Genomic DNA, 56584 nt, shown 5'->3' on the forward strand with positions numbered 1-56584 from the left:
GGCACGAAGCGAAACGACAGCACACTGAGCACGAACAGGCCCAGGGTCGCCACGATCACCGTCTTGCGGTGCGCCACGCACCAGCCCACCAGCCGCCGTACACGCTGGTAGAACGGCGTGCCATAGGGGTCGGTGGCGCCATCGGTGGTGCCGTGCTTGGCCGCGTGCAGCTTGGCCAGGTCTGGCAGCAGCCGCTCGCCCAGGTACGGCACGAACACCACGGCGGCGATCCACGAGGCAATCAGGGCAATGGTCACCACCTGGAAGATCGAGCGGGTGTACTCGCCCGTGCCCGACTGCGCCGTGGCAATCGGCAGAAAGCCCGCCGCGGTGATCAGGGTGCCGGTGAGCATCGGGAAGGCGGTGCTGGTCCAGGCGTAGCTGGCGGCCTTGAAGCGATCGAAGCCCTGCTCCATCTTGATCGCCATCATCTCCACCGCAATGATCGCGTCATCCACCAACAGCCCCAGCGCCAGCACCAGCGCCCCCAGGGAAATCTTGTGCAGGCCGATCCCGAGGTAATACATCGCGGCAAACGTCATCGCCAGCACCAGCGGAATCGCCAGCGCCACCACCAGGCCGGTGCGCATGCCCAGCGAGAAGAAGCTCACCAGCAGCACGATGGCCAGTGCTTCCACCAGCACCTGCACGAACTCGCCTACCCCGGTTTTCACGGCGGCCGGCTGGTCGGACACCTTGCGCAGCTGCATGCCGGCCGGCAGATTGGCCGAGATACGGGCAAACTCGACCTCAAGGGCCTTGCCCAGCACCAGGATGTCACCACCGGCCTTCATCGATACCGCCAGGCCGATGGCGTCTTCGCCCATGAAGCGCATGCGTGGCGCGGGCGGATCGTTGAAACCGCGGCGCACATCGGCCACATCGCTGATACGGAAGGTGCGCTCGCCCACCCGAATGGGGAACTGCTCGATCTGCTCCACCGTCTCGAAACGCCCGCTCACGCGCAGTTGCAGGCGCTCGCTGGGAGTTTCGAAAAAGCCTGCGGTGGTCACCGCATTCTGTTCCTCCAGCGCCTGCTGCACAGCTTCAAGCGGCAGGCCCAGGGTCGCCAGCTTGAGGTTCGACAGCTCGATCCAGATCTTCTCGTCCTGCAGGCCGAGCAGCTCGACCTTGCCCACATCCTTTACACGTTGCAGCTGGATCTGCACGCGGTCGGCGTAGTCCTTGAGCACCGCGTAGTCGAAGCCTTCACCGGTCAGTGCATAGATATTGCCGAAGGTGGTGCCGAACTCGTCGTTGAAGAACGGCCCCTGGATACCCGGCGGCAAGGTGTGGCGAATGTCCGCGACCTTCTTGCGGATCTGGTACCACAGCTCGGGAACATCCTTGGAATGCATCGAGTCGCGGGCCATGAAAGTGACCTGGGACTCACCAGGGCGCGAGAACGAGACGATCTTCTCGTACTCGCCCGTCTCCATCAGCTTCTTCTCGATGCGTTCGGTGATCTGGCGCGAGACTTCCTCGGCGCTCGCCCCCGGCCAGTTGGTCTTGATCACCATGGCCTTGAAGGTGAACGGCGGGTCTTCGCTCTGGCCCAGCTTGGTATACGAAAGCGTGCCGACCAGGGCCAGCAGCACCATCAGGAACAGCACGATCTGGCGATTGCGCAGCGCCCAGGCGGAAAGGTTGAAACCCATCGGGACTTACTCCTTGGCCGCCAGATTCACCACGCGATTGGACCGGTCCACCGGTCGTATCTGCTGCCCCTCGTGCAGCACATGGCCGCCAGCCGCCACCACCCAATCGGTGGGCTTGAGGCCTTCGAGCACCGGCACGCTGGCCTGGCCGTAGGCGCCAACCCGCACCACGGTGCGCGTGAGCGTATTGTCAGACTCCACCCGCCACACGTAGGTCTGGCCGTTCTCGGCGCTCAGGGCCGACAGCGGCACCGCCAGCGGCACCTGCTCGGCGTGCTGGATGAACACCCGTGCGCTCTGCCCCAGTTCTGCGGGCACCTTGCCGGCCGCGAACGCGATGCGCGCAGCGAAGGTACGTGAACGCGGGTCGGCGGCCGGCGACAGCTCGCGGATGCGACCCTCGAAGCGCGTATCCGGTTGCGACCACAGCTCCACCGACACCGGCTGGCCGACCTTGAAGCGCCCGAAGTTCTGCTCCGGCAGGCTGATCAGCACCTCGCGCTCGCCATCGGCGGCCAGGGTGAACACGGTCTGCCCGGCAGCCACCACCTGGCCCACCTCGACCTGACGCTTGGCCACCACCCCGTCCTGTGGCGCGCGCAGCACCGAATAGCCGGCCTGGTTGCCGGCCACATCGAATTCGGCGCGCACCTGGTTGGCTCGCGCCAGGCCTGCGCGGTACAGGTTTTCGGCGTTGTCGAACTGCGAGCGGCTGACCATCTGGCGTTCCAGCAGGGTCTGGTAGCGGTCGCGCTCGGCCTTGACCAGGCTCAGGTTGGCCTGGGCCGCTGCCATCTGCGCGCGGCTGGCCTCCAGCTGCAGGCGCACGTCCTGCGGGTCGAGCTCGGCCAATGGCTGGTCGGCCTTGACCCGCTGGCCCTCCTCCACCAGGCGCTTGCTGACCTTGCCGGGAATACGAAACGCCAACTCCGGCTCGAGCCGGGCGCGCACTTCGCCGGGGTAGCTGTCGACCGCCGCCGTGGACAGCTGCGGCTGCACCACCATGGCCGGGCGCAGGGTGCTTGGCGGGGGACTCTCCTGCCCGCAGCCGCTCAGCAGCAAGGCAAGGGTAAGCGGGAATGCAAGGGGCAAGGCATGGCGCAACATGATCGAGAACCTTCCGTGAGTAGCGCATCTAATATTTATACCGGCGGGTATAGTAAATCAGCGCAACGGCGCCGGGAAGCGATTGTCGGACAGAAATTTCAGGGTCGTCGCACGCACCGAACTGACACCTGGACCTGCCGCTTGGGCCCTCCGTGGAGCCGAAAAAGCCACTTCCACCCGCCATCACTGGCGCTGATAGGCGTTCAAAGCGCAGATTGCAGCCCCCAGGCGGAGACCACGGTGTACCCTGTACCCCTTAACGAACCTGTACGTGTCATTCATGCCAAACGAAACCAGCGCCACCAACGGCCCCGGCCGGCCCAAGGACCTCGCCAAGCGCCAGGCCATCCTCGAGGCGGCCAAAGCCCTGTTTCTCACCCACGGTTACGCCAACACCAGCATGGATGCGGTCGCGAATGCGGCAGGGGTTTCGAAACTGACGGTCTACAGCCACTTCAACGACAAGGAGACACTGTTCTCCTCGGCGATCGTGGCCACCTGCACGGCCCAGTTGCCCGAACTGTTCTTCGAACTGACCGAAGGCACGTCGGTGGAGCAGGTCCTGCTGAACATCGGGCGCGGCTTCCAGGCGCTGATCAACAGCGATCAATCGGTCAAGCTCAGCCGCCTGATCATGGCCCTGGGCACCCAGGACCCCAAGCTCAGCCAGATCTTCTTCGAAGCCGGCCCGTTGCGCGTGCTGCGCGAGATGGAAGCACTGCTGCAGCGCGTCGACCAGCATGGCCTGCTGCGTATCGAGCAGCCGGCCAGGGCGGCCGAGCACTTCTTCTGCCTGCTCAAGGGGGCGCCGAACTATCGCCTGCTGCTCGGCTACTCCCCGGCGCTGGACGCCGAGGCTGCCGAGGCACATGTGCAGGATGTGGTGGCGGTGTTTTTGCGGGCCTACCGCCCCTAGTCAGGGCTTGAGGGCTTTCTTGGGGTAGATGTCGTAGCGGCTCGACTTGCCTTCCAGGCTATGGCTGGGCTTGGGCCCGTCGATGATCGGCGCCTTGCGCGGGCGCTTGACCACCACCCGGTGGCTAGCCAGGGCCAGGGCGGCCTCCAGCAGTGCCGGGGCATCCAGGTCATCGCCCACCAGCGGGCGGAATACGCGCATCTCCTTTTTCACCAGGGCGCTCTTGTCGCGGTGCGGAAACATCGGATCGAGGTAGATCACCTGCGGCGGTTCGCCCTGCCAGTCGCGCATGCGCTCGATGGAGTTGCCCGCCAGCAGCTGCATGCGGGCCACGATGGGCCCCACCTCGGCATCCGATGCCGCACGCGCCAGGCCATCCTCGAGCAGCGCCGCCACCAGCGGCTGGCGCTCGATCAGTTGCATCTGGCAGCCCAGGCTGGCCAGCACGAAGGCGTCCTTGCCCAGCCCTGCCGTGGCATCCAGCACCCGTGGGCGCACGCCCTGGGCGATGCCGACCGCCTTGGCGATCATCTGCCCGCTGCCCCCGCCGAACACCCGACGATGGGCCGCCGCGCCCTCGACGAAATCCACCCGCACCGGGCCCGGTGCCTGCGGGCCCAACTGCTGGATCTGCAGGCCGGTCTCGCCCACCTGCACGGCAAAGGCCGCCGACGCATCCTGCAGCGGCAAGCCCAGGCGCACCGCCCAGTGCTCGGCCTGTGCCTGATACTCGGCAGCCAACGCCTCGACCCGGATACCGCCGTCCGCCAGTTGCTCCACCGCTCACCTTCCCCACACAAAAAAATTAAATGATTGCCGGCCTGTGCCGATAACCGCAGTAATCGCTATTTTGCCAGACCCGGACAGCCTTCGACTGCCATGTCAGACATTCTTCAGCTCCCTTCCGGTTATTTGTCGCCCGTCGGCGACTTTGCCCGGCACAACACCCAGACCCTCGGCGGCGTCAGCCACCTGTGGCAGGACTTCTTTGCCCAGGCGTTGGCAGAGCAGCAGGGTGAAGGTGCGCAGGAAGGTCAGCTGGCGGTCCCCGAGGTCGACACCGTCACCGGCGAACCGATTGCCGGCAGCCAGACCCTGGCGCAGATCCACAGCCAGCGCCTGTGCGACGTGCACGACACCATCGTCGCCCCGCCCGAGCCGCTGTTCCTGCCGATTGCCGAATTCGAACTGGACCTGCTGGACAAGCCTGCGCCGCCATTCAGCGCGCTGGAACTGGTGGAGCAGCAGCGCCAGCTGGACATCAGCAACAACTGGGTGCGCCCGGTGGTGATGAGCCAGGGTCATCCGCTGCCGCAGCCAGGCCCGGCGCCGCAACCCTACCCGCTGCACCTGCCGATCGCGGAGCTGGAAGCCAGCCTGCTCGACCCGGCGCCGGAGCCGTTCGACCAGGCCACGCTGCTCAAGCAGCAGTCGGAGCTGGAGTTCGACCTCAGCTGGGCCCGTCCGGTGGTACTGAACAACGTGCGCATCGCCGCCTAACGGCAGATCTGCCAGAAGCCCATATCCAGGTGGAAGTGGTTGCGGTGGGCAGCGTTGTAGTCAGGCCCCAGCACCGTGTTGAAACTGTCGCAGCCGCCAGCCTGCACCTCGCGTAGAAACTTCGCCTTCACCCCCTCACCCGGCCAGTCGCGCAGCACCTCGATGCGCTGCCCATCGGCCAGCCTGAACCCGGCGATGTCGAGCGCATTGGCGCTGGCATGCTGGCTGCGCCGCCCTTCCTTGCGCCCGTACATATTGCGACAGGCAAAACTGCCCAGGTGATCGACCTGCACCACCGCCTGGCCGAATGCACGCTGCGCGGCCGGTTGCAGGCCGTGGCGCTCGAACAGCGCGAAGGCCACCGCGACTGGGCAACTGGCCAGAAAACTGCTGCTCAGGCGAACGCCCGAGCCCTGCACCCGCACCACGTTGTGCAGCGGGCAGGCCACATCTGGCGCGCTGTCGGCCTGCTTGCTGTAGCGCAGCGTCGAGGTGGCCAGGGCCTGTTCGCAAAGCCTGGGGTCATCCTGCAGGCGGCTCAGCTTGTAGGGGGTCAGCAGGTTCGGGGGCGCCTTGACGTCCAGCACCGCCCACGGGTTCCAGGCAGCCGGCAGGCGCCAGCCCTGTTGCCAGGCCACCAACCCCGCCGCCATCGCTATCACCAGGAAAATGCCCACTCCCCGCATGGACGATCAGCGCCTGAACAACTGGTTGAGCTGGTCGAACGGCAGCGCCTGTTCGGCATAGTCGAAGCGGCCCTGCTGCTGGATCCGTTCGGCGGCGTGGAAGAACGCGCCGTAGGCCGCACGCGCCAGCGACGAGCCGACGCTGATGCGCTTGACCCCGAGCGCCTGCAGGTCGCTTACGCTCAGGTCCACCCCGCTCAGCCCCATCAGCACGTTGACCGGCCTGGGCGCCACGGCCTGCACCACCTGGCGAATCTCCTCGGCGCTGCGCAAGCCCGGCGCGTACAGCACATCGGCACCGGCCTCGGCAAAGGCCTGCAGGCGCTTGATGGTGTCGTCCAGGTCCAGGCGCCCGTGCAGCAGGTTTTCGGCGCGGGCACACAGGGTGAACGGGAACTCCAGGCTGCGCGCCGCCGCAACGGCTGCCTCGACGCGCTCCACTGCCTGATGAAAGCCATAGATCGGCTCTTGCGGGTTGCCGCTGGCATCCTCGATGGAGCCGCCTACAAGCCCCACAGCGGCGGCCTGCAGGATGGCCTCGGCGCAGCCCTTGGGCGTATCGCTGAAGCCGTTCTCGAGGTCTGCAGCCACCGGCAGAGCGGTGGCATCGACGATGCTGCGCGCGTTGCCCAGGGTTTCCTCCAGGCTCATGGCGCCTTCGGCATCGGGGCGCCCCAGCGAGAACGCCAGGCCGGCGCTGGTGGTGGCCAGCGCCTCGAAGCCGAGGCTGGCCAGCAGCTTGGCCGAGCCTGCATCCCAGGGGTTGGGGATGACAAAGGCGCCATCACGTTCATGCAGCGCCTTGAAGGCTTCGGCACGCAGGGTTTGCACATCCATGATCACAACTCCAGAGCAGGCGGTACGGGGCGGTCAGAGCAGGCCAAGCTGCTCGGCTGCGGGCGCCCTGTGCAGTTCAGGCAAGGCCGGTAAGCCGGGCAGGCGCTCCATCAGGCCCTGATGAAAACGCTGCGCCAGCGCGGCTGCCAGGCGGTTGTCGGCAGTATGCAGGAAAACGTACGGGGTGCGCCCCTCCTCGATCCAGGCCGCGACCTTGTCCAGCCACGGCAGCAGAAACGGCTCGTTGGCCGCCAGTTCCGGGTGGCCGATGAAGCGCACCTGCGGGCTCTGGCTGAAGGCGGCAGGGCGTGGCGGCACCCGCGGTTTCTTGGACTGGGCATGCAGCACGCCCGGATCGCGCGAGGTGCAACTGAACAGGGCACGCGGGTCCAGGCAGATGCGTTCGACGCCGCGATCGAGCAACAGCCGATTGAGCAGACGTTCCTCCTCACCCTTGGCGAAGAAGGCCTTGTTGCGCACCTCCACCGCCAGCGGCACGTCCACCTCGTCGATAAATGCCACCAGCTCGCCCAGGCGTGCCGGACCGAAGCTGGCAGGCAGCTGCAACCAGTAGGGCGCCACACGGGCGCCCAGCGGCTTGAGCAGGTTGATGAAGGTTTGCGCGGCCACGCATTGCTGACGCAGGTCGTCTGCATGACTGATGTCGCCGGGGAACTTGGCGGTGAAGCGAAAGTGCGCGGGCATGATCTGCGCCCAGCGTTCGAGGGTGGCGGGGGCGGGGCGCGCATAGAAGGTGGTGTTGCCCTCCACCGCATTGAACACCTGGCAGTAGAGGCCGAGAAAGTCGCTGGGTCTGGCGTCGGCGGGGTACAGGTACTCGCGCCAGGCGTTTTCACTCCAGGACGGGCAACCGAGAAAGTAAGGTAAAGGCGTCATGCCTCAAATGTACAGGTCCAACCCCAGCACTTCCATCTCCCAGTCCACGAAGCCGGCAGTGGTCAGGTAGCTGGCCAGGGCCTGGGCGGTGCGCTTGTTGCGCGCCCGCGGGAAGATCATGTCCTGCTGGCGCACCGGCAGGCCGCTGCGGCTGGCGCCGCCTGCAGCACCTGATGGCGACGGCTGCGCCTCGAACTCGCCCGGCAGGTCTTCGTCCACGTCCTCTTCGCGCACCGGCGGCTTGCGCAGCGGGCGCTTGATCGGATAGGACTGGGAAGAGAAGCCGTCGACACGCATGAACGATTACTCAGGAGCAATGATGGCAATTTAGCGGCACCTGAGAGACTTCGCAAATGCCCGACTGATAACTGGACCACATATCGAGCAAAAGGTTTATGCGCAACGGCGATAGACGACCAGCGGTTTACCGCGCCTTGGGCGTGGCCACCTTGTCGCGCAGGTACACCGGTTGGGCGAGATCGGGCGCAATACCTTCGCCCCGGTCCCAGGCGAACCGCGCCAGGGTCAGCAGATCGAGGGCGTGGGGCAGCATGCCGGCGTCCTGGCCACTGACGGCAACCGACAGGCGCTCGGCGTAGCCCCAGCCGGTACCGGCACCGAACCAGTCGCCGGCCGCGCCCGGCGGCAGGCTGACCTGTTCGGGGGCCAGCACCGCCTCGCTGCCCAGCAGGCGCATTTCGCCGGCCTGCTGCTGGTAGCAGCCCCAGTACACCTCGTCCATGCGCGCATCGATCGCCGCCGCCACCTGCTCGGCACCGTGCTCGCGCAACGCGCGCTGGGCCAGCAGCGCCAGGTTGGACACCGGCAGCACCGGACGCTCGAGGGCGAACGCCAGGCCCTGCACCACGCCGATGGCGATCCTCACCCCGGTAAAGGCGCCGGGGCCGCGGCCGAAGGCAATCGCATCGACGGCCGACAGGGCGATGCCCGCTTCGGCCAGCATCGTCTGGATCATCGGCAGCAGCTTCTGCGCATGCAGGCGCGGGATCACCTCATAGTGGCTGAGCACCTTGCCGTCATGCAGCAAGGCAACGGAGCAGGCTTCAGTGGCGGTATCCAGGGCCAGCAAGGTGGTCATCGGGGGTTCCAGGGGGCAAGAAAAAAGAACGGCATTATAAACAACAACGGCCCGCAAGCGGGCCGTTGTGTGCACATCCGAGCGGTGATCAGCTCAGAGCGGCCAGCACCTTGGCGGTGATGGCATCGACCGAGCCCACGCCTTCGATGTGGCTGTACTTGGGCTTGCCACCGTTGGCAGCCGACAGCTTCTGGTAGAAGTCCACCAGCGGCTTGGTCTGCTCGTGGTAGACCGACAGACGATGACGCACGGTTTCTTCGGTGTCGTCCTTGCGCTGGATCAGCGGCTCGCCGGTCTCGTCGTCCTTGCCTTCAACCTTCGGCGGGTTGTAGACCACGTGGTACACGCGACCCGAACCTTCGTGCACGCGGCGGCCGGCGATACGCTGGACGATCTCTTCGTCGGCAACGGCGATCTCGACCACGGCATCCAGCTCGACGCCGGCGCTCACCAGGGCTTCAGCCTGGGGAATGGTGCGCGGGAAACCGTCGAACAGGAAACCCTTGGCGCAGTCGGCCTGAGCGATGCGGTCCTTGACCAGGTTGATGATCAGCTCGTCGGACACCAGCTTGCCGGCGTCCATTATCGCCTTGGCTTCCAGACCCAGCGGGGTGCCGGCCTTGACCGCGGCACGCAGCATGTCGCCGGTGGAAATCTGGGGAATACCGAACTTCTCGGTGATGAACTTTGCCTGAGTACCTTTACCGGCCCCGGGAGCTCCCAGCAGAATTACGCGCATCTTGTGCTCCTCAATTTTTTATAAGCAAATCAATGGATTCGCCACTCAGGGCCAATCCCAAGAATCGGGTGATGACCGCAAATCGGTCAAAAGGCTGCTCAAGATACACAGCGCACCCGGACCACACAAGCGGTCGAAAGTCGGAAAAAAATACTGCGTGAGGCCCGTTCGTGCCCGGGTTGCGCCCGGCGCAACCGGGGGCGAAACCGCTTCGCCCGGGTGCTCGGGGCGCGCGCCGGGCACTGGCGCGCCACCCCTGCCCCGCCCTCAACCGGTGTTGCGCAGACCTGCCGCAATACCCGCCACAGTCACCAGCAGCGCCTGTTCCAAGGGGCTGTCCAGAGCGGCTTCGCGTGCACGCGAGCGTGCCAGCAGCTCGGCCTGCAATAGATGCAGCGGGTCCAGATAGGTGTTGCGCAGACGGATGAATTCCAGGGTGTCAGGGCTGTGCGCCAGTAGCACCGGCTGCCCCGTGAGACCCAGCACCACCTGGCACGCCTGCGACAATAGGTCGCGCAGATGGGCACCCAAAGGTCGCAGTTGCGGTTGCACCAGACGTTCGTCGTAGAAGCGCGCGATGTCGGCGTCGGCCTTGGCCAGCACCATCTCGAGCATGTCGATGCGGGTGCGGAAGAACGGCCACTGTTCGCGCATCTCGGCCAGCAGTTCGCCCTGGCCACGGGCCAGCGCATTGTTCAGCGCCGCCTCCCAGCCCAGCCAGGCGGGCAGCATCAGGCGCGTCTGGGTCCAGCCGAAGATCCACGGGATCGCCCGCAGGCTCTCGATGCCGCCCGCGCGCCGCTTGGCCGGGCGACTGCCCAGTGGCAGGCGGCCGAGTTCCTGTTCCGGGGTGGACTGACGGAAGTACTCGACGAACTCGGGGTTGTCGCGCACCACGCCACGGTAGGCCTTCACGCCATCGGCAGCCAGCTGGTCCATCAGTTCGCGCCAGGCCGGTTGCGGCGGCGGTGGCGGCAGCAGGGTCGCCTCCAGCACCGCAGCCAGGTACAGGTTGAGGTTCTGCTCGGCGATGTCCGGCAGGCCGAACTTGAAGCGGATCATCTCGCCCTGCTCGGTGGTACGGAAGCGCCCCGCCACCGAGCCCGGCGGCTGCGACAGGATCGCCGCATGCGCCGGGCCGCCACCACGCCCCACGGTGCCGCCGCGACCGTGGAACAGCAGCAGTTCGACCTGTTCTTCACGGCAGATGCGCACCAGGGTTTCCTGGGCACGATACTGCGCCCAGGCCGCCGCGGTGGTGCCGGCATCCTTGGCCGAATCGGAATAGCCGATCATCACCTCCTGCGGCCCGTGCAGGCTGGCGCGATAGCCCGGCAGGCCGAGCAGGCGTTCCATCACCGGGCCGGCGTTGTCCAGGTCGGCCAGGGTTTCGAACAGCGGCACCACGCGCATCGGCCGGCGCACGCCGGCTTCCTTGAGCAGCAGTTGCACGGCCAGCACGTCGGAAGCGGCGCCGGCCATCGAGATCACGTAGGAGCCCAGCGAAGCGGCAGGTGCGGCGGCCACCTCGCGGCAGGTGGCGAGCACCTCGGCGGTATCGGCCTGGGGCTTGAAGTCGCCAGGCAGCAGCGGCCGGCGGTTGCTCAGCTCCTGCTGCAGGAAACGGATACGCGCGTCTTCATCCCAGTCGGCGTAGCGCCCCAGGCCCAGGTACTCGGTGATCTCGCTGAGTGCGTCGGCGTGCCGGGCGGCGTCCTGGCGCACGTCCAGGCGCACCAGAAACAGCCCGAAGGTAACGGCCCTGCGCAGGCAGTCGAGCAGCGGGCCATCGGCGATCACGCCCATGCCGCACGCGTGCAGCGATTCGAAGCACAGCAGCAGCGGCTCGAACAGGTCGCGGTTGTCGTGCAGCACCTCGGCGGGGGCCGGCTGCGGGCTGGCCAGCGAGCTCTGGGCCCAGGCCCGCGTCACCCGCAGGCGATCACGCAGTTGCTTGAGCAGGGTGCGGTAAGGCTCGGCCGAATCACCGACCTTGGCACGCAACGCCTCGCTGGCCTGCTGCATCGAAAGTTCGGCGGCCAACGAATCGATGTCGCGCAAAAACAGGTCGGCGGCCATCCAGCGCGCCAGCAGCAATACTTCGCGGGTGACCTTGGCGGTGACATTGGGGTTGCCGTCACGGTCGCCGCCCATCCACGAGGCGAAGCGGATCGGCGCAGCCTCCAGCGGCAGGCGCAGGCCGGTGGCCTCGTGCAGCGCCTTGTCGGCCTTGCGCAGGTGATGCGGGATGGCGTGCCAGAGCGAGTGCTCGATCACCGCGAAGCCCCATTTGGCTTCGTCCACCGGGGTCGGCCGGGTACGGCGGATCTCTTCGGTGTGCCAGGCCTCGGCGATCAGCCGTTGCAGACGCTGGCGCACCTGGTCGCGTTCGGCGGGGGTCAGGTCGCGGTGGTCCTGGGCGGCCAGTTGCGCGGCGATGGCGTCGTACTTCTGGATCAGCGTACGGCGCGCGACTTCGGTCGGGTGGGCGGTCAGCACCAGCTCGATGCTGAGCTTGCCCAACTGGCGAGCCAGGGCGTCGTCGCTGTGCCCGGCGGCCTTGAGCCGGGCCAGCAGCTCGGGCAGCACGCGCGACTCGAACGGCGCGGGCTGGTCGGCATCACGACGGCGAATCAGCTGGTACTGCTCGGCGATGTTGGCCAGGTTGAGGAACTGGTTGAAGGCCCGCGCCACCGGCAGCAGTTCGTCTTCGGCAAGGTCGTTCAGGGTCGAACTCAGCTGCTCGGCACTGCCGCTGCGGTCGGCCTTGGCGCTGCGACGAATGTCTTCGATCTTCTGCAGAAAGGCTTCGCCGTACTGCTCGCGCACGGTGTCGCCCAACAACTCGCCCAACAGGTGAACATCTTCTCGCAAGCGCACATCGATATCGGTCATCAGCCTTGCCTCCGCATCCTGGGAAAACAGCTCTGGGTCCAGAGTGCCCCGTCGAGGTTGGGCTTTCAAGCCGGGTGGGCGATGCAACCAAACTATGTGCGGTGGCGATGCTCTAACGAACACATCCACCTGTGGGAGGCCACCATGAAGATCCGTGATTTAGCCGAGCATTGGGAACACAGCGCCAAGGGCCCGTTGAGCGCCACCGGCCACGTCCTGCACCTGGACGTCGAAGCGGCGGCGCGCCTGGCGGCGCTGAGCGAAATGTACCCCAAGCGCCGGCCCGAAGAGTTGCTGGGCGAATTGCTCGGCGCGGCGCTGGAGGAGCTTGAGGCGAGCTTTCCGTATGTGAAGGGCCAGCAGGTGATCGCCACCGACGAGGAAGACAATCCGCTCTACGAAGACGTCGGCCCCACCCCTCGGTTTCTGGCGTTGTCACGCCGTTACCTGCGCGACATGAGTGAGCGCAAGGACGGGCCGGCGCACTAGTGATCCGCTGGCCGACTGCGGGCTGCGCTGTGGAGCGCCACAGCCCGCAGGCCTCTGCAACGGGCCGTGCAGCCGCCTCGAGAACCCCGCATTCAAGGCCCTTTGATGGCCCGAACCACAAACCCCGTCTATACCCATACAGGCACGCGTACTACGCACGCGCTGCAAAGTTCCCCCGAAAACCTACTGACCGATCAGTCAGATAAAAACACGATAAGGCGAGACTTTTTTCTGAACTATTCAAAAAACGCTTCGGTCACAGCCAATAGCCATTACGGCAAAACCCCTAAGCTACGGGCATATCGTGTTCCCCAGGCTGACGGGCCATGCCGATGGATTGTTACGGAATTCGTTGTTCATCAGGAGTGATCCAATGGAGTTGACCACCATGAAGACCCGCACCGAAAAAACCTCCTTCACCCAACTGCGCGGGCTCAAGCTGGCTGCGCTGGCATTGGGCAGCAGCCTGGTTCTGGCCGGCTGCGCAGGCAATCCGCCAACCGAGCAGTACGCCGTAACGCAGTCAGCGGTGAACTCCGCCGTCAGCGCGGGCGGTACCGAGTTCGCGGCGGTGGAAATGAAGGCGGCTCAGGACAAGCTCAAACAAGCTGAAATCGCCATGCATGACAAGAAGTACGACGAGGCCAAGCGCCTGGCCGAACAGGCCGAATGGGACGCTCGCGTCGCCGAGCGCAAAGCCCAGGCGGCCAAGGCCGAAAAAGCGGTGCAGGACGCCAACCAGGGCGTGCAGGACCTGCGTGAGGAAGGCATGCGCAGCGTGCAGTAAGCCGCTTGCCTCACCGACCCATGCATTCGTAATCGATAAAGGATGACCCACTATGCGTAAACACGTGATGATCCCCGCCCTTCTGGCCTTGAGCGTTGGTCTGGCTGCCTGCTCCACGCCGCCTAACCCGAACCTGGAATCCGCCCGCACCAACTTCTCCGCCCTGCAGAGCAATCCGCAGGCGAGCAAGGTCGCGGCGCTGGAAACCAAGGACGCGCAAGACTGGCTGAACAAGGCCGACCAGGCCTACATGAACAAGGAAGACGAGAAGAAAGTCGACCAGCTCGCCTACCTGACCAACCAGCGCGTGGAAGTGGCCAAGCAGACCATCGCCCTGCGTGACGCCGAAAACAACCTGAAAAGCGCTGCCGCCAAACGCGCCCAGGCTCGCCTGGATGCCCGTGATGCGCAAATCAAGCAGTTGCAGAACAGCCTCAATGCCAAGCAGACCGAACGCGGCACCCTGGTGACCTTCGGCGACGTGCTGTTCGACTTCGACAAGGCCAACCTGAAAAGCAGCGCCCTGCCGAACATCACCACCCTGGCGCAGTTCCTTCAGGAAAACCCTGACCGCAAGGTGATCGTCGAGGGCTACACCGACAGCAAGGGCTCTGCCAGCTACAACCAGTCGCTGTCCGAGCGTCGCGCCAACGCTGTTCGCACCGCACTGGTACGTGCCGGCGTAGACCCATCGCGCATCGTGGCCCAGGGCTACGGCAAGGAGTTCCCGGTGGCTGACAACTCCAGCAACTCGGGCCGTGCGCAGAACCGTCGCGTGGAGGTCACCATCTCCAACGACAACCAGCCGGTAGCGCCACGCTCGGTAAGCAAAGCCTACTGACAGGCTGAGCAACCCGCAGAATCCCGCCTGTTACAGGGCGGGATTTTTTTTGCCTGTCCCTTGCGCAAATAACTACCACCGCCACCTGCCGGGCCTCTGGATCAATGCCACATTCCCCCTCCACAAGGACTGTGCACCATGCCCACTTCCAACACCGACGCGCGGGTGCGTCAATTCGATACCCTGTTCTCGCCGCTTGAAACCCAGGAGCAACCGGCCTGGCTGCAGCAGGCCAGCCCCGAGCAACGACGCCAGCTGCACCAGTACCAGGTACTGGGCCGGCTGGCCCGACGGCGGGCAACGCAGGCATTCGCGAAGGTTCAGAGCCTGTACACCTACAACCTTCTGGACCTGTCTGCGAAGGACTTCGCCACCGTCACCGCACAGGTGTTCCATCGCGTGCAGCAGCGCAGGAGCCTGGACGAGGTCTACCTGACCTACCTGCAAGCCATGCTCCAGCGCCGTACGCTGCTTGACGCCAAGCAGGATGCCTACCTGGCGACCCTGCGCGAGGAATACAGCATCGCGCACATCCGGGGCCACCTGGGCAGGCAAGGCAGGCAGCTGCTCGAGTGGATCATCGGCGCCTATCCGGACGGTTCGGTGGAGTTCCCGCAACAGGGCCCGTACTTCGGCCCGGATGTAACGGTGTGCGCATCGCTCAGGCTGTTCGACGACCTGCTGGTGCCCGGCATCCTTCTGCTCGGCCCGCCGGTGGACGATGCCCCGTGCGTCGCGTACATGCCGGGCCACCCGCAGCACCCGCTGAAGCAGTACCCCTCGCGCACGCACTTCTTTGCCAGCCTGCGCGGCGCGCTGGCGAGCACCGCCTTCCAGCAGTACTTTCTGCGCTTCATCCCCCTGCGTCACCAGCAGCGGGTGGTGAGCAGCTGGCAGGCCAGCGACGCGATGCTGGACCTGCCGATGGACACCAGCGCCCTGGACCAGGGGCTGCGCTGGTTCGTGCAGAAGCACATGATCGAGCGCCTGCTCGACGATGCGCGCCTGCTGATCCCGACCACACCACAGCAGGCCGACAGCCTGAACACCCTGTGCACCCCGTTCGCCAGCGCCCTCGAAGCGCATCTGCTGATCGGCGCCGGCGCGGGCCTGTGCTGCACCGAGGAAGACGAAGGCCAGGCACCTTCGCAGTGGGTCACACCGCTGCGTGTGATCAAGCCGGCACCCGCCGACTATCGGCGCTGGCTACCCGACCTGAGCAGTTACCGCCTTGACGCCGCCAGCTCCCCGACCGGGCAACCGGATGCCATGGGGCTCTACACCCAGGGCGTGCACAAGGCGATCATGATCAACCAGGCGTTCTACCGGGTGGAGCAGGCCCCCGAGGGCCACTGGCAGATACGCCACCCCACCGACAAGGATGCCTACTGCCCGCCTCTGTACCACAACGGTGCCGGAGCCTGGCACCATCGCCACGAGCAGCCCCAGCGCTGGGAACGCCTGTCGCTGCTGCGTCGCATGGGGCCGCTCGCGGCCGGCTTCGACGATGCGCGCCTGCTGGAGCTGGGGCGCGTCAGCGGGGCTGACAATTCAAGCCTGCGCCAGATGTACCTGCGCGACCGACCCGCGCCCGCGCTGCTGGTGCATGTGCTGCAGCGGGCACGCATTCAGGACCAGGTAGCGCGCAGCATGGCCCTGATCGCCCAGGGGCTGGCGGTACCCGAAATCGATGATGTGCCCCAGCTGCAGGCCTTCTACCAGGCCGTGGCCGTCTATCTGGGCAAGGAACCGGCATCGAGGCGAACCCGTCGCAGCGGCGATTCGACCCCTACCCCCGGCGACACCGCCACCCCCTGCACCACTGGCTGCAACCCGCCGCCGGCCGACCTGTACGATGCCTGGTCACCACGGCTCAATCGGGCGATCGCCTTGCACCGCTTCGAACTGGCACAACTGGGTACCGATCATGCGGTGCTGGAGCTCCAGCAACGCTATCCGAACCTGCCACTGAGTGTCGCGCAACGACTGCTGGACGAAAACCGCCAGCGCATCTATGCCCCGCTGCAGGCGACCCCGCCGCTGCCCCTGCCTCTGGACGTGGCCGAGCAGGCGCGTGCCCTCGACCATGACGCGCGCCTGAGCAATGCTCTGGAGGGCTTTACCCAGCCGGCCTCGATCAACCAGGACACCTTCATCCTGGCCGTGCGCCTGCTCGAACACCTGGACCACTGGCCGGCCGGTACCGCGCTGCTGCTGCGCAGCGGCGCACGGTTCGGCACCCCGCTTGCAGCGCTGGGCCAGACCGATGTCGATACCACCTCGGTGTACCTGGATGAAGACGAGGGCTGGCACGCGATCAGCGCGACCCAGGTGCTGCTGGCCCAGGACACCAGCGAGTTCGGGTTCTACCGCGCATTGCTGCATGCACTGGGCGAGTCGCGCAGCGCCCGCCTGGGCTTCGGACTCAACGAGCCGCAGCGCCTGCACCAGCGCCTGATGGAAATGGCGCTGGCGCGCCCCACCCGCGCCCGTCTGCTGCTGGGCCTGCCGGTGCAAAGAAGCTGGTTGACCACCACCGCCAATGCCCCGACCCAACGCAGTCCCAGCCGTGGCGAGCAGAACATGTTCAATCGCGAACCACTGCATACCCGCCTCGAACGCCTGATCAGCCACCATCGGCTGCCCATTGCGCGCCGCTACGTCAATGCCTACATCGCCCATCTGCTCAGCCAGAACCAGCCCATCGGCGCGCACGTGACACAGCTGGAACAGGAGCGCCTGCAACTCGATGGCAGCCTGGACCGGTGGGTCGAGCAAAGTGCCGATGCCACTGCCCGCGCCGAGCGCACAGAGGTGGCGCAGCAGCTGGTGCGGGCCTGGGAATGCCGCATTCTGCGTCGGCGGGACGAGGTTCGCATCGACAGCCAGCAGGCGTTGCCACCGTTGTCGGTGACGTTGCCGGCAGTGGTGGCACTGAGGGTCCTGGATACACCGCGCATCGACGGCCTGGCAGCTTTCGTGCAGCGCTTTCCGAACCTGCACAGGCTGGAACTGGTCAACCTGCCCCTGACCGAGCTGCCGCAAGGTCTGGAGAACCTGCACCGGCTCAGCCACCTGAACCTGTCGCGTACCCGGCTGACCCCGACCCGCCTGGCCGAACTGGGCACCTTGAGCGGCTTGCAGACCCTGATCCTGAACGACATCGACGTGCCCGACTTCAGCTGGACGGCCCAGCACATGACCCGTCTGCTGACCCGCGACTCGCTGCGCATTCTGACCCTGCAGGGCTCGAGCGCGCGCTTCGAACAGGGCGTTTTCGCCGCACTGCAGCAGGCAACACACCTGCACACCCTGAACCTGGCGCAGAACCTCATCAGCTTGAGCGAACAGGACATCCTCGATCTGGGTGGCCTGCAGCGCCTGGTCAGCCTCGACCTGTCCGCCAACCCGCTTTCACGCATGCCGGACGTGACCCGCCTGCAGGCCCTGGAAGAGCTCGACCTGTCGTACCTGGCCTCGCCCGTCGACCAGTGGCCCACGGGCCTTGAGCGACTGCCCCGGGTGCACAGCGCCGACCTGCGCGGCCTGGCCATTGCCAGCGTTCCCGAAGGGGCCGGCCTTGTACGCGGCCTGCGCATGGCATACGAGTACCTGCCCGAATCACAGCGCCAGCGGTTCGAGGACGACATGATCGCCACGGGCAACACGCTGCAGGACTCCGATGCATCCAGCGCCGGGAGCTCCGACTCGCAGGGCTCCACCGACGTCGAACCGGCCTCGGTGCGCCACGCCACGGCACTGCGCGACGCACCGCGCCTGTTCGAAGGCATGTCCGCTGACGATCAGGCACGGGCCCGGCAATTGCTCGAAGACAACGGCTCGGCGGTGATCGAGTTCTTCGCCTTGCTGCTGCGCCAAGACCGCCTGCACGCCTTGCCGCCAAGGCACACGGCAATGCGCACGCGAATCCAGGCATTGATCCGGGGGGCTTTCGGCCAGGACCTGCGCAGAACCCTGTATGAGGTGGCGCTCGAGGCGGTGAGTTGTATCGACCGCGATGCGGTAGTGTTCTCGCAACTGGAAAACCTGCTGCACGCCGACCTGGCGCTGGCGAGCGTGGGCGATGCGGCAGCCGAGGGCGAACTGATCGACATGGCGATCAGCCATTGGCGCGCACTGCGCCTGCGCGAGCATGTCAGCGCCAACCTGCCGGGCTGGCGCCGCCTGGGGCACCAGATCGACTACAGCGAAATCGAACTGCATTTCAGGATCGCGTTGACCACGCGCCTGGGGCTGCGCGACCAACCGGCCACCCAGGCCTTCACCGGCTACACCCGCTGGGTTACCCCGGCAATGCTCGATGAAGCCTGCGAGGCCGTGTTGCGCTCCCAGATGAGCCAGTTGCCCGACTACCTCTATGGGCAGGCCTACTGGCAGCGCTACCTGGATTTTGCCGCGTCACCGCAACTGGAGCAGGTCAACCGCTGGCGGGATCGAATCAGCGAATACCTGGACGCCGTCAGCAACGAAGAACTGCCGCCGCCCTTGAGCGAGGATGAACAGGCGCGCCTGCGCGACATCCTGCACCTGAGTGGTCGGCTGGGCCTGCACGAAGCGCTGCCGGACATGCTGTCGCTCAACAGCAGCGAATACCGCGCGGCCTACCAGGCCTTGATGAAACGGGTCGAACAGGCCCGCATGGAACTGACCAGGACCATTCTGCGCGAGCCGCGCCCGGGCCCTTCGTCACGTAGCTGACGCGTGCCCGGTACGCCGCAGGTATTCACGCGGCGTACCGGGAACCGCTTACTGCTGGACCTGCTGGGGCGTCTCCTGCCCCATGCAGCGCACCGCCTGCTTGCGGTTGTCCACCAGCACGCCGGTCAGGCCCTTCTGTTCGGTGTCGAACAGCACCAGCACGCCTTCGATGCACTGCGCCACCTGCGCCGCCGGCTTGAGCGAGATCTTGTAGTCCTCCCCCGGCACCGTCTTGAGCATGGTGTAGTCGGCCAGCAACAGTGCATCCTGGGGCTTGGCGAAATGCAGGTAGCCGTAGTACCAGAGCACGCCCACCGTACCGATGATGCTGCAGATACCGGTAATGATCAGCGGGATGGCGTTGCGTTCTTCACTCATTGCGACTTCTCGTCAGGGTAATTGGGGACTTCGGCCAAGCGCCGCAGCCCGTTGAAATGCTCGGGGTCATCCAGAAAGCGCAGCATCACCTGGCGCCAGGTCTTGTCGGCGAAGGTCTGCACATGCCCGCCACGGGTCAGTTGCAGAACCCGCGGTGGCGGCGCGGCGCGGTACAGCGCCAGGCCGTTGGCCAACGGCACGATCGGGTCGTCGATGCTGTGGAAGAACAGCTTGGGCGGCGAGCTCAACTGGTCGATCGACCCGATGGCGCTGTCGCCATCGGGTACCAGCCACGACAACGGCACCTGGAACGGCCAGGTCAGCCAGGAAGTGCTCAGGGCAAACTGGCCCACCTTGCGGTAGCTGGCCGGCACCCCGTCGAACACCAGGGCCTTGAAGCGCTGGCGCTGCTCGGGATGCTGCGCCAGGTAGTGAATGCCCATCGCCCCGCCCAGGCTCTGCCCCAGCAGCACCAGCGGCTTGCCCTGCACTTCGGGAGCCTGCTGCAGCCAGTCCAGCGCCGCGGCGATGTCCTGGTACACCGCCGGCAGGGTCGGTTCGCCCTGGGACACCCCGTACCCCCGGTAGTCCACCAGCAGCACCTGGTAGCCCTGCTCGGGCAGCCACCAGCTGGCGCCCAGATGCCAGGCCAGGTTGCCGCCATTGCCATGCAGGTGCAGTACCGTGCCCTTGACCGGCACCCCGGCCTTGGCCGGCAACCACCAGCCGTGCAGGCGCGTGCCGTCCTCGGTGGTCAGGCTCACGTCGCGGTAGGCCAGCCCGGCCTTCTCGGGCGTGAACGGCAGGCCACGCTCGGGGTAGAACAACAGCGAACTGCAGCCGGCCAGGCTCAGCAGCGCGGCCAGCAGGCCGACCCGCCAGTGCTCAGAGAATGTTCGAATAATCGGCTTCAATCCGGTCCAGGCTCAGGTGGTTGAGGAAGTTGGAAAAACACATCCAGGCCGACAGCGCGTTCAGGTCGCGAAACTGCTCGGGCAGGTACTTGGGTGGCTCCACCAGGCCTTCATCGACCAGTTGGCGCAGGGTGCGCATGTCTTCCAGGGTGGTCTTGCCGCAGAACAGCAACGGAATCTGCTCCAGCTTGCCCTTGCGCACGGCCAACTGAATGTAGTTGTAAACCATGATGAAGCCCTTGAGGTAGGACAAGTCCTTGGTGAATGGCAGGCCATTGGGCACCGAGCCGCGGAACACGCGGCTGGCATTGCCATAGCTTTCGGCCATTTCAAACCCCTGGGCACGGAAGAACTCGTACACCTGCATGAAGTCCGCCCCCTCCTCGACCATGTGGATGGCGCGGGTGCGGTTGGTGAGCTTGCGCAGGCGGCTGGGGTAGGAGGCAAAGGCGATCACTTCCATCAGGATCGCCAGGCCTTCCTGGGTCACCGTCGACGAGGGCGGGCCCTTGGCCAGGAAGGTGCAGATCGGCTGGTTGAGGCCGTTGAGCGTGGTGCCCACGTGCACCAGCCCTTCATGCACCTCCAGCGCGCGCACGTCGCGGCTGTTGAACATCGCGTCGCTGCGGATCTTGATGTAGTCGGCGCCCGCCGCCGCGTCGGCGACGATACCGTCGGACTCGAACACGCGGATGGTTTCCTCGGCCTCGCCGAACACCTTGTTCAGGCGGCCCTGGAGCAGCTCCACGGCCTGCTTGGCGGTGAGGTCCTTGGGTTCGTCCTTGAGGTCGCCGCGCCCGTCGATGTTGTTCAGGTAGTCCGAGAGCATCAGGCCCAGGTCGGCCAGGGTCGGGTCGCCGGCATGGAAGGCGTCGGAGGCGGCGCCGTAAAGCTCCTGGGAAATCAGGCCGAAGTCTTCGGTGCCGCGCGCCTCGAGCATGCGCACCACCATGCGGTATTCCTTGCACATGCGCCGCATGATCTGCCCGACCGGGTTGAACTGGCCGAGCTGGCGGGTGATGTCGCGCTCGATGTTCTGGAACTCGAGCTTCACCGCGCTGGAGTCGAACGACAAGGGCCTGCCCTGATAGTAGGCGCGGTCCACGGCCGGCATTTCCCGGCCCTTGGCCTTGAGGAAACCCTGGCGAATGCTGTCGTCCCATTTCACCGCATCGAGTACGCGAATGGGGGTTTGCGCCAGGACAATGCGATCAGACAGGGTGCGTATCGTCTGCTGGTACTCGTCCACCCGAAACTCCTTGTGTTGGCCAGCCTACTTGCCGGCCCGCTGAAAACGTGCGACTTCGATGAACAGGTCGGAGTTGGCCGGGTCGTCCAGGTAGGCCAGCACCCGCGCCGCCGGGCTGTCGATGAGCACGCCCTGGCCGTTTTCCTCCGGTATCTCGATGGCGCGACCGCTCAGTTCCTTGTTCTTCAGGGCCTGGTTGATCTGCTCGACATCCAGGTTGTAGATCACCAGTTGCTTGTTGTCGATCACCTCGAACCCGCCGATCAGGAAGTTGCCCCCCAGACGCTTGGGCACGCCGGCCGAGAGGTACCAGCGGTTGCCATGGCGGGCCACGGTGAAGGCGTAGGTTTCAGGCTTCTTGCCCTTGGCGGTGGCCACCGCCTTGTAGGCGTTGTCGCCCCTGCGGCTGATCTGCAACGTCAGCGGCTCGCCCCAGGCGTCCTTGCTGGTCCATTTGCCGAGCAGGGCCTTGGGCGCCGGCTGGTTGGTCGGGATCGGCTCGTTGAACGTCACCAGGCAACCACTCAACAGCACAAACGACAGGGCCAACAGCACACGCCAGGCTTTCATCCGATACTCCTTGAATTAGGTAGAGCCTCAGGCCGATGCCAGCACCAGATGCAGGTATCGGGTAAGGATAGCGAGCATCTGCGCTTCGGCCTGGGGTTGTGCAGCATCGAGCAGGCCCTGATATTCCATCTGCTCGATGATGGCCGTCAACACTATGGCATCTTGCTGTGGCTGGCGCGAACCCACCACCTGCAACAGCTGGCAGGTGCCGCGCAGCAGGATCTGCGCATGCAGGCGCACCAGTTCGGCCAGCCGCGGGCACAGCAGCGCTTCCTGGCGAAACGCCTGCTCGGCCATCAGGAAGTCGCGGCGGTTGTGCAACTGGCGCTGCACGTACTCGGCGCCCATCTTCGCCACTTCGTCGGCCAGCTGCGCGCGGGCGCCGGGGCTGCCGTCGCCCTTGGCAATCAGCTGGCGCAACAGCACCTCGGTGTTTTCCCACAGCTTGGCCATGTAGGCCGCGCTGCGTTCGACATACTGGGCGAAGGTGTCGGTGAGCAGGTCTTCGATGTCCTTGAAATAATAGGTGGTGGCCGACAGCGGCACACCGGCCTCGGCGGCCACCGCACGGTGGCGCACGCCGCGCACGCCATCGCGCACGATGATGCGCATGGCCGCGTCGAGGATCTGCTGACGGCGCTGCTCGCTGCCCTGGCGGCTGGCCTTGCGCCCCTGGTACTGAACACTTTCGGCTACCGCTGTGGCCACGCCAGCAGCACCTTGTTGAGCCATTGCAGTCGTCACTGGGGTCTACCTCGTTGAATGCTGACTGATCGATCAGCTTGTCGCAGACATGAAAAAGCCGCCCCTAGAGGCGGCTTGTTCAAGACACTCAGGCCTGCGGGCGCATGTGCGGGAACAGGATCACGTCGCGGATCGACGGCGAGTTGGTCAGCAGCATCACCAGGCGGTCGATACCGATGCCCTCACCGGCAGTGGGCGGCATGCCGTACTCCAGGGCGCGCACGAAGTCGGCATCGTAGTGCATGGCCTCATCGTCGCCGGCGTCCTTGTCGGCCACCTGGGCCATGAAGCGCTCGGCCTGGTCCTCGGCATCGTTGAGCTCGGAGTAGGCGTTGGCGATCTCGCGGCCGCCGATGAACAGTTCGAAGCGGTCGGTGACGTTCGGGTTCTGGTCATTGCGACGGGCCAGCGGCGACACTTCGAACGGGTACTGGGTGATGAAGTGCGGCTGCTCCAGCTTGTGCTCGACCAGCTCTTCGAAAATCATCACCTGCAGCTTGCCCAGGCCTTCGAAGCCCAGCACCTTGGCGCCGGCCTGCTTGGCGATGGCACGGGCCTTGTCGATGTCGTTGAGGTCGTCGGCGGTCAGCTCGGGGTTGTACTTGAGGATCGAGTCGAACACCGACAGGCGCACGAACGGCTCGCCGAAGTGGAACACCTTGTCGCCGTACGGCACGTCGGTGCTGCCCAGCACCAGCTGCGCCAGCTCGCGGAACAGCTCTTCGGTGAGGTCCATGTTGTCTTCGTAGTCGGCGTAGGCCTGGTAGAACTCGAGCATGGTGAACTCGGGGTTGTGCCGGGTCGAGACGCCTTCGTTACGGAAGTTGCGGTTGATCTCGAAGACCTTCTCGAAACCACCGACCACCAGACGCTTGAGGTACAGCTCCGGCGCGATGCGCAGGAACATCGGCATGTCCAGCGCGTTGTGGTGGGTTTCGAACGGCTTGGCCGCAGCGCCACCGGGGATGGTCTGCAGCATCGGCGTTTCCACTTCCAGGAAGTCGCGCTGGATGAGGAAGTTGCGAATATGGTTGATGACCTGCGAGCGCACACGGAAGGTGTGGCGGGTTTCCTCGTTGACCATCAGGTCGACGTAGCGCTGGCGATAGCGCTGCTCGGTGTCGGTCAGGCCGTGGTGCTTGTCCGGCAGCGGGCGCAGCGACTTGGTCAGCAGGCGCACGTTGGTCATCTCGACGTACAGGTCGCCCTTGCCCGAACGAGCCAGGGTGCCTTCGGCGCTGATGATGTCGCCCAGGTCCCAGGTCTTGACCGCTGCCAGGGTTTCCTCGGGCAGGGTCTTGCGGTTGACGTAGACCTGGATGCGCCCGGTCATGTCCTGGATCACCATGAACGAGCCACGGTTGAGCATGATGCGACCGGCAACCTTGACCGGGATCGCTGCAGCTTCCAGCTCTTCCTTGGTCTTGTCGACATACTGTTTCTGCAGGTCGTTGCAGTAGCTGTCACGGCGGAAGTCGTTGGGGAAGGCGTTGCCCTTGGCGCGCTCTGCGGCAAGCTTTTCCTTGCGCAGGGCAATCAGGGTGTTTTCTTCCTGTTGCAGGTCTTGCGGGTCGAGTTTGAGGTCGCTCATGTGGTCACATTTTCCATCAGGGGTTCATTGCCCCCGCCCGCAGGCGAGGGTCTTGTAGCGGGTCGCGAAACTTACAGCCCCTGCTTGAGGCTGGCTTCCAGGTACTCGTCGATATCGCCGTCGAGCACCTTGTCGCAGTCGCTGCGTTCGACGTTGGTGCGCAGATCCTTGATCCGCGAGGCGTCGAGCACGTACGAACGGATCTGGTGACCCCAGCCGATGTCCGACTTGCTGTCTTCCAGGGCCTGCGACGCGGCGTTGCGCTTCTGCATCTCCAGCTCGTACAACTTGGCCCGCAGCATCTTCATGGCGGTGTCCTTGTTGGCGTGCTGGGAACGTTCGTTCTGGCAGCTGACCACGGTGTTGGTCGGCACGTGGGTGATACGCACCGCCGAGTCGGTGGTGTTCACGTGCTGGCCGCCGGCACCCGAGGAGCGGTAGGTGTCGATACGCAGGTCGGACGGGTTGATCTCGATTTCGACCTTGTCGTCGATCTCGGGGGACACGAACACCGCCGAGAACGAAGTATGGCGGCGTGCGCCGGAGTCGAACGGGCTCTTGCGCACCAGACGGTGCACACCGATCTCGGTGCGCAGCCAGCCAAAGGCGTACTCGCCCTTGATGTGCACGGTGGCGCCCTTGATGCCGGCCACGTCGCCTTCGGACAGTTCCATGATGGTGGCGTCGAAACCACGCTTGGACGCCCAGCGCAGGTACATGCGCAGCAGGATGTTGGCCCAGTCCTGGGCCTCGGTGCCGCCGGAACCGGCCTGGATGTCCAGGTAGGCGTTGTTCATGTCCATCTCGCCGCTGAACATGCGACGGAATTCGAGCTGGGCCAGGGAGTCTTCCAGGCCCTGGAGCACTTCGACGACGTCATTGACGGCGCCTTCGTCGTTCTCCTCGACAGCCATGTCGAGCAGCTCGCGGGCGTCGACCAGGCCGCCGGACAGTTCGTCCAGGGTGTCGACGATCTGCGCCAGCATGGCGCGTTCGCGGCCCAGTTCCTGGGCGTACTCGGGCTTGTTCCAGACGTTCGGGTCTTCGAGCTCGCGGTTGACTTCGATCAGGCGGTCATGCTTGTGATCGTAGTCAAAGATACCCCCGAATGGATTCGGAGCGCTCGGTCAGGTCCTTGATGGTGTTCAGGATCGGTTGGATTTCCATGGGCGGGCAGCTCTCGTGCGTATTCTGTGAAAAGCCGGAGAGTATAAACGAGTCTGCAGGTGCGCGGCAGCCCGTCGGGCGGCCTTTGGAGAAGCCGGCGCCTGATCGCGGATCAGCCGCCCCCACAAGGGCAGCACGATGCCCATGGGAGCGGGCTTGACCCGCGATGGCGGTCTGTCAGGCCACCCCGACCTGGTTGCGCCCGCCATTCTTGGCCTGGTACAGGCCCTTGTCCGCCGCCGAGATCAACTGTCGGCAATGGCTGCCGACTGCCGGCGTGTGGGTGGCCAGGCCGATGCTGATGGTCAGCACGCTGCCCGCCTGCGGCATGTTGTGCTCGATGGCCAGGCCCACCACGGTCTGGCGCAGCTTCTCGGCCACCAGCCGCGCCCCGCCCGGCGAAGTGTTGGGCAGCACCAGGGCGAATTCCTCGCCACCGTAGCGTGCCGGCAGGTCGCTGGGGCGGCTGCACGAGGCACGAATCGCCTCGGCCACCTGGCGCAGCGCCTCGTCCCCGGCCAGGTGGCCGAACGAGTCGTTGAAGGCCTTGAAATAGTCGACGTCGATCATCAGCAACGACAGCTGCGACTGGTCACGCATGGCCCGGCGCCATTCCAGTTCCAGGTACTCGTCGAAATGCCGGCGGTTGGACAGCCCCGTCAGACCGTCGGAGTTCATCAGCCGTTGCAGCACCAGGTTGGTGTCCAGCAACTGCTGCTGGCTGACCCGCAGCGCCCGGTAGGCTTCGTCACGCTGCAGCAGGGTGAGGTAGGAGCGCGAGTGGTACAGGATGCGCGCGACCAGCTCGATGTTGTCGGGCAGCTTGACCAGGTAGTCGTTGGCCCCGGCGGCGAACGCGGCACTCTTGACCAGCGCGTCTTCCTTGGACGACAGCACGATGATCGGGATGTCCTGGGTGGCCGGGTTGCTGCGGTACTCGCGCACCAGGCTCAGGCCATCGAGGCCGGGCATGACCAGGTCCTGCAGGATCACCGTGGGCTTGATCCGGATCGCCTGCGCGACTGCCTGATGCGGGTCGGCGCAGAAGTGAAAGTCGATGTTGGCCTCGTTGGCCAGGCCGCGACGCACGGCTTCGCCGATCATCGCCTGGTCGTCGACCAGCAGCACCATCGCCGAGTTTTCATTGGTGGTCGGGAACCCCACGAGCGGTAGATCATTCATGCGCGCCCTGCTCCCTGGCGAACGACCGGTTTGGTTCATTACACATCGTCATTTCGAAAAAATCTCCATCAGGCGCGGCGCAATGCGCTCCAGCGCACGTATCTCGACGGCGGCATCGATGGCCGCAGCCGCCTTGGGCATGCCGTAGACCGCACTGCTCTGCTGGTCCTGGGCGATGGTCAGAAAGCCCTGCTCGCGCATCAGCTTGAGCCCCTGGGCGCCATCGCGGCCCATGCCGGTCAGCAGTACGCCCACCGCATCGCCCTGCCAGAAGCGCGCCACGCTCTCGAAAAACACATCGATCGAAGGGCGGTAGATCGCGTTGACCGGTTCGGCGGTGTAGGCCAGGGTGCCGTCCTTCAACAGACGGATATGGTGGTTGGTACCGGCCAGCAGCACCTGCCCGGGCTGGGGTGCTTCGCCCTCGCGGGCCAGGCGTACCGGCAGGCCGGAGGCGCTGCTCAGCCACTCGGCCATGCCGGCGGCGAACACCTGGTCGACGTGCTGGACCAGCACGATGGCCGCGTTGAAATCCTGCTCCAGGCTCTTGAGCAGCACCTCAAGCGCCGCCGGGCCACCGGCCGAGGAACCGATCGCCACCAGGCGCTGGCGTTGTGCGCCCTGGCGCTGCGGGGCTGCCACTGCCCGCACGCGGTTGCTGCCGTGCTGGCCGATCAGCCAGCTGATATTGAGGATCTTGCGCAACAGCGGCGCGGCCGCCTCACGCGGGTTGCCGGCGCCTACCGCCGGGGTGTCGACCACGTCCAGGGCGCCGTGGCCCATGGCCTCGAACACGCGGTGCACGTTCTGCTGGCGGTCGACCGTGACAATCACGATGGCGCAAGGGGTCCGGGCCATGATCTGGCGCGTGGCCTCCACGCCGTCCATGACGGGCATGATCAGGTCCATCAGGATCAGGTCGGGGGTGTGCTCGGCGCAGCGCTGCACCGCCTCGGCGCCATTGCCGGCCACCCAGATCACCTCGTGCTGCGGCTCGAACGCCAATGCCCGGCGCAGGGCCTCCACGGCCAGGGGCATGTCGTTGACGATGGCGATCTTCATCCCTGGGCTCCCCCGATAAGCTCCACCACGGCTTCCAGCAAGGCATCATCATGAAAACTGGCCTTGGCCAAATAGTAGTCGGCCCCGGCGTCCAGTCCACGACGACGATCTTCCTCGCGGTCCTTGTACGACACCACCATCACCGGCAACGACTGCAACCGGCTGTCGCGGCGCAGCAGGGTGACCAGTTCGATGCCGTCCATGCGCGGCATGTCGATGTCGGTGATCAGCAGGTCGAAATCCTCGCTGCGCAAGGCGTTCCAGCCGTCCATGCCGTCCACCGCGACGGCCACTTCGTAACCGCGGTTGGTCAGCAGCTTGCGCTGCAACTCGCGCACGGTCAACGAGTCATCCACCACCAGCACGCGCTTGCGCGTCGCTTCGCGGGCGGCGCGCTGGCCGCGCTCGATACGTTCCAGGCGGCCGGTGCTGAGCAGCTTCTCGACCGAGCGCAGCAGGTCCTCGACGTCCACGATCAGCACCACCGAGCCGTCATCGAGCAGGGCCCCGGCCGAGATGTCCTGCACCTTGCCCAGCCGCGCGTCCAGCGGCATCACCACCAGCACGCGCTCGCCGATCAGACGCTCGACGGCCACGCCATACAGGGTGTCGCGCTCACGGATGACCACCACCTTGATGGCCTGTTCCGCCGCCTGGCTGGGCGGCCGGTTGAGCAACTGGGAGGCGGCCACCAGGCCGATGTGCCGGCCTTCATGCCAGAAATGCTGGCGCCCCTCGATCTGCACGATGGCCTCGGCGGGCAGGTCCAGGGTGCGTTCGATATGCGCCAGCGGGAAGGCGTAGGCCTCGCCCCCCACCTCGACCACCAGGCTGCGCACCACCGACAGGGTCAGCGGCACCTCCAGGTGAAAGCGGCTGCCCTGCCCGCTGTGCTGGCTGAGGTCGATGAAGCCGCGCAACTGGCGCACGCTGTGCTGCACCGCATCGAGCCCTACGCCGCGCCCGGAAACCTCGGTGACCTTGTCGCGCAGGCTGAACCCCGGCAGGAACAGGAACGTCAGCAGTTCGGCTTCGCTCATCTGCGCCACGGTGTCGGCCGGCGACAACTGGCGCTCGACGATGCTGTGGCGCAGGCGTTGCAAGTCGACGCCGCCACCGTCATCGCTCAGTTCCAGCACCAGCAGGCCGGCCTGGTGCGAGGCGCGCAGGCGGATCAGGCCCTCGGCCGGCTTGCCTGCCAGCAGGCGTTGCTCGGGCAGTTCGATACCGTGGTCCACGGCGTTGCGCAGAAGGTGGGTGAGCGGCGCCTCGAGTTTTTCCAGCACGTCACGGTCGACCTGGGTCTTTTCGCCCTCGATCTCCAGACGCACCTGCTTGCCCAGCGACCGCCCCAGGTCGCGAACCATGCGGCTCTGCCCGTTGAGCACGTCGGCGAACGGGCGCATGCGGCAGGCCAGCGCGGTGTCGTACAGCAGTTGCGCGCGCTGGCTGGCCTGCCAGCCGAACTCGTCCAGGTCGGCGGCCTGCTGCTGCAGCATCTCGCGGGTTTCGCCGAGCAGGCGCTGGGCCTGCGCCAGCGCTTCCTGCACCTCCGGTCGCTGGCCGCCGGTGTCCAGCTCGGCCTTGAGCGTATCGAGGGCGCGAATGCTCTGGCCGTGCATGCGCTTGAGGCGCTGCAGGGTGGCCAGGTAGGGCTTCAGGCGCTGGGTTTCGACCAGCGACTTGCTGGACAGGTCGAGCAGGCTGTTCAGGCGCTCGGCCGTGACCCGCAGCACCCGCTCGCCGCCTTCGCTGCGCTTGCCCGGCGCAAGGGCCACGGGCTCGGCAGGCGCCTCCGGTTGCGCGAGCGCCTCAGGCTCGGGCGCCGGGGGCACCGGCTGCGGCGCAGCCGGTGCGGGTTCAGGATTCTGCGTCGGCTCGGGCGCGTCGCCGATTGCCGGCCCCGTCGCCATCAGCGCACTGGCCGGATCGAGCAGCACGGCCATCTGCACCACGAAGGCCTGGACCGCCGCCTCGGTGGCCGCACCGCCCAGGGTGGCGATGCGCATCAGCAGGTCGGTGCCCTGCAGCAGCGCATCGATGTGCTCGGGGCGCAGGCGCAGGCGGCCTTCCTGGGCCTCGACCAGGCAGTCTTCCATCACGTGGGCAACGCTGACCCCGGCGTCGATCCCCACGATGCGCGCCGCGCCCTTGAGCGAGTGGGCGGCGCGCATGCAGGCCTCGAGCTGGTCACCCTGGGTAGGGTTGCGTTCCAGGGCCAGCAGGCCGGCGCTGAGCACCTGGGTCTGCGCCTCGGCCTCCAGGCTGAACAGCTCGAGCAGCGAAGCGTCGCGCATTTGCTCTGGGGTCATGACAGGCTCCGGTTCACGGCAGACAACAGCTGTTCTTCATCCAGCACCCGCACGCTGCGACCGCGCCACTGCAATACCGCTTCGGTGAAGCGTGCATCGGTGGCGGTGTCGCTGGCCGGCTGCCCGGGGTCGAGGGCATGGATGCCGTCCACTTCATCCACCGGCAGCACCACGGCGCCGCCGCTGGCACCCAGGATCAGCATGCGCGGCATGATCCGCGCCGACACCGCCACCGGGCTGCCGGGCTCGAGCCCCAGCAGGTCGCCCAGCGACAGGCACGGCACCAGCGCACCGCGCACATTGGCCACCCCCTGCAGCACCCGCGAGCGCTGGTGCGGCAAGGAGTGCACCGGCTGCAGCGGCGCCACCTCGACCAGGCAGCGGGTCGCCAGGGCCAGCCATTCCTCGCCCAGGCGAAACAGCAACAGCGAGCGCCCGACACTCACTGGTGCCTGCACATGCGTCTGCGCATGGGCGTCCTGGGCCAGCGCATAGCGGTCCAGCAGGCGCGTGGCCGCTGCCGCGTACACCTGGCAGTTGCGACAGTGAATATGCTCGGCCAGCAACGGGCAGCTCTTGTCGCCGTGCACACCGATACGGTTCCAGCAATCGTCGATGGCCTCGACCGTGGCGGCCATCACGCCCAGCTCTGCCTGGCCGCTCATCGTTCAGGCTCCCGCTCGCTGCGCTCTCGGCGCGCCGCACGCTCCTGCAGGCGCCGGGCGCCCACCTCATCGCCCTGGGACGCCAGCAGCGCCGCCAGGTGCGCCAGGGCCTCGGGGTGCTGGGGTTGCAGGTACAGCACCTTGCGGTAGTGGCTCACGGCCTGGGCCGCATCGCCGGCGGTATCGCTGAGCAGGCCCAGCCAGTAATACACCTGCGCATCCGGTGCATGCTGCTGCAGATAGCGTTCGCAGGCCGCGCGTGCCTCGTCGCTGCGGCCCTCGTTGGCCAGCGTGGCGATCTGCGCCAGCAGCTGTTCGGCGCCGGGCTTGCCGGCGGCTGGGGCCGCAACCCGGGCAGGCTGCGGTGCCGGGGCTGGCGCACGGCGCGCCAACGGCGCAGGCGCCCGCCGTGGACTGGGTGCAGGCATCGGGGGCGGCGGCGAAAGCACTGGGGGCGGCTCCTGCGGGATATGCCGTACATAGGCGAACGACTGCGCGATACCCAGCGGGCGCATGCCCATGCGTGCCAGCAGGCTGCCTTCGGCCGGGCCGATGAACAGTACGCCGTCTTCATGGGTGAGGGTTTTCAGTACGTCGAACACCCGTTGCTGGGTGGGTACATCGAAATAGATCAGCAGGTTGCGGCAGAAGACGAAGTCGTAGCTGCCCCTACGGGTGCGCAGCGCCGGGTCGAGCACGTTGCCCACCTGCAGCTCGACCTGCTGGCGAACCCGCTCGTCGAGGCGATGGCCCTGCTCCACCTCGCTGAAGTGGCGCTGGCGGAAGGCGATGTCACTGCCGCGAAAGGAGTTGCGGCCATACACCGCCTGTTCGGCGCGGGCGATCGAGTTGGGGCTGATGTCGATGCCGTCGACGCGAAACCCGGGGCCGGCGATACCGGCATCGAGCAGGGCCATGGCAATCGAATAGGGCTCTTCACCGGTCGAACACGGCAGGCTGAGCACCCGCAGCGGCCGGGTGCCATTGAGCTCGGCCAGGCGCCTGAGGGCAAGCCCGGCCAGCGCGCTGAACGACTCGGGATAACGGAAGAACCAGGTTTCAGGCACGATCACCGCTTCGATCAGCGCCTGCTGCTCCGGGGTCGACTGCTGCAGGCGCACCCAGTAGTCGTCCAGGTCGCGGGCCTGCAGGGCAGCACAGCGCTGGCGCAGGGCCCGCTCGACCATCGGCGCGCCAACCGAGGCGACATCCAGGCCGATACGCTCTTGCAAGAATCGAAAGAACCGCTGCTCGTCGCTCATGGCTGCACCTCCACGGGCGGGTACAGCAAGGCGCGGGCCTGGTCGGTCAGCAGGTCCTGGACGCTGATGCGTTGCATCAGGCCCTGGGCATCTTCGCGCACCGGCCCCAGGTAGGGGGCCTGCTGGTTGTCGACGCCATAGGGACGAAACTCGTCGGGGTGGCAACGCAGGGTGTCGCTGGCCTGCTGCAGGATCAGGCCCAGCAACTGCGGCTCGGCCTGCGCCTGGCCCCGGTAGTGCACCAGCACCAGCCGGGTGCTGGTACGCAGCGGCGCCGGGGTGCCGAACCCCAGGTCGCCCACGTCGATCACCGGTACCAGCGCACCGCGATGCGCCAGCACCCCCGCCACCCAGCGCGGGGTGTGGGCGATGGGCTTGAGTGGCAGGCGCGGCAGCACCTCCACTACCTCATGGGTGTCCAGGGCAAAGCGCTGCTCGCCGATACGAAATACCAGGAACAGGCGCCCTGGCGTAGGCACCGAAGTGTCGCGGCGTGACTGAAGGTCGCTCATCGGGGCTTCAGACTTTGAACCGCGACACACCACCACGGAGGCCGACCGCTACCTGGCTCAGCTCGTCGATGGCGAAACTGGCCTGGCGCAGCGACTCCACGGTCTGGCTGCTGGCATCGCCCAGCTGCGCCAGTGCATGGTTGATCTGCTCGGCACCGGTGGCCTGGGCCTGCATGCCTTCGTTGACCATCAGCACCCGTGGCGCCAGCGCCTGCACCTGGTGGATGATCTGGGTCAGTTGCTCGCCCACCTGCTGCACCTCGGCCATGCCGCGACGCACTTCCTCGGAAAACTTGTCCATGCCCATCACTCCGGCCGACACCGCCGACTGGATCTCGCGCACCATCTGTTCGATATCGTAGGTGGCCACGGCGGTCTGGTCGGCCAGGCGGCGCACTTCGGTGGCCACCACGGCAAAGCCGCGGCCATATTCGCCGGCCTTCTCGGCCTCGATGGCGGCGTTGAGCGACAGCAGGTTGGTCTGGTCGGCGACCTTGACGATGGTGACCACCACCTGGTTGATGTTGCCGGCCTTCTCGTTGAGGATCGCCAGCTTGTTGTTGACCAGGTCGGCCGCGCCCATCACCTGGTGCATGGTCTCTTCCATGCGCGCCAGGCCCTGCTGGCCGGAGCCGGCCAGTACCGAGGCCTGGTCGGCGGCGCTGGTGACCTCGGTCATGGTGCGCACCAGGTCCCGGGAGGTGGCGGCGATTTCCCGCGAGGTGGCACCGATTTCGGTGGTGGTGGCGGCCGTTTCGGTGGCGGTGGCCTGCTGCTGCTTGGAGGTGGCGGCAATCTCGGTCACCGAGGTGGTGACCTGCACTGACGAGCGCTGGGCCTGGGACACCAGCGTGGTCAGCTCGCTCATCATTTCGTTGAAGCCGGTTTCCACCGCGCCGAATTCATCCTTGCGGTCCAGGCTCAGGCGCACGCTGAGGTCACCGCCGCGCAGCTTGTCCAGCGCCCGCACGATCAGTTGCATGGGGCCGGTGATGGCGCGCATCAGCATCAGGCCGCAGATGCCGGCTGCAATGATCGCCAGCACCAGCGAGATCATCATGCTGACCTTGGCCGTGGTCACCGCGCTGACGATGGCACCGGTGGCCTGCTCGGCCGACACCCGGTTGCCTTCGATCACCGTGTTCAGGTGCTTGCGGCCCTCGTTCCAGGCCGGGGTCATGCTGTCCTGCAGCAGGCGCTGGGCCTCGGCGTAGTTCTTCTGCCGGTAGGCCTCCAGCACGCTGTCGAGCAGCTTCAGGTAGCCCTGCTCCAGGCGCACGAACTCCTCGTAGCTGGACTGGTCTTCGGTGGACTGGATGGTCTTCTGGTAATCGGCCATGTTCTGCTTGAGGCGATCCTCGAAGCTCTTGTACAGCTCGGCGTCGGCATTGGTCAGCTCGCGGTGGTTGCTCAGGCCGAGCAACTGCTGGGTGTTGACGTAGCTGTCGACCCAGGCGCTGCGGATCATCGAGCTGTAGTACACGCCAGGGATGCTGTCCGAACGCACCGCCTCCTCACTGGACTCGATCGCCACCAGGCGCGAGTAGGCAGCGACCACCATCAACAGCATGATGGCAATGATCATGGCGAAGCTCGCCAGGATGCGTTGGCGCAATGTCCAGTTCTTCACAGTCAGCCCTCAAGGATTCTACGCGAGCAGAAAAATGCGCAGATTATAGCCCACGCACCTTATCTGCACGCGCTCTGGATCAAGACGGCTCGGGCAAAATGGCCTGCGCGATGGCCATATGCCCGCATTTGCTGACTCAGGCCTGGCGAACCTGTTTTTCCAGCTCGGCCTTGAGGGCCGGGTCGAGCTTGAGCTGCTTGGCCAACTCGTCGAGGTAGGCGCGCTCCATGAAGTGTTCCTCGTCCACCAGCATGACGCTGGCGATGTACATCTCGGCCGCCATTTCCGGCGTTGTGGCAGCGCGGGCGACGTCGGCCGGGTCCAGCGGTCGGTTAAGTTCGGCATGCAGCCACTGTTGCAGCTCGTGGTCGTTGTCGAGCTTGACGAACTCGCCTTCGATCAGCGCCTTCTCGCGCTCGTCGACATGCCCGTCGGCCTTGGCCGCAGCCACCAGCGCCTTGAGGATGGCCTGGCTGTGCAATTCGACCTGGGCGGCAGGCAGGCGATCGAGGGTCTGCGGTTCGCGCTGCGGCGCACTGCCCTGCTGGGCCTGCCAGTTGCCGTAGGCCTTGTAGGCCAGCACACCGAGGGCGGCCAGGCCACCATAGGTGAGCGCCTTGCCCCCCAGGCTGCGCGCCTTCTTGTTGCCCAGCAGCAGGCCCATCGCGCCCGCCGCCAGCGCACCACCGCCGGCACCGGAGAGCAGCCCGCCCAGGCCACCGCCACCGGCGCCGCCGAGCAACCCACCCAGCCCGCCACTGCCCCCTGGCTTGGCGCTGGCACCTTTGCCGGCCTGGTTCTGCAGCAGCTCCTGACCGGACTTTAGCAACTGGTCGAGCAAACCTCGGGTGTTCATCTGAACGTCCTCAACAAGGAAATGAAACGCCAGAGTAAAGCCTGACCTGCGTCGTCACGCTGCGCATTTGCTTCTGGATGTTGCATTCGCGGGAACGCACTACGCTAGTAGGGAATGCACCGCTGCAGCACCGTCATCACTGCCCCTGCACAATTCCAATAAAAGAGGGAACATCATGCTTGTGCACACCACCGCATTGCTTGGCGCCCTGGGCGCCGGGATCCTCGCCAGCGCCAGCCTGCAGGCCGCCGAGCCGCTCAAGGCCGTGGGTGCCGGCGAAGGGCAACTGGACATCGTGGCCTGGCCCGGCTACATCGAGCGCGGCGAGAGCGACAAGGCCTACGACTGGGTCAGCGGTTTCGAGCAGGACACCGGCTGCAAGGTGAGCGTCAAGACTGCCGCCACCTCCGACGAGATGGTCAGCCTGATGACCAAGGGCGGCTACGACCTGGTGACCGCGTCGGGCGATGCCTCGCTGCGCCTGATTGCCGGCAAGCGTGTGCAGGCGATCAACACCGACCTGATCCCCAACTGGAAGCACCTCGACCCGCGCCTGAAGGACGGCCCCTGGTACGTGGTCGACGCCAAGGTCTACGGCACGCCGTACCAGTGGGGGCCGAACGTGCTGCTGTACAACACCGAGGTGTTCAAGCAGGCGCCCACCAGCTGGGGCGTGGTGTTCGAGCCGCAGGACCTGCCGGACGGCAAGCCGAACAAGGGCCGTGTGCAGGCCTATGACGGGCCGATCTACATCGCCGATGCGGCGCTGTACCTGAAGTCGGCCAAGCCGGAACTGGGCATCGACAACCCCTACGAGCTCAACGAAACCCAGTACAAGGCGGTGCTCGACCTGTTGCGCCAGCAACGCCCCCTGATTCACCGCTACTGGCATGACGCAACCGTGCAGATGAGCGACGTCAAGAACGAAGGCGTGGCGGCTTCAAGCTCCTGGGGCTACATGGTCAACGGGCTCAAGGCCGACAAGCAGCCGGTGGCCTCGACCATCCCCAGGGAAGGCGCCACCGGCTGGGCCGATACCACCATGCTGCACGCCGAGGCCAAGCACCCCAATTGCGCCTACAAATGGATGGACTGGTCGCTGCAGCCCAAGGTGCAGGGCGACGTGGCGGCGTGGTTCGGCTCGTTGCCGGTGGTGCCGGCGGCGTGTTCGGGCAGTGAACTGCTGGGGGCCGACGGGTGCAAGACCAACGGTTTCGACCTGTTCGACAAGATCGCGTTCTGGCGCACGCCGCAGGCGCAAGGGGGCAAGTTCGTGCCCTATAGCCGCTGGACCCAGGACTACATCGCGATCATGGGCGGCCGTTAGGGCCTCTTCGCCGTCAAGGCCGGCCCCTGCAGGCGACTCGCACACCTGAAGGGGCCGGCCTTGACGGCAAAGCGAGCGCACCGCCCTCGCAGAACCGTGGAGTACCCCGCATGCCCCCAGCCGTACAGTTCACCCAAGTGTCCCGCCTGTTCGGCGAGGTCAAGGCCGTCGACCGGGTCTGCATCGACATCGAAGACGGCGAGTTCTTCTCCATGCTCGGCCCTTCGGGCTCGGGCAAGACCACCTGCCTGCGCCTGATCGCCGGGTTCGAACAACCCAGCCACGGCTCGATTCGCATCCACGGCGTGGAAGCCGCCGGCCTGCCGCCCTACCAGCGCGACGTCAACACGGTCTTCCAGGACTACGCGCTGTTCCCGCACATGAACGTGCGCGACAACGTGGCCTACGGGCTCAAGGTCAAGGGCGTGGCCAAGGCCCAGCGCCATGCCCGTGCCGAAGAGGCCCTGGGCATGGTGGCCCTGGCCGGCTACGGCGAGCGCAAGCCGGTGCAGTTGTCCGGCGGGCAGCGCCAGCGCGTGGCCCTGGCCCGCGCGCTGGTCAATCGTCCCCGGGTACTGCTGCTGGACGAGCCCCTCGGCGCGCTGGACCTCAAGCTGCGCGAGCAGATGCAGGGCGAGCTGAAGAAGCTCCAGCGCCAGCTGGGCATCACCTTCATTTTCGTCACCCACGACCAGACCGAGGCGCTGTCGATGTCCGACCGCGTGGCGGTGTTCAACCGCGGGCGCATCGAACAGGTCGACACGCCGCGCAACCTCTACATGCAACCGGCCACCCCCTTCGTTGCCGAGTTCGTCGGCACTTCCAACGTGCTGCGCGGCGAGCTGGCCCAACACCTGGTGGCGAGCCCGCAGCCGTTCTCGATCCGCCCGGAACACATTCGCCTGAGCGCGTCGGCCATCCCGGGCGACGTCCTCCAGCTCAGCGGCGTGCTGCACGATATCCAGTACCAGGGCAGCACCACCCGTTACGAACTGCAGCTGGACAACGGCCAGTTGCTGGCGGTGAGCCAGGCCAACAGCCAGTGGCATGCCGACGCCGCCCCCTGGCAGCCCGGCCAGCGCCTGCACGCCCACTGGCCGCGCGAGGCCATGACCGCGCTGCGCGAAACCGTGCTCGACGAGGGCCGCTGAGATGATGCGGCGCCTGGCCACCCTGCTCTACCGTCGCCCCAACCTGTACCTGGCGATGCTGTTGATACCGCCGCTGATCTGGTTCGGCGCGATCTACCTGGGCTCGCTGCTGGCGCTGCTGTGGCAAGGTTTCTACACCTTCGACGACTTCACCATGGCGGTGACGCCCGAGCTGACCCTGGCCAACTTTGCCGCGCTGCTGCAGCCATCCAACTTCGACATCATCCTGCGTACCCTGGGCATGGCGGTGGCGGTGTCGATCGCCAGCGCGGTGCTGGCGTTTCCCATCGCCTACTACATGGCCCGCTACACCCGCGGCAGCACCAAGGCGTTCTTCTACATCGCGGTGATGATGCCGATGTGGGCCAGCTACATCGTCAAGGCCTATGCCTGGACCCTGCTGCTGGCCAAGGGCGGGGTGGCACAGTGGTTCGTCCAGCAGCTGAGCCTGGAGCCACTGCTGCAATGGCTGCTCGGCATTCCCGGGGTGGGCGGCAGCACCCTGTCGACCTCGCACCTGGGGCGCTTTATGGTGTTCGTGTACATCTGGCTGCCGTTCATGATCCTGCCGATCCAGGCCGCGCTGGAGCGCCTGCCGCCCTCGCTGCTGCACGCCTCGGCCGACCTTGGCGCACGGCCGCGCCAGACGTTCGTGCAGGTGACCCTGCCGCTGGCGGTGCCGGGCATCGCCGCCGGCTCCATCTTCACCTTCTCGCTGACCCTGGGCGATTTCATCGTGCCGCAGCTGGTGGGCCCGCCCGGCTACTTCATCGGCAGCATGGTGTACGCCCAGCAAGGCGCCATCGGCAACATGCCGATGGCCGCCGCCTTCACCCTGGTGCCGATCATGCTGATCGCCGTGTACCTGACCCTCGTCAAACGCCTGGGAGCCTTCGATGCACTCTGACAACGCCTCGCCGGGGCTGCGCCTGGCCGCCTGGGGCGGGCTGCTGTTCCTGCACTTTCCGATCCTGATCATCGTGCTGTACGCCTTCAATACCGAAGACGCGGCCTTCAGCTTTCCGCCCCGGGGCCTGACCCTCAAGTGGTTCGGCGTGGCGTTTTCGCGCCCCGACGTGCTCGAGTCGATCAAGCTGTCGCTGCAGGTGGCGTGCCTGGCCACGCTGATCGCCCTGGTGCTTGGCACCCTGGCCGCCGCGGCCCTGTACCGGCGCAGCTTCTTCGGCAAGGAGAGCCTGTCGCTGATGCTGATCCTGCCCATCGCCCTGCCCGGCATCATCACCGGCATCGCCCTGCTGTCGGCGTTCAAGACCCTGGGCATCGAGCCCGGGATCTTCACCATCGTGGTGGGCCACGCCACCTTCTGCGTGGTGATCGTCTACAACAACGTCATCGCGCGTCTGCGGCGCACCTCGCAGAACCAGATCGAGGCGTCGATGGACCTGGGCGCCGACGGCTGGCAGACCTTTCGCTACATCGTGCTGCCCAATCTGGGGTCGGCGCTGCTGGCGGGCGGCATGCTGGCGTTCGCGCTGTCGTTCGACGAAATCATCGTGACCACCTTCACCGCCGGCCACGAACGCACCCTGCCGATCTGGCTGCTCAACCAGCTCAGCCGCCCGCGCGACGTGCCGGTGACCAACGTGGTGGCCATGCTGGTGATGCTGGTGACCATGCTGCCGATCCTGGGCGCCTACTACCTGACCCGTGGCGCCGAGAACGTGACCGGCAGCGACGGCAAATGACCTGAACCAGGAGGATCGAACACCATGCAAACCCGACTGCTGATCAACGGCCAGCTCGTCGCCGGCGAAGGCCCGGCCCACAGCGTGCTCAACCCCGCGCTGGGCAGCGTGCTGGTGGACATCAACGAGGCCAGCGAAGCGCAGGTGGATGCGGCGGTGCGCGCCGCCGACCATGCCTTCGACGGCTGGTCGCAGACCGCACCGAAAGACCGCGCCGCACTGCTGCTCAAGCTGGCCGACCTTATAGACGCCCATGCCGGGGAGCTGGCCAGGCTGGAATCGGACAACTGCGGCAAGCCCTACCCGGCCGCGCTGAACGACGAACTGCCGGCAATCGCCGACGTGTTCCGCTTCTTTGCCGGGGCCAGCCGCTGTCTGGGCGGCTCGGCGGCGGGCGAGTACCTGGCGGGGCACACTTCGATGGTGCGCCGCGACCCGCTGGGTGTGGTGGCGTCCATCGCGCCGTGGAACTACCCGCTGATGATGCTGGCATGGAAGATCGCCCCGGCCCTGGCGGCCGGCAACACCGTGGTGCTCAAGCCTTCGGAACAGACCCCGCTGACCGCCCTGCGCCTGGGCGAACTGGCGGCCGAGCTGTTTCCGGCCGGGGTGCTCAACATCCTGTTCGGCAAGGGCCAGAGCGTAGGTATGCCCCTGGTCACCCACCCCAAGGTGCGCATGGTGTCGTTGACCGGCTCGATCGCCACCGGCAGCCAGATCATCACCGGCACCGCCGACAGCGTGAAACGCCTGCACATGGAACTGGGCGGCAAGGCCCCGGTGATCATCTTCGACGATGCCGACATCGACGCTGCAGTGGAAGGCATTCGCACCTTCGGCTTCTACAATGCCGGGCAGGACTGCACCGCGGCCTGCCGGATCTATGCCCAGGCCGGCATCTACGACACCTTCGTGAACAAGCTCGGCGAGGCGGTGGCCAGCCTCCGGCACGGGTTGCAGGACGACCCGGACACCGAACTCGGGCCGCTGATCAGTGCCGCACACCGCGACCGAGTGGCAGCGCTGGTGGAGCGCGCCGTGGCCCAGCCGCATATTCGCCTGGTCACCGGCGGCAAGGCGGTGGTGGGCGACGGGTTCTTCTTCGAGCCGACGGTGCTGGCCGACGCCCAGCAGGATGACGAGATCGTGCGCCGCGAGGTATTCGGGCCGGTGGTGTCGGTGACCCGCTTCGAAGACGAAGCGCAGGCGCTGGCCTGGGCCAACGATTCGGACTACGGCCTGGCCTCGTCACTGTGGACCGCCGATGTCGGCCGCGCCCACCGGGTGTCCGCTCGGTTGCAGTACGGCTGCACCTGGGTCAACACGCACTTCATGCTGGTCAGCGAAATGCCCCACGGCGGGCAGAAGCTGTCGGGCTACGGCAAGGACATGTCGATGTATGGGCTGGAGGACTACACCTGCGTGCGGCATGTGATGTTCAGGCATTGAGGCCCACGGCGCAGGCAGGCGTTACCTGCGCAGGAGGGCCGCTCGGCGGCCCTTTGGCATAGCCTTCAGTCGCGCAGGTCGGACTCGTGGATCGGCTGGTCGCGGTGGGTCGCACGCTGGTACTGCGCCGGCCATATGGCCTTCTGCCCGCCCAGGTCGTCGTCGGCATGCAGCGGCCAGTACGGGTCGCGCAGCAGCTCGCGGGCCAGCAGGATGATGTCGGCCTGGCCGGTGCGCAGAATGTGCTCGGCCTGGGCCGGCTCGGTGATCATGCCCACCGTGCCGGTGGCGATCCCCGATTCCTTGCGCACCCTCTCGGCAAAGCGTGTCTGATAGCCAGGCCCGGTGGGAATCTCGGCATTCATCGAGGTGCCGCCCGACGACACGTCGATCAGGTCGGCGCCCAGGGCCTTGAGGCGCTTGGCCAGCTCGACGGTTTCATCCGGGTTCCAGCCATCCTCCACCCAGTCGGTGGCCGATACCCGCACGAACAGCGGCAACTCCGACGGCCACACCTCGCGCACCGCCTCGGTCACCTGCAAGGTCAGGCGAATGCGGTTCTCGAACGAGCTGCCGTACTGGTCGCGACGCTGGTTGCTCAATGGCGAGAGAAACTGGTGCAGCAGGTAGCCATGGGCGGCATGCACTTCCACGACCTTGAAGCCGGCCACCAGTGCACGCCGGGCGGCTTCGACAAAGGCCTGGATCACCTCGTGGATCTGCCCTTCGCTCAATTCGGTGGGCGCCGTGTGCTGCGGGTCGAAAGCGATTTTCGACGGCCCCACCGGCACCCAGCCACCGTCCTCGGGCTTGACGCTGCCGTGCTTGCCCAGCCACGGCCGATGCGTGCTGGCCTTGCGCCCGGCGTGCGCCAGCTGGATGCCGGGCACCACGCCCTGGGCTGTGATGAAGCGGGTGATGCGTTGCAGGGGGGCGATCTGTTCGTCGCACCACAGGCCCAGGTCCTGGGCGGTGATGCGGCCCTCGGCCGTGACGGCGGTGGCTTCGGTGAAGATCAACCCGGCACCGCCGACCGCGCGGCTGCCCAGGTGGACCAGGTGCCAGTCGTTGGCCAGGCCGTCGACGCTCGAATACTGGCACATCGGCGAGACCGCAATGCGGTTGGGCAGCGTCAGTTGACGCAGGGTATAGGGCTCAAGCAGCAGGCTCATGGGGCACCTCTCCAGTCTCCGAATGGTGGACCGGACCGAGCGCCTTGGCTTCCCCGCGGCTCAGTGCCGGTCTCTGAGAGACTAGACCAGTTTGCCCACCCAGGGGTTCAGCGCGGCTCGATGTGGGCGATCATCAACTGCACCGTCTCGTTGCCGCGAAACTCGTTGACGTCCAGCTTGTAGGCCAGCTCCACCCAGCGCACGGTGGGGTTGGGCCATACCTCGCGGTCGATGCCGAAGGCGATGCCGTCGAGGGTCACCGAACCGCATTCGCTCTTGAGCACCACCTTCAGGTGACGCTCGCCCACCACCCGCTGCTGCACCAGCTGGAACACGCCATGAAACAGCGGCTCGGGAAAATGCTGCCCCCACGGCCCGGCGTTGCGCAGGGCGCGGGCCAGCTCCAGGTGGAACTCCTCGACCGCCAGGCTGCCGTCGGACAGCAGCCGGCCGGTGAGGTCGTCCTCCTGCAACTGGCGGCGGACTTCTTCGTCGAACGCCTGGGCGAACGCCGGGAAGTTCTCGGCCGGCAGCGACAGCCCCGCCGCCATGGCGTGCCCGCCGAACTTGCTGATCAGCTCCGGGTTGGCCGCCGCCACGGCGTCCAGCGCATCGCGAATGTGAAAGCCCGGCACCGAGCGCGCAGAGCCCTTGAGCATGCCTTCGCCGGCATCGGCAAAGGCGATGGTCGGGCGGTGATAACGTTCTTTCAGACGCGAGGCCAGAATGCCGATCACGCCCTGGTGCCAGTCAGCCTCGTACAGGCACAGGCCGAACGGCATCGACTCCAGCGGCAGGTCCTTGAGCTGGGCCAGCGCCTCGCGCTGCATGCCCTGCTCGATGGACTTGCGGTCCTGGTTCAGTTCGTCCAGCTGCACCGCCATCTCGCGAGCCAGGGTCGGGTCGTCGCTGAGCAGGCATTCGATGCCCAGGCTCATGTCGTCCAGGCGCCCGGCAGCATTGAGCCGCGGGCCCAGGATGAAGCCCAGGTCGGTGGAGGTGATGCGCGCCGCTTCGCGCCGGGCCACCTCGAGAATCGCCTTGAGCCCCGGGCGCGCACGACCGGCACGGATGCGCTCCAGGCCCTGGTGCACGAGGATGCGGTTGTTGGCGTCCAGCGGTACCACGTCGGCCACGCTGCCCAGCGCCACCAGGTCGAGCAGCTCGCCGATGTTCGGCTGCGGGCGGTCGTCGTAGCGGCCCAGGCTGCGCAAGCGCGCACGCAGCGCCATCAATACGTAGAAGATCACCCCGACCCCGGCCAGTGCCTTGCTCGGAAACTCGCAGCCCGGCTGGTTGGGGTTGACGATGGCATCGGCCGCCGGCAGCGCATGGCCCGGCAAGTGGTGGTCGGTGACCAGCACCTTCAGGCCGGCCGCCTTGGCCGCCGCCACGCCTTCGACGCTGGAGATGCCGTTGTCCACGGTGATCAGCAGCTGCGGCGTGCGCTGCAGTGCCACCTCGACGATTTCCGGGGTCAGCCCGTAACCGTATTCGAAACGGTTGGGCACCAGGTAGTCGACGTGCGCGGCGCCCAGCAGGCGCAGGCCCAGCACGCCCACGGTGCTGGCCGTGGCACCGTCGGCGTCGAAGTCGCCGACGATCAGGATGCGCTGGCGCTGGTCCAGTGCCTCCACCAGCAGGTCTACCGCCGCGTCGATACCCTTGAGCTGCTGATAGGGCAGCAGGCGTGCCAGGCTCTTGTCCAGCTCGACGGCGCTCTGTACGCCACGGGCGGCGTACAGGCGGGTCAGCAGGGGCGGCAGGTCGCCAAGAAACGGCAGGGTGGACGGCAGTGAACGCGGTTCGATACGCATGGAGTGATCAAGGCTTCTCTGGTTTGAAAAAGGTCGGCGGGCGGATCAGCCGCGCTCGCCCAGCAGCCATTGCAGCTGGACTTCGTGCTGGCCGCGGTCGTCGGTGACGAACACCGTGCCTTCGCTGATCATCACATCCCACTTGATGGCGCGTGGCATGTCCTTGGCCAGGACTTCCAGCACCTCTTGCGGCACGGCGGCGATGTTGAGGTTCTTCAGGTTCTTGACCGCCGGGATCACCTTGGTTTCCCACACCCGCAGGCTGCCGTAGGCCAGCAGGCTGGTGCGCTCGGTGCGGCGCGAGCACCAGGTCAGGCGGTCGGCATCGGGCTGGCCGACTTCGATCCAGTGCAGCACCCGGTCATCCAGGCTTTTTTCCCACAGCGCCGGCTCGTCGACGTCCGACAGGCCGCGACCGAACGACAGCTGCTCGTTGTACCAGAGGGCATAGGCCAGCAGGCGCACGGCCATGCGCTCTTCGGTTTCCGAAGGGTGGCGGGCGATGGTCTGCTTGACGCTCTCGTACACGCCGCGGTCGAGATCGGTGAGGTTCAGTTCAAACTTGTAGGTGGTGGACGGCTGGGCCATGGACGGGCTTCTGGTAACAGGAAAAGTCGCCCAGTCTAACCGATGCGCTGGCAATCAACGAACCGAACCGTACAATCTGCGGCCAACAGCAGTATCTGCCGCTGCCGCCCTGTGATAAAAACTAGCGCTCTGCCCTGCTGCCACGGAAGCCCCATGTCGTTGCCCACCAAACCGCTTGCCGGCCTCAAAGTCATCGAACTCGGCACCCTGATCGCCGGCCCCTTCGCCTCGCGCATCTGCGCCGAATTCGGCGCCCAGGTGGTCAAGGTCGAATCGCCCGATGGCGGCGACCCGCTGCGCAAATGGCGCAAGCTGTACGAGGGCACCTCGCTGTGGTGGTTCGTGCAGGCGCGCAACAAGCAGTCGCTCACGCTCAACCTCAAGCACCCCGAAGGCCTGGCCATTCTCAAGCAGCTGCTGGGCGAGGCCGACATCCTGATCGAGAATTTCCGCCCCGGCGTGCTGGAAAAGCTCGGCCTGGGCTGGGAGGTACTGCACGCGCTGAACCCGAAGCTGGTGATGGTACGCCTGTCCGGCTTCGGCCAGACCGGGCCGATGAAAGACCAGCCCGGCTTCGGCGCGGTCGGCGAGTCGATGGGCGGGCTGCGCTACATCACAGGTTTCGAGGACCGCCCGCCGGTACGCACCGGCATTTCCATCGGCGACTCGATTGCCGCGCTGTGGGGCGTGATCGGGGCACTGATGGCGCTGCGTCATCGCGAGGTCAACGGGGGCCAGGGCCAGGTGGTCGACGTGGCCCTGTACGAGGCCATCTTCGCGATGATGGAGAGCATGGTGCCGGAGTTCGACGTGTTCGGCTTCATCCGCGAGCGCACCGGCAACATCATGCCGGGCATCACCCCCTCCTCCATCCATACCAGCGCCGATGGCAAGCATGTGCAGATCGGCGCCAATGGCGATGCGATCTTCAAGCGCTTCATGCAGGCCATCGGGCGCGACGACCTGGCCGCCGACCCGGCGCTGGCCAGCAATGACGGGCGCGACCTGCGCCGCGACGAGCTGTATGCAGTGATCGACCGCTGGGCCCGCAGCGTGCCGCTGGACACCCTGATGCAGGTGCTCAACCAGGCCCAGGTGCCGGCCAGCCGCATCTACTCGGCCGAAGACATGTTCAGCGACCCGCAGTTTCTCGCCCGCGAGATGTTCCTCCAGGCCAGGCTGCCCGACGGCAAGCCGTTCAAGATGCCGGGCATCGTGCCCAAGCTGTCGGACACCCCAGGCTCCAGCGAGTGGGTGGGGCCGGCGCTGGGCGAGCACACCGCGCAGTTGCTGGGCGAGCTGGGCTATGACGCGGCGCAGATCGCCCATCTTCGCGAACAGGGCGCGGTCTGAGTCGCGCCATGTGCTGCAACCTGCACGGCGCACTGCTGGCTGTGCTGCTGAGCCTGCTGCCTGCCTCGAGCTGGGCCAAGGAAACCCTCACCTGGCTGTTGCGCGACCTGCCGCCGCTGACCGTGTTCGAGGGCCCCAAAACCGGCCAGGGCGCCATGGACCAGCTGCTGCCGCTGCTCATCGCGCAGATGCCCGAGTACCAGCACAGCATCGTGCGGGTCAACCGCGCGCGCGGCATGCAGATGCTCCAGGAACCCTCCTTCACCTGCGACCCCACGCTGCTGCGAACCCCGGAGCGCGAGCGCTTCGTGAAGTTCTCGATACCGGCGCTGGCTGCGCAGAGCAACATGGTGATTGCCCGCCAGAGTGACCAGGCAAGCCTTGCGCCGTACCTGCACGATGGCGAAATCGACCTGGACGCCCTGCTGGCAAGCAACACGCACAAGCTCGGTGTCGTCGGCCAGCGTAGCTACAGCCCCGCCGTGGACGCGATACTGGCCAACGCCCCGCCCGCCACCATCAGCCGCCATTACGGCAACGATGCGGTGGGCAGCCTGCTGCAGATGCAGCAGCTGGGGCGCCTGAACCTGCTGCTGGCCTACTGGCCGGAAGTGCGCTACATGAACGAAAAGCAGCCGCAGCCCCAGGCCCTGACGTACTTCCCGATCAAGGGCGTGGCGCGCTACCAGCTGACCTACGTGGGTTGCTCCGACACCCCGCTGGGCCGCGAGGCCATCAGCCACCTCGACCAGTTGCTGCGCAACCTGCGCCTGCAGACCCTGGCACCGCTGTATGCACAATGGCTAGAGCCCGACCAGCGCAAGACCTACCTCGATGCGGCGCGCGAGCTGCTGAGCCAGCACTGACCCCGGCACGCGCTTTTACGCAGGCAAAAAGAAACCCCGAGCGGTGGGGAGGCCGTCGGGGTTAAACGAGGGCTGCTTGGAGCCTCGCACGAACAGCCTGGCGGCATCGGAGCAAAATGCCGTTCAACTGTCCTTAAGCTGTCTGAGTACCTGTCTGGACAAAGGTTCCCGTCACGCCGCAACGATTTGCGCGCGGCCCTGGCGGGCATGTTTGAGGGCTGCGATCACGCAGGGTTGCAGGCGTCCTTCGTGGATGCGCAGGTCACGTTGGATACCGTCCACCAGGTCGATGAGCAGGCGCTGGTCATGCAGCTGGCTGGCCTTGACACTGCGCTGCAGCACGGTGTCGCCGGCAGGGTCGACCAGCTGCAGGTCGAAGTCGGCACTGGCATGCCGGGAGGTCAGCGTGACCTGATAGGGCGTCAATGCTTCACTTAGCAACAAGCTGATATTGTCCATCCATTCACCGTTCACGTTGTTGTTGAAGGGGGTCTTTCACTGACCCTCGGCACAGGCTGAAAGTTCTGCCGCGGCGCGCTGCACGTTCATCGAGCATGCCCGGTGCACATGACAGATTCATGCCACGGGCCCGGCCTCCGGGTGTTGCAGCAGCAACGGGTGCAACTGGCTGGGGCTGGCTGGCGCGGGGGTGCTGCCCAGCACCCGCAGGCCCGACAGCTCGATCAGTTCGACAACCCCCTGGAGCACGCTGCGCCTGGCGCCACTGAGGACAATCAGGGCACTGGCGAGGCCGTGCAGCGCCAGGTGCTCGATGAAGCCCATGCCATCGTGCTCGGGCGACAGCGGGTCACAGATGACGATATCCACCGGCCCCCGTCGTTCGAGCACACCGTGCGCCTGGAGGGTCGTTTCAGCCACGCGCACGTCGTAGATGCCCAGGCCATTGAGCATCTGGTGCAGGTTCATCAGCCGATAGGCATGGGGCTCCAGAAGCAGAACCTTGAGTGAGCGCATGGGCGACTCCGGATTGGACGGGCGCCCACTCTAGGAAAGCCCGCGCGGGCGTCCCATAGGAAAAATCCGAAACCAGGGGGCGGCAACGTCCTCGTGTCGCCACGGTATCGACGCGTCGCGTCGGTTCGCCAGCAAGCCAGGTTCCTGCCGTGGCATGGCGGGCCGCGCAACAAAAAGCCCCGGGGCTTGCGCACCGGGGCCTGGTTCAACGCTGCATACCGCTGCCGTCAGAGCGGCTTGCCACGGTTGCCGTGCTGGCTGACGAAGGCCTGCACCGCTTTCAGGTCGTTGGGCAGTACCGTGCATTTCTCCTCGCGGGAGAACAGGTCGGTCAGGTGCGCCGGCAGCTCCAGGGCCTTGCCCACGCCCGCCTTCTCCACCGCCTCGGGGAACTTGACCGGGTGCGCGGTACCCAGCACCACCATCGGCGTGTCCAGGCTGCGACGGCACTCGCGGCCGGCCTTGACGCCAATCGCGGTGTGCGGGTCGAGCACTTCGCCGGTTTGCGCGAACACGTCGGCGATGGTCTCGCAGGTTTGCGCATCATCCACCGCCAGCGAATCGAACAGCTTGCGCGCCTCGGTCCAGCGGTCTTGCTCGACGCTGAAGCCGCCACCCTGCTTGAAGGTGTCCATCAGGCCGGCAATCTCGGCGCCATTGCGACCGTGCAGGTCGAACAGCAGGCGCTCGAAGTTCGACGACACCATGATGTCCATCGACGGCGACAGGGTGGCGTGCAGGGTTTCCTTGACGTACTGGTTGCCGCTCATGAAGCGGTGCAGGATGTCGTTGCGGTTGGTTGCCACGATCAGCTGGCTGATCGGCAGGCCCATGTTGCGCGCTAGGTAACCGGCGAAGATGTCGCCGAAGTTGCCGGTAGGCACCGAGAACGCCACCGAACGCGCCGGGCCACCCAACTGCAGGGCGGCGTGGAAGTAGTACACGATCTGGGCCATGATCCGCGCCCAGTTGATCGAGTTCACGGCCACCAGGCGCGTGCCCTTGAGGAAGCCCTGGTCGGCGAAGCTGGCCTTGACCATCTCCTGGCAGTCGTCGAAGTTGCCTTCGATGGCGATGTTGTGGATGTTCTCGCCGAAGATGGTGGTCATCTGGCGGCGCTGAACTTCCGACACACGCTGGTGCGGGTGCAGGATGAAGATGTCGACGTTGTCGCAACGACGGCAGCCTTCGATGGCAGCCGAACCGGTGTCACCGCTGGTGGCACCGATGATCACCACGCGCTCGCCGCGCTTGGCCAGCACGTGATCGAGCAGGCGGCCGAGCAGTTGCAGGGCGAAGTCCTTGAACGCCAGGGTCGGGCCGTGGAACAGCTCCAGCACCCACTCGTTGCTGTTCAGCTGACGCAGCGGGGCAACCGCGGCGTGGGCGAACTCGCCGTAGGTTTCTTCGAGGATCTTCTTGAAGTCGGCATCGGCAATGGAGCCGGTGACGAACGGGCGCATCACGCGGAAGGCCAGCTCGTGGTACGGCAGGCCGGCCCACGAGGCGATTTCTTCCTGGGTGAAGCGCGGCAGGTTTTCCGGCACGTACAGGCCGCCATCGCTGGCCAGGCCGGCCAGCAGGACATCTTCAAAATTCAGGGCCGGTGCCTTGCCGCGGGTACTGATGTAACGCATGACCTATTCCTCTAACTCAAAGACGGCTCAGTTCAGTTGTTCGACGCGGATGCGCACAACGCTGCCAACCACATCCTGCAGGGCTTCCAGGGCGGTGATCGCGTCGTCCATGCGCTGCTCGAGCACGCTGTGGGTGAGCAGGATCATCGGCACCAGGCCATCGTGCTCCTCGACTTCCTTCTGCATGATCGACTCGATATTGATGCCGCGCTCGGACAGGATGCTCGCCACCTGGGCCAGCACGCCCGGACGATCCTTGGCCTGGATGCGCAGGTAGTAGGCGCTCTCGCAGGCTTCGATCGGCAGGATCGGGTGAGCCGACAGCGAGTCGGGCTGGAAGGCCAGGTGCGGCACGCGGTTTTCCGGGTCGCTGGTCATGGCACGGACCACGTCGACCAGGTCGGCGATCACCGACGAGGCGGTCGGTTCCATGCCGGCGCCGGCGCCGTAGAACAGGGTGGAGCCTGCGGCGTCACCGTTGACCATCACCGCGTTCATCACGCCGTTGACATTGGCGATCAGGCGGTCGGCCGGAATCAGCGTCGGGTGCACGCGCAGCTCGATGCCATTGGCCGTGCTGCGGGCCACGCCCAGGTGCTTGATGCGGTAGCCCAGCGCTTCGGCGTAGTTCACGTCGGCCGTGGTCAGCTGGGTGATACCTTCGGTGTAGGCCTTGTCGAACTGCAGCGGGATACCGAAAGCGATGGACGCCAGGATGGTGAGCTTGTGCGCGGCGTCGATGCCCTCGACGTCGAACGTCGGGTCGGCCTCGGCATAGCCCAGCGCCTGGGCTTCGGCCAGCACGTCGGGGAAGGTGCGACCCTTCTCGCGCATTTCGGTGAGGATGAAGTTGCCGGTGCCGTTGATGATACCGGCCACCCAGTTGATGCGGTTGGCCGACAGGCCTTCGCGGATCGCCTTGATCACCGGGATGCCGCCGGCCACGGCCGCTTCGAAGGCGACGATGACGCCCTTCTCGCGCGCCCTGGCGAAGATTTCGTTGCCGTGCACGGCAATCAGCGCCTTGTTGGCGGTGACCACGTGCTTGCCGTTCTCGATGGCCTTGAGCACCAGCTCGCGGGCAATGGTGTAGCCGCCAATCAGTTCAATGACGATATCGATCTCGGGGTTGCTCGCGACCTCGAACACATCAGCGGTAATGGGGGTACCGGTAATCTGGCAGTTCGGGTTTGGCGTACGCATGGCGATTTGTGCCACTTCGATTCCACGCCCGGCGCGGCGGGCAATCTCCTCGGCGTTACGCTGAAGTACATTGAAGGTACCGCCACCGACGGTCCCCAACCCACAGATGCCTACTTTGACCGGTTTCACTGTGAACTCCCCATTGAACGACCGGCCATGCGCCGGTCGAAAAAACAGCCGTCTCCCCATGGTGACGGCTCACTGATTGAATTACTTGCTTGCGGTCAATGCCAGCTTGGCCACTTGCGGGGCCGGCTGATAACCCGGGATCACCTGACCGTCCTCGAGCACGATGGCCGGCGTGCCATTGACGCCGATCGACTGCCCCATCTGGAACTGCTTGCTGACCGGGTTCTCGCACTTGGCGGCCTTGATTTCCTTGCCGTCGACCATCTTGTCCATGGCCGCCTTGCGGTCGGTGGAACACCATACCGCCTGCAGCTGCTGGTCACCCGACGAGCCCAGGCCCTGACGCGGGAAGGCCACGTAGCGCACCTCGATGCCGCGCTTGTTCAGCTCGGGCACTTCGGCATGCAGCTTGTGGCAGTACGGGCAGGTGGTGTCGGTGAACACGGTGATGTGCGACTTGGTTTCGCCCTTGGCAGGGTAAACCACCATTTCGGAAGCCGGAATCGCATTGATGGTCTTGGCGATGGCCACGCGCTCGGCCTTTTCGGTCAGGTTGACCGGCTTGCCGTCCTGGATCTGGAACAGATAGCCCTGTACCAGGAACTGGCCGTCGGCGCTGGCGTACAGCACACGGCCGCCCTTGAGCTTGACCTCGTACAGGCCGTTTACCGGGCTGGCAGCGATGCTGTCGACCGGTATTTCCGACTCCAGCGACTGCAGCGACTTGCGAATCGCCTGCTCGGCATCGTTGGCCGCAGCCACGGCGAAGGAACTGGCCAGCGCCAGGGCGGCGGCGGCTAAAATCTGGGTCACGCGCATGAAAACTCCTGAAGGCGGACAGGGGGCCGAAAGCGGAACAGGCGTACCGAAAAACGGCCGCGATCCAGGGCCCGGGTGTAAACCGCGAAAGCGTACCACATTCGCCGCCCTGCATTGACTGCTGGCGACGCATGCAATGTGCGATCAGCGCTCAGCCGCGCGGGTGATGACGGGCATGCAGTTCCTGCAGGCGGGCGCGGGCCACATGGGTGTAGATCTGGGTGGTCGACAGGTCGCTGTGGCCCAGCAGCATCTGCACCACGCGCAGGTCGGCGCCGTGGTTGAGCAGGTGGGTGGCGAAGGCATGGCGCAGGGTGTGCGGCGACAGCGCCTTGCCGATCCCGGCCACCTGGGCCTGGTGCTTGATGCGGTGCCAGAAGGTCTGGCGGGTCATCTGCTCGCCACGCTGGCTGGGGAACAGGACATCGCTGGGGCGGCCGTTGAGCAGTTCGACGCGGCCGTCGCGCAGGTAACGTTCTACCCACACCACCGCCTCCTCCCCCATCGGCACCAGGCGCTCCTTGCTGCCCTTGCCCATCACCCGCAGCACGCCCTGGCGCAGGTTGACCTGATCGAGGGTCAGGCTCACCAGCTCGGTGACGCGCAGCCCGCAGGCATACAGCACCTCGAGCATGGCGCGGTCGCGCTGGCCGATGGCCTCGCCAAGGTCGGGAGCCTTCAACAGGGCCTCCACATCGGCCTCGGACAGGGACTTGGGCAACGGCTTGCCCAGTTGCGGCATGTCGACCTGCAGGGTCGGGTCGAGGGCGATCAGCTTCTCGCGCAGCAGGTAGCGATAGAAGCCACGCGCGCCCGACAGGAACCGCGCCGTGGAACGGGGCTTGTAGCCCTGGTCGAGGCGCCATGCCAAGTGGTCCAGGATCAGCTCGCGACCAGCATCGGGCAACACCATGCCACGTTCCTGAAGCCAGCCGTTGAACAGGGCCAGGTCGCTGCGGTAGGACGCTCGGGTGTTGTCGGAAAGCCCCTTCTCCAGCCACAGGGCGTCGAGGAACTGGTCGATCAGCGGGTGGTCGATGGCGGGCATGAAGACTCGGTGGTAGGCCGTAAAAATACCGCTAGTCTTCCATAACACCGCCGGCATAGGGAGCCCGAATGAACGAACAAGAGATATTGCTGGCATTCGGCGGGATCGGTGTCGCGGCCCTGGGCTGCCAGTGGCTGGCCTGGCGGCTGAAGCTGCCGGCGATCCTGTTCCTGCTGCTCAGCGGAATAATGGCCGGGCCGATCCTGGGTTGGCTCGACCCGCAGGAAATGTTCGGCCCGCTGCTGATGCCGCTGGTGTCGCTGGCGGTGGCGCTGATCCTGTTCGAGGGCAGCCTGACCCTGCACCTGTCGCAATGGCGCGAGATCGGCACGGTGGTGCGGCGCATGGTGACCCTCGGCGCGCTGTCCACCTGGGTGGTGATCAGCGCGGCCACCCACTGGCTGCTGGGGTTCGACTGGCTGCTGGCGATCCTGTTCGGCACCCTGACCCTGGTCACCGGGCCGACCGTGATCGTGCCGATGCTGCGGGTGGTACGGCCCAAGGCGGCGGTGGCCAACATCCTGCGCTGGGAAGGCATCGTCATCGACCCGATCGGCGCCCTGCTGGCGGTGGTGGTGTACAGCTTCATCATTGCCAGCGCCGCTGGCGACGGCCTGAGCCAGAGCCTGCTGACGTTCGCCGGGGTGATCCTGTGCGGCAGCGCCTTCGGCGTGGCCGGTGGCTGGCTGCTGGGCCAGGTGATCCGCCATCAATGGCTGCCCGAGTACCTGCACAACCTGGCCTCGCTGGCAGCGGTGCTGGGGATCTTCATCGCCTCCAACCAGGTGATGCACGAGTCGGGGCTGCTGGCGGTGACCCTGATGGGCATGTGGCTGGCCAACATGAAGGGCGTGGATGTGCGCCAGATCCTGCACTTCAAGGAGAACCTCAGCGTGCTGCTGATCTCCGGCCTGTTCATTCTGCTGGCGGCGCGCCTGGACCTGAATGCCCTGCTCGGCCTGGGCCCTGCGGTGCTGGCCCTGCTGCTGGTGATCCAGCTGATTGCGCGGCCGCTGAACGTGGCGCTGTCGACCTGGGGCTCGCAGCTCAACTGGCGCGAGCGTGCGCTGCTGGCCTGGATCGCCCCGCGCGGCATCGTGGCCGCGGCAGTGTCGGCGATTTTCGCGATACGCCTGGACGAGGCCGGGCACGCGGGGGCCTTGCTGCTGGTGCCACTGACGTTCGCGGTGATCATCGGTACGGTGGTGCTGCAAAGCGCCACGGCGCGGCCGCTGGCGCGCCTGCTCAAGGTGGCCGAGCCTGCCCCCAGCGGGTTTCTGATCGTGGGCGCCAACGCGCCGGCCAGGGCCCTGGGCACGGCCTTGCAACAACTGGGCAGCCGGGTGCTGCTGGCCGATTCGAGCTGGGAGAACATTCGCGCGGCGCGCATGGAGGGGTTGCCGACCTATTTCGGTCACCCGGCCTCGCAGCATGCCGATGCGCACCTGGACCTTGTAGGCCTGGGGCACCTGCTGGGGCTGTCACCGGCGGGCGAGCTCAACACCCTGGCATGCACGCGCTTTCGACATGATTTCGGGCATCAGCGCCTGTTCGTGCTGGCCAGCGGGCTGGAGCGCCAGCGCAGCGACAAGCACCGCGCCAGTGACGAACATCGCGGGCGCCTGTTTGGCAGCCAGGCGTTGACCTATGTGCAACTGGCCAACCTGTTCAACCAGGGCGCCGAGCTGTACACCACGCACCTGACCGAGGCGTTTGGCTGGGCGGACTACCAGGCGTTGCATGGCGATCGCGCGACCTTGCTGTTTGCCCGCGATGCCAGTGGCTGGGTGTATGTGGTAGGGCCGGATACGGCGTTGAAACCGGGGCCTGGGTGGACGCTGGTGGCGCTGGTCCAGCCGCAGGCAGGTTGATCGCGCGGGCTTGCTGGCCGTTCAGAAGCCGGGCAACACCGGCACCGGCCGCTTGTCTTCGTCGATGGCGACGAAGCTGAACAACCCGTGAATCGCCTTCTCGCGACTGTCGCAGCTCATGCTTTCGACAAACACCTCCACCTCGACCTTCAGGCTGGTAGTACCCACCTTCACCACCGTCCCCACCAGTTCCACGATCGAGCCGGCGGCAATCGGATGCTTGAAGTCGATGCGGTCGGTCGACACCGTCACCAGCGGCAAGCGGCAGAAGCGCGTGGCGGCAATGAACGACACCTCGTCCATCCACGCCAGCGCGGTGCCGCCGAACAGGGTGTTGTGATGGTTGGTGGTCGAGGGGAACACCGCCTTGGTCACGCGGGTCACCGACAACTGGGTACGGCGCTGGATCTCTTGCTCTCTACTGTTCATGACATCTCTGAAACACGAATGACGGACAACAAAAAAGCAGCCCGAAGGCTGCTTTCTTTTCGCATGGCGGTCCCGTGCCCGCCGGTCAAACTAGCCTCAGGCCAGTTTTTCCTTGATGCGAGCGGCTTTGCCGGACAGGTCGCGCAGGTAGTACAGCTTGGCTTTACGCACGTCACCACGACGTTTCACGGCCAGGCTGTCGATCTGCGGGCTGTAGGTCTGGAAAGTACGCTCTACGCCAACACCGTTGGAGATTTTACGAACAGTGAAAGCACTGTTCACACCACGGTTACGCTTGGCGATAACAACACCTTCGAACGCCTGCAGACGCGAACGGTCGCCTTCCTTCACTTTCACCTGAACGACAACAGTGTCGCCTGGGGCAAAGGTCGGGATCTCTTTGGTCATCTGCTCGGCTTCGAGTTGCAGAATGATTTTGTTGGTCATGCTGTGCTCCTAAGATAGGTCGTCAGACCCACCATCGATACGTTAACTATCGTCCCGCTCTCGGAGATACTCCTCGAGCAGCTTCTTCTCTTCTCCAGAAAGTGAGCGACTTTCCAGAAGATCGACGCGTCGTTCATAGGTCCGCCCAAGGGACTGCTGTAAACGCCAGCGCCGGATGTGTGCATGGTTGCCACTGAGCAACACGTCGGGAACACGCTGATCCGCATACACCTCCGGTCGGGTGTAGTGCGGGCAATCGAGCAGACCATCAGTGAAGGAGTCTTCCTCCGCCGAGTCCGCATGCCCTAAAGCTCCGGGCAGCAGCCGCGTAACCGCATCGATCAGGACCATCGCCGGCAGCTCGCCGCCAGACAGTACATAGTCGCCAATCGACCACTCTTCATCGACATGAGCCTGAATGAACCGCTCGTCAATGCCTTCATAACGACCTGCGATGAGAATCAACGACTCTGCATTCGCCAGTTCGCGTACCGCCGACTGATTCAGCTGACGGCCTTGTGGCGACAGGTAGATCACCTTCGCCGCTTCCCCTGCCTGCTGCCTGGCCTGAACCAGCGCATCTTCCAGGGGCTTGATCTTCATCACCATGCCCGGACCACCGCCAAACGGCCGATCATCCACGGTGTGGTGGCGATCTGTGGTGTAGTCCCGCGGATTGTGGCAGGTCAGTTGCAACAACCCCTGCTTCACCGCGCGGCTGGTAATGCCGTACTCACTGATGGCCGAGAACATCTCGGGGAACAACGTAATGACTTCGACACGAAGGCTCGCCATCGTCTAGAAGTCCGCGTCCCATTCCACCCTCATTTCGCCTGCAGCCAGGTCGACCTTCAACACGCACTGCCCGGTATAGGGCAACAGGCGTTCACGATCATCCAGGCTGCCCACGCAGGGCTTGACCACCATTACATCGTTCGCGCCGGTCTCCAACAGGTGATCAACCGTGCCGAACAGCTGTTCGTCCTGGTTGATGACTTTCAGACCTACCAACTGGTACCAGTAGTACTCGTCTTCGGTCAGGTCGGGCAAAAGGCTACGCGAGATGCAAATCTCGTAACCGCTCAGAAGACGGGCTTCATCGCGATCGTCGAGGCCTTTGAGCTTGGCAACCAGATCCTTTTGAGTGGATCGGCCGCTGACCAGCTCGACCTGCTTGACCACACCTTCGCGCCGGAGCGTCCAGTTGCGGTAATCCAACAGGTTTTCAATCGGATCGGTAAAGGAAAAGACCTTCACCTCGCCGCGAACGCCGTGAACCGAAAAAATCTTGCCAACAACGATCAGGTCATCAGCTTTTTCTGGCGTCGCGCTC

The 56584-nt window shown here is 65.8% G+C and carries 51 protein-coding genes and 1 pseudogene (2 of these 52 cut by a window edge); 14 read left to right on the plus strand and 38 right to left on the minus strand.

The genetic code is table 11. From position 1 onward, the window contains the following. Both CR917_RS01890 and CR917_RS01895 read right to left on the minus strand, forming a co-directional pair. Positions 1-1658, minus strand: the 5' portion of a protein-coding gene (locus CR917_RS01890; RefSeq protein WP_104571832.1) for an efflux RND transporter permease subunit. Its footprint begins 1408 nt before the window's first position; 1658 of the gene's 3066 nt are visible here — the first part of the coding sequence; the start codon lies at positions 1656-1658; its stop codon lies off the left edge, out of view. A gap of 6 nt (positions 1659-1664) precedes the next feature. Then, positions 1665-2765 (minus strand): efflux RND transporter periplasmic adaptor subunit, encoded by a 1101-nt coding sequence (locus CR917_RS01895; RefSeq protein ID WP_078480078.1) that lies wholly within the window; start codon positions 2763-2765, stop codon positions 1665-1667. Positions 2766-3045: 280 nt separating this feature from the next. Between CR917_RS01895 and CR917_RS01900 the strand changes: the two genes are divergently transcribed. Further along, complete coding sequence (locus CR917_RS01900; RefSeq protein ID WP_104571833.1) at positions 3046-3681, plus strand: TetR/AcrR family transcriptional regulator; 636 nt, start codon at positions 3046-3048, stop codon at positions 3679-3681. Here CR917_RS01900 and CR917_RS01905 read toward each other — a convergent pair whose 3' ends face one another. Next, positions 3682-4461 (minus strand): class I SAM-dependent methyltransferase, encoded by a 780-nt coding sequence (locus tag CR917_RS01905; RefSeq protein ID WP_173925034.1) that lies wholly within the window; start codon positions 4459-4461, stop codon positions 3682-3684. It lies immediately after the preceding gene. Positions 4462-4560: 99 nt separating this feature from the next. On the opposite strand from CR917_RS01905, the gene CR917_RS01910 reads away from it, so the two are divergent. Next, positions 4561-5181, plus strand: coding sequence for a hypothetical protein (locus CR917_RS01910; RefSeq protein WP_043863230.1), 621 nt, complete (start codon positions 4561-4563; stop codon positions 5179-5181). Here the strand turns inward: CR917_RS01910 and CR917_RS01915 are convergent. The 7 genes from CR917_RS01915 to ppc form a co-directional block, all read right to left on the minus strand. Beyond that, positions 5178-5867, minus strand: a complete 690-nt coding sequence (locus CR917_RS01915) for an extensin family protein (protein WP_104571834.1) — start codon at positions 5865-5867, stop codon at positions 5178-5180. The genes CR917_RS01910 and CR917_RS01915 overlap by 4 nt on opposite strands. Positions 5868-5873: 6 nt before the next feature. Beyond that, a complete protein-coding gene (locus CR917_RS01920) occupies positions 5874-6704 on the minus strand; it encodes an oxaloacetate decarboxylase (protein ID WP_043863228.1) in 831 nt (276 codons plus the stop codon). Positions 6705-6737: 33 nt separating this feature from the next. Beyond that, a complete protein-coding gene (locus CR917_RS01925) occupies positions 6738-7601 on the minus strand; it encodes a DUF72 domain-containing protein (RefSeq protein WP_104571835.1) in 864 nt (287 codons plus the stop codon). Between the two features lie 3 nt (positions 7602-7604). Then, positions 7605-7898, minus strand: coding sequence for a hypothetical protein (locus CR917_RS01930; RefSeq protein WP_043863226.1), 294 nt, complete (start codon positions 7896-7898; stop codon positions 7605-7607). Positions 7899-8025: 127 nt separating this feature from the next. Continuing rightward, positions 8026-8700: a tRNA (adenosine(37)-N6)-threonylcarbamoyltransferase complex dimerization subunit type 1 TsaB gene (gene tsaB, locus CR917_RS01935; protein ID WP_104571836.1), complete on the minus strand. Its 675-nt coding sequence runs from the start codon at positions 8698-8700 to the stop codon at positions 8026-8028. A gap of 88 nt (positions 8701-8788) precedes the next feature. Beyond that, positions 8789-9439, minus strand: coding sequence for an adenylate kinase (gene adk, locus CR917_RS01940; RefSeq protein ID WP_043863224.1), 651 nt, complete (start codon positions 9437-9439; stop codon positions 8789-8791). 267 nt (positions 9440-9706) lie between these two features. Then, a complete protein-coding gene (ppc, locus tag CR917_RS01945; RefSeq protein ID WP_043863223.1) occupies positions 9707-12334 on the minus strand; it encodes a phosphoenolpyruvate carboxylase in 2628 nt (875 codons plus the stop codon). Between the two features lie 144 nt (positions 12335-12478). Between ppc and CR917_RS01950 the strand changes: the two genes are divergently transcribed. From CR917_RS01950 to CR917_RS01965, 4 genes are all read left to right on the plus strand, one after another. Next, complete coding sequence (locus CR917_RS01950; RefSeq protein WP_043863222.1) at positions 12479-12823, plus strand: hypothetical protein; 345 nt, start codon at positions 12479-12481, stop codon at positions 12821-12823. Between the two features lie 373 nt (positions 12824-13196). Then, on the plus strand, positions 13197-13610 hold the full coding sequence (locus tag CR917_RS01955) for a DUF4398 domain-containing protein (RefSeq protein ID WP_043863221.1): 414 nt from the start codon (positions 13197-13199) through the stop codon (positions 13608-13610). A 52-nt stretch (positions 13611-13662) separates the two neighbouring features. Next, a complete protein-coding gene (locus CR917_RS01960) occupies positions 13663-14451 on the plus strand; it encodes an OmpA family protein (RefSeq protein WP_043863220.1) in 789 nt (262 codons plus the stop codon). Between the two features lie 138 nt (positions 14452-14589). Continuing rightward, a complete protein-coding gene (locus tag CR917_RS01965) occupies positions 14590-19170 on the plus strand; it encodes an NEL-type E3 ubiquitin ligase domain-containing protein (protein WP_104571837.1) in 4581 nt (1526 codons plus the stop codon). A gap of 48 nt (positions 19171-19218) precedes the next feature. On the opposite strand, the gene CR917_RS01970 is transcribed toward CR917_RS01965, so the two are convergent. From CR917_RS01970 to CR917_RS02040, 15 genes and pseudogenes are all read right to left on the minus strand, one after another. Beyond that, positions 19219-19548 (minus strand): hypothetical protein, encoded by a 330-nt coding sequence (locus CR917_RS01970; RefSeq protein WP_104571838.1) that lies wholly within the window; start codon positions 19546-19548, stop codon positions 19219-19221. Further along, entirely contained in the window at positions 19545-20462 is a 918-nt protein-coding gene (locus CR917_RS01975) for an alpha/beta hydrolase (RefSeq protein WP_043863217.1), read from the minus strand. The genes CR917_RS01970 and CR917_RS01975 overlap by 4 nt, the downstream gene beginning before the upstream one ends. Beyond that, positions 20434-21711, minus strand: a complete 1278-nt coding sequence (locus tag CR917_RS01980; protein WP_043863216.1) for a flavohemoglobin expression-modulating QEGLA motif protein — start codon at positions 21709-21711, stop codon at positions 20434-20436. Before CR917_RS01980 ends, CR917_RS01975 begins: the two co-directional genes overlap by 29 nt. Positions 21712-21735: 24 nt before the next feature. Beyond that, positions 21736-22281: a hypothetical protein gene (locus tag CR917_RS01985; RefSeq protein WP_043863215.1), complete on the minus strand. Its 546-nt coding sequence runs from the start codon at positions 22279-22281 to the stop codon at positions 21736-21738. Positions 22282-22308: 27 nt separating this feature from the next. After that, positions 22309-23013 (minus strand): TetR/AcrR family transcriptional regulator, encoded by a 705-nt coding sequence (locus CR917_RS01990; protein ID WP_043863214.1) that lies wholly within the window; start codon positions 23011-23013, stop codon positions 22309-22311. A 100-nt stretch (positions 23014-23113) separates the two neighbouring features. Continuing rightward, positions 23114-24616 carry a lysine--tRNA ligase gene (lysS, locus tag CR917_RS01995; RefSeq protein WP_043863213.1) on the minus strand — a complete coding sequence of 501 codons (1503 nt, stop codon included), beginning with the start codon at positions 24614-24616 and terminating at the stop codon, positions 23114-23116. 71 nt (positions 24617-24687) lie between these two features. Continuing rightward, positions 24688-25783 (minus strand): peptide chain release factor 2 gene (gene prfB, locus CR917_RS02000; RefSeq protein WP_100633065.1). Its coding sequence is split into 2 segments (ribosomal slippage): positions 24688-25710 and positions 25712-25783, totalling 1095 coding nucleotides; the frame shifts between segments, so codons are not numbered across the junction. A gap of 140 nt (positions 25784-25923) precedes the next feature. Further along, positions 25924-26965, minus strand: a pseudogene (locus CR917_RS02005) (diguanylate cyclase); the annotation flags it as partial. 48 nt (positions 26966-27013) lie between these two features. Further along, a complete protein-coding gene (locus CR917_RS02010) occupies positions 27014-28027 on the minus strand; it encodes a chemotaxis response regulator protein-glutamate methylesterase (RefSeq protein WP_043863210.1) in 1014 nt (337 codons plus the stop codon). Beyond that, entirely contained in the window at positions 28024-30339 is a 2316-nt protein-coding gene (locus CR917_RS02015) for a hybrid sensor histidine kinase/response regulator (protein WP_104571839.1), read from the minus strand. The genes CR917_RS02010 and CR917_RS02015 overlap by 4 nt, the downstream gene beginning before the upstream one ends. After that, positions 30336-31004, minus strand: a complete 669-nt coding sequence (locus tag CR917_RS02020; RefSeq protein WP_104571840.1) for a chemotaxis protein CheW — start codon at positions 31002-31004, stop codon at positions 30336-30338. The genes CR917_RS02015 and CR917_RS02020 overlap by 4 nt, the downstream gene beginning before the upstream one ends. Then, the gene (locus CR917_RS02025) at positions 31001-32266 is read right to left on the minus strand and encodes a protein-glutamate O-methyltransferase CheR (protein WP_104571841.1); all 1266 of its coding nucleotides are present in this window, start codon (positions 32264-32266) and stop codon (positions 31001-31003) included. The genes CR917_RS02020 and CR917_RS02025 overlap by 4 nt, the downstream gene beginning before the upstream one ends. Then, entirely contained in the window at positions 32263-32778 is a 516-nt protein-coding gene (locus CR917_RS02030) for a chemotaxis protein CheW (protein WP_054915018.1), read from the minus strand. The genes CR917_RS02025 and CR917_RS02030 overlap by 4 nt, the downstream gene beginning before the upstream one ends. 7 nt (positions 32779-32785) lie before the next feature. After that, positions 32786-34363: a methyl-accepting chemotaxis protein gene (locus CR917_RS02035; RefSeq protein WP_231390573.1), complete on the minus strand. Its 1578-nt coding sequence runs from the start codon at positions 34361-34363 to the stop codon at positions 32786-32788. Between the two features lie 181 nt (positions 34364-34544). Next, the gene (locus CR917_RS02040) at positions 34545-35264 is read right to left on the minus strand and encodes a tellurite resistance TerB family protein (RefSeq protein ID WP_054915019.1); all 720 of its coding nucleotides are present in this window, start codon (positions 35262-35264) and stop codon (positions 34545-34547) included. 175 nt (positions 35265-35439) lie between these two features. Here CR917_RS02040 and ydcS point away from each other — a divergent pair, with 175 nt between their 5' ends. From ydcS to CR917_RS02065, 5 genes are all read left to right on the plus strand, one after another. Continuing rightward, positions 35440-36591 carry a putative ABC transporter substrate-binding protein YdcS gene (gene ydcS / locus CR917_RS02045; RefSeq protein WP_104571842.1) on the plus strand — a complete coding sequence of 384 codons (1152 nt, stop codon included), beginning with the start codon at positions 35440-35442 and terminating at the stop codon, positions 36589-36591. A 110-nt stretch (positions 36592-36701) separates the two neighbouring features. Then, positions 36702-37742: an ABC transporter ATP-binding protein gene (locus CR917_RS02050; RefSeq protein ID WP_043863202.1), complete on the plus strand. Its 1041-nt coding sequence runs from the start codon at positions 36702-36704 to the stop codon at positions 37740-37742. A gap of 1 nt (position 37743) precedes the next feature. Further along, the gene (locus CR917_RS02055) at positions 37744-38649 is read left to right on the plus strand and encodes an ABC transporter permease (protein WP_043863201.1); all 906 of its coding nucleotides are present in this window, start codon (positions 37744-37746) and stop codon (positions 38647-38649) included. Next, positions 38639-39448 carry an ABC transporter permease gene (locus CR917_RS02060; protein ID WP_043863200.1) on the plus strand — a complete coding sequence of 270 codons (810 nt, stop codon included), beginning with the start codon at positions 38639-38641 and terminating at the stop codon, positions 39446-39448. Before CR917_RS02055 ends, CR917_RS02060 begins: the two co-directional genes overlap by 11 nt. A 24-nt stretch (positions 39449-39472) precedes the next feature. Beyond that, a complete protein-coding gene (locus tag CR917_RS02065; protein ID WP_104571843.1) occupies positions 39473-40897 on the plus strand; it encodes a gamma-aminobutyraldehyde dehydrogenase in 1425 nt (474 codons plus the stop codon). 65 nt (positions 40898-40962) lie between these two features. Here CR917_RS02065 and CR917_RS02070 read toward each other — a convergent pair whose 3' ends face one another. From CR917_RS02070 to CR917_RS02080, 3 genes are all read right to left on the minus strand, one after another. Continuing rightward, a complete protein-coding gene (locus tag CR917_RS02070) occupies positions 40963-42069 on the minus strand; it encodes an NADH:flavin oxidoreductase/NADH oxidase (RefSeq protein ID WP_043863198.1) in 1107 nt (368 codons plus the stop codon). 107 nt (positions 42070-42176) lie between these two features. Then, positions 42177-43886 (minus strand): single-stranded-DNA-specific exonuclease RecJ, encoded by a 1710-nt coding sequence (recJ, locus tag CR917_RS02075; protein WP_104571844.1) that lies wholly within the window; start codon positions 43884-43886, stop codon positions 42177-42179. A 45-nt stretch (positions 43887-43931) separates the two neighbouring features. Continuing rightward, positions 43932-44474 (minus strand): YaeQ family protein, encoded by a 543-nt coding sequence (locus tag CR917_RS02080; RefSeq protein WP_054915026.1) that lies wholly within the window; start codon positions 44472-44474, stop codon positions 43932-43934. A 153-nt stretch (positions 44475-44627) separates the two neighbouring features. Between CR917_RS02080 and CR917_RS02085 the strand changes: the two genes are divergently transcribed. Both CR917_RS02085 and CR917_RS02090 read left to right on the plus strand, forming a co-directional pair. Next, a complete protein-coding gene (locus CR917_RS02085) occupies positions 44628-45827 on the plus strand; it encodes a CaiB/BaiF CoA-transferase family protein (protein WP_043863195.1) in 1200 nt (399 codons plus the stop codon). 8 nt (positions 45828-45835) lie between these two features. Then, positions 45836-46693, plus strand: coding sequence for a TIGR02285 family protein (locus tag CR917_RS02090; protein ID WP_043863194.1), 858 nt, complete (start codon positions 45836-45838; stop codon positions 46691-46693). A 171-nt stretch (positions 46694-46864) separates the two neighbouring features. On the opposite strand, the gene CR917_RS02095 is transcribed toward CR917_RS02090, so the two are convergent. From CR917_RS02095 to xerD, 6 genes are all read right to left on the minus strand, one after another. Then, positions 46865-47152 carry a DUF3509 domain-containing protein gene (locus CR917_RS02095; protein ID WP_054915027.1) on the minus strand — a complete coding sequence of 96 codons (288 nt, stop codon included), beginning with the start codon at positions 47150-47152 and terminating at the stop codon, positions 46865-46867. A gap of 117 nt (positions 47153-47269) precedes the next feature. Continuing rightward, positions 47270-47668: a response regulator gene (locus CR917_RS02100; RefSeq protein ID WP_052504291.1), complete on the minus strand. Its 399-nt coding sequence runs from the start codon at positions 47666-47668 to the stop codon at positions 47270-47272. A gap of 227 nt (positions 47669-47895) precedes the next feature. After that, positions 47896-49305 (minus strand): threonine synthase, encoded by a 1410-nt coding sequence (gene thrC, locus CR917_RS02105; protein ID WP_054915029.1) that lies wholly within the window; start codon positions 49303-49305, stop codon positions 47896-47898. Positions 49306-49332: 27 nt separating this feature from the next. Next, positions 49333-50637, minus strand: a complete 1305-nt coding sequence (locus tag CR917_RS02110; protein WP_043863191.1) for a homoserine dehydrogenase — start codon at positions 50635-50637, stop codon at positions 49333-49335. 81 nt (positions 50638-50718) lie between these two features. Then, positions 50719-51456, minus strand: coding sequence for a bifunctional protein-disulfide isomerase/oxidoreductase DsbC (gene dsbC / locus CR917_RS02115; RefSeq protein ID WP_043863190.1), 738 nt, complete (start codon positions 51454-51456; stop codon positions 50719-50721). 151 nt (positions 51457-51607) lie between these two features. Beyond that, entirely contained in the window at positions 51608-52504 is an 897-nt protein-coding gene (gene xerD, locus CR917_RS02120; protein ID WP_043863189.1) for a site-specific tyrosine recombinase XerD, read from the minus strand. Between the two features lie 68 nt (positions 52505-52572). On the opposite strand from xerD, the gene CR917_RS02125 reads away from it, so the two are divergent. Then, positions 52573-54375 (plus strand): sodium:proton antiporter, encoded by a 1803-nt coding sequence (locus tag CR917_RS02125; RefSeq protein WP_078480092.1) that lies wholly within the window; start codon positions 52573-52575, stop codon positions 54373-54375. Positions 54376-54396: 21 nt separating this feature from the next. On the opposite strand, the gene CR917_RS02130 is transcribed toward CR917_RS02125, so the two are convergent. The 4 genes from CR917_RS02130 to rimM all read right to left on the minus strand — a co-directional run. Then, on the minus strand, positions 54397-54804 hold the full coding sequence (locus tag CR917_RS02130) for an acyl-CoA thioesterase (RefSeq protein ID WP_043863187.1): 408 nt from the start codon (positions 54802-54804) through the stop codon (positions 54397-54399). A 96-nt stretch (positions 54805-54900) separates the two neighbouring features. After that, complete coding sequence (gene rplS / locus CR917_RS02135; RefSeq protein WP_043863186.1) at positions 54901-55251, minus strand: 50S ribosomal protein L19; 351 nt, start codon at positions 55249-55251, stop codon at positions 54901-54903. Between the two features lie 42 nt (positions 55252-55293). Next, positions 55294-56046 (minus strand): tRNA (guanosine(37)-N1)-methyltransferase TrmD, encoded by a 753-nt coding sequence (gene trmD / locus CR917_RS02140; RefSeq protein ID WP_043863185.1) that lies wholly within the window; start codon positions 56044-56046, stop codon positions 55294-55296. Between the two features lie 3 nt (positions 56047-56049). Then, positions 56050-56584 carry the 3' portion of a ribosome maturation factor RimM gene (gene rimM / locus CR917_RS02145; RefSeq protein WP_043863184.1) on the minus strand. The gene runs 2 nt beyond the window's last position, so the window shows 535 of its 537 coding nt (coding positions 3-537); the start codon is cut by the window's right edge — 1 of its three bases falls inside, at position 56584; it ends in the stop codon at positions 56050-56052.

The organism is Pseudomonas sp. BRM28 (assembly GCF_002939405.1).
GTDB lineage: Bacteria > Pseudomonadota > Gammaproteobacteria > Pseudomonadales > Pseudomonadaceae > Aquipseudomonas > Aquipseudomonas palmensis.

What these genes read in the sequence shown, in the direction of transcription:
- CR917_RS01895 (WP_078480078.1), bottom strand. Translation starts at nt 2,765, where the DNA reads ATGTTGCGCCATGCCTTGCCCCTTGCATTCCCGCTTACCCTTGCCTTG.
- CR917_RS01900 (WP_104571833.1), top strand. Translation starts at nt 3,046, where the DNA reads ATGCCAAACGAAACCAGCGCCACCAACGGCCCCGGCCGGCCCAAGGAC.
- CR917_RS01910 (WP_043863230.1), top strand. Translation starts at nt 4,561, where the DNA reads ATGTCAGACATTCTTCAGCTCCCTTCCGGTTATTTGTCGCCCGTCGGC.
- CR917_RS01915 (WP_104571834.1), bottom strand. Translation starts at nt 5,867, where the DNA reads ATGCGGGGAGTGGGCATTTTCCTGGTGATAGCGATGGCGGCGGGGTTG.
- CR917_RS01920 (WP_043863228.1), bottom strand. Translation starts at nt 6,704, where the DNA reads ATGGATGTGCAAACCCTGCGTGCCGAAGCCTTCAAGGCGCTGCATGAA.
- CR917_RS01925 (WP_104571835.1), bottom strand. Translation starts at nt 7,601, where the DNA reads ATGACGCCTTTACCTTACTTTCTCGGTTGCCCGTCCTGGAGTGAAAAC.
- CR917_RS01930 (WP_043863226.1), bottom strand. Translation starts at nt 7,898, where the DNA reads ATGCGTGTCGACGGCTTCTCTTCCCAGTCCTATCCGATCAAGCGCCCG.
- tsaB (WP_104571836.1), bottom strand. Translation starts at nt 8,700, where the DNA reads ATGACCACCTTGCTGGCCCTGGATACCGCCACTGAAGCCTGCTCCGTT.
- adk (WP_043863224.1), bottom strand. Translation starts at nt 9,439, where the DNA reads ATGCGCGTAATTCTGCTGGGAGCTCCCGGGGCCGGTAAAGGTACTCAG.
- ppc (WP_043863223.1), bottom strand. Translation starts at nt 12,334, where the DNA reads ATGACCGATATCGATGTGCGCTTGCGAGAAGATGTTCACCTGTTGGGC.
- CR917_RS01950 (WP_043863222.1), top strand. Translation starts at nt 12,479, where the DNA reads ATGAAGATCCGTGATTTAGCCGAGCATTGGGAACACAGCGCCAAGGGC.
- CR917_RS01955 (WP_043863221.1), top strand. Translation starts at nt 13,197, where the DNA reads ATGGAGTTGACCACCATGAAGACCCGCACCGAAAAAACCTCCTTCACC.
- CR917_RS01960 (WP_043863220.1), top strand. Translation starts at nt 13,663, where the DNA reads ATGCGTAAACACGTGATGATCCCCGCCCTTCTGGCCTTGAGCGTTGGT.
- CR917_RS01965 (WP_104571837.1), top strand. Translation starts at nt 14,590, where the DNA reads ATGCCCACTTCCAACACCGACGCGCGGGTGCGTCAATTCGATACCCTG.
- CR917_RS01970 (WP_104571838.1), bottom strand. Translation starts at nt 19,548, where the DNA reads ATGAGTGAAGAACGCAACGCCATCCCGCTGATCATTACCGGTATCTGC.
- CR917_RS01985 (WP_043863215.1), bottom strand. Translation starts at nt 22,281, where the DNA reads ATGAAAGCCTGGCGTGTGCTGTTGGCCCTGTCGTTTGTGCTGTTGAGT.
- CR917_RS01990 (WP_043863214.1), bottom strand. Translation starts at nt 23,013, where the DNA reads ATGGCTCAACAAGGTGCTGCTGGCGTGGCCACAGCGGTAGCCGAAAGT.
- lysS (WP_043863213.1), bottom strand. Translation starts at nt 24,616, where the DNA reads ATGAGCGACCTCAAACTCGACCCGCAAGACCTGCAACAGGAAGAAAAC.
- CR917_RS02010 (WP_043863210.1), bottom strand. Translation starts at nt 28,027, where the DNA reads ATGAAGATCGCCATCGTCAACGACATGCCCCTGGCCGTGGAGGCCCTG.
- CR917_RS02015 (WP_104571839.1), bottom strand. Translation starts at nt 30,339, where the DNA reads ATGACCCCAGAGCAAATGCGCGACGCTTCGCTGCTCGAGCTGTTCAGC.
- CR917_RS02020 (WP_104571840.1), bottom strand. Translation starts at nt 31,004, where the DNA reads ATGAGCGGCCAGGCAGAGCTGGGCGTGATGGCCGCCACGGTCGAGGCC.
- CR917_RS02025 (WP_104571841.1), bottom strand. Translation starts at nt 32,266, where the DNA reads ATGAGCGACGAGCAGCGGTTCTTTCGATTCTTGCAAGAGCGTATCGGC.
- CR917_RS02030 (WP_054915018.1), bottom strand. Translation starts at nt 32,778, where the DNA reads ATGAGCGACCTTCAGTCACGCCGCGACACTTCGGTGCCTACGCCAGGG.
- CR917_RS02035 (WP_231390573.1), bottom strand. Translation starts at nt 34,363, where the DNA reads ATGATCATTGCCATCATGCTGTTGATGGTGGTCGCTGCCTACTCGCGC.
- CR917_RS02040 (WP_054915019.1), bottom strand. Translation starts at nt 35,264, where the DNA reads ATGAACACCCGAGGTTTGCTCGACCAGTTGCTAAAGTCCGGTCAGGAG.
- ydcS (WP_104571842.1), top strand. Translation starts at nt 35,440, where the DNA reads ATGCTTGTGCACACCACCGCATTGCTTGGCGCCCTGGGCGCCGGGATC.
- CR917_RS02050 (WP_043863202.1), top strand. Translation starts at nt 36,702, where the DNA reads ATGCCCCCAGCCGTACAGTTCACCCAAGTGTCCCGCCTGTTCGGCGAG.
- CR917_RS02055 (WP_043863201.1), top strand. Translation starts at nt 37,744, where the DNA reads ATGATGCGGCGCCTGGCCACCCTGCTCTACCGTCGCCCCAACCTGTAC.
- CR917_RS02060 (WP_043863200.1), top strand. Translation starts at nt 38,639, where the DNA reads ATGCACTCTGACAACGCCTCGCCGGGGCTGCGCCTGGCCGCCTGGGGC.
- CR917_RS02065 (WP_104571843.1), top strand. Translation starts at nt 39,473, where the DNA reads ATGCAAACCCGACTGCTGATCAACGGCCAGCTCGTCGCCGGCGAAGGC.
- CR917_RS02070 (WP_043863198.1), bottom strand. Translation starts at nt 42,069, where the DNA reads ATGAGCCTGCTGCTTGAGCCCTATACCCTGCGTCAACTGACGCTGCCC.
- recJ (WP_104571844.1), bottom strand. Translation starts at nt 43,886, where the DNA reads ATGCGTATCGAACCGCGTTCACTGCCGTCCACCCTGCCGTTTCTTGGC.
- CR917_RS02080 (WP_054915026.1), bottom strand. Translation starts at nt 44,474, where the DNA reads ATGGCCCAGCCGTCCACCACCTACAAGTTTGAACTGAACCTCACCGAT.
- CR917_RS02085 (WP_043863195.1), top strand. Translation starts at nt 44,628, where the DNA reads ATGTCGTTGCCCACCAAACCGCTTGCCGGCCTCAAAGTCATCGAACTC.
- CR917_RS02090 (WP_043863194.1), top strand. Translation starts at nt 45,836, where the DNA reads ATGTGCTGCAACCTGCACGGCGCACTGCTGGCTGTGCTGCTGAGCCTG.
- CR917_RS02095 (WP_054915027.1), bottom strand. Translation starts at nt 47,152, where the DNA reads ATGGACAATATCAGCTTGTTGCTAAGTGAAGCATTGACGCCCTATCAG.
- CR917_RS02100 (WP_052504291.1), bottom strand. Translation starts at nt 47,668, where the DNA reads ATGCGCTCACTCAAGGTTCTGCTTCTGGAGCCCCATGCCTATCGGCTG.
- thrC (WP_054915029.1), bottom strand. Translation starts at nt 49,305, where the DNA reads ATGCGTTACATCAGTACCCGCGGCAAGGCACCGGCCCTGAATTTTGAA.
- dsbC (WP_043863190.1), bottom strand. Translation starts at nt 51,456, where the DNA reads ATGCGCGTGACCCAGATTTTAGCCGCCGCCGCCCTGGCGCTGGCCAGT.
- xerD (WP_043863189.1), bottom strand. Translation starts at nt 52,504, where the DNA reads ATGCCCGCCATCGACCACCCGCTGATCGACCAGTTCCTCGACGCCCTG.
- CR917_RS02125 (WP_078480092.1), top strand. Translation starts at nt 52,573, where the DNA reads ATGAACGAACAAGAGATATTGCTGGCATTCGGCGGGATCGGTGTCGCG.
- CR917_RS02130 (WP_043863187.1), bottom strand. Translation starts at nt 54,804, where the DNA reads ATGAACAGTAGAGAGCAAGAGATCCAGCGCCGTACCCAGTTGTCGGTG.
- rplS (WP_043863186.1), bottom strand. Translation starts at nt 55,251, where the DNA reads ATGACCAACAAAATCATTCTGCAACTCGAAGCCGAGCAGATGACCAAA.
- trmD (WP_043863185.1), bottom strand. Translation starts at nt 56,046, where the DNA reads ATGGCGAGCCTTCGTGTCGAAGTCATTACGTTGTTCCCCGAGATGTTC.